The sequence below is a fragment of the Cyanobium sp. Alchichica 3B3-8F6 genome (assembly GCF_024346435.1).
In the GTDB taxonomy this organism is placed as follows: domain Bacteria; phylum Cyanobacteriota; class Cyanobacteriia; order PCC-6307; family Cyanobiaceae; genus Cyanobium_A.
Map to the genome: position 1 here is coordinate 273,663 of NZ_JAGQCZ010000001.1, position 40,549 is coordinate 314,211.

General features: G+C 67.2%; 42 protein-coding genes. 22 read left to right on the forward strand and 20 right to left on the reverse strand.

Annotated features, from left to right (window positions below; all coding sequences use genetic code 11):
- Positions 1-133 precede the first annotated feature (133 nt).
- Complete coding sequence (locus KBY65_RS01540) at positions 134-334, reverse strand: hypothetical protein (protein WP_094559376.1); 201 nt, start codon at positions 332-334, stop codon at positions 134-136.
- 255 nt (positions 335-589) lie between these two features.
- Here KBY65_RS01540 and KBY65_RS01545 point away from each other — a divergent pair, with 255 nt between their 5' ends.
- The 3 genes from KBY65_RS01545 (at position 590) to KBY65_RS01555 (ending at position 3,853) form a co-directional block, all read left to right on the forward strand.
- Entirely contained in the window at positions 590-967 is a 378-nt protein-coding gene (locus tag KBY65_RS01545; RefSeq protein WP_255000288.1) for an RNA recognition motif domain-containing protein, read from the forward strand.
- Between the two features lie 131 nt (positions 968-1,098).
- The gene (locus KBY65_RS01550; protein ID WP_255000290.1) at positions 1,099-2,901 is read left to right on the forward strand and encodes an ABC transporter ATP-binding protein; all 1,803 of its coding nucleotides are present in this window, start codon (positions 1,099-1,101) and stop codon (positions 2,899-2,901) included.
- A gap of 28 nt (positions 2,902-2,929) precedes the next feature.
- A complete protein-coding gene (locus KBY65_RS01555) occupies positions 2,930-3,853 on the forward strand; it encodes an LCP family protein (RefSeq protein WP_255000292.1) in 924 nt (307 codons plus the stop codon).
- Here the strand turns inward: KBY65_RS01555 and KBY65_RS01560 are convergent.
- Positions 3,811-4,317, reverse strand: coding sequence for an MgtC/SapB family protein (locus KBY65_RS01560; protein WP_255000294.1), 507 nt, complete (start codon positions 4,315-4,317; stop codon positions 3,811-3,813). The genes KBY65_RS01555 and KBY65_RS01560 overlap by 43 nt on opposite strands.
- Before the next feature lie 77 nt (positions 4,318-4,394).
- Here KBY65_RS01560 and KBY65_RS01565 point away from each other — a divergent pair, with 77 nt between their 5' ends.
- From KBY65_RS01565 to KBY65_RS01595, 7 genes are read left to right on the forward strand one after another with little or no spacing between them, the layout of a single operon-like run.
- A complete protein-coding gene (locus tag KBY65_RS01565) occupies positions 4,395-5,351 on the forward strand; it encodes an FUSC family protein (protein ID WP_198953828.1) in 957 nt (318 codons plus the stop codon).
- Complete coding sequence (locus KBY65_RS01570; protein ID WP_254986982.1) at positions 5,348-6,403, forward strand: FUSC family protein; 1,056 nt, start codon at positions 5,348-5,350, stop codon at positions 6,401-6,403. Before KBY65_RS01565 ends, KBY65_RS01570 begins: the two co-directional genes overlap by 4 nt.
- A 43-nt stretch (positions 6,404-6,446) precedes the next feature.
- Positions 6,447-7,319 (forward strand): hypothetical protein, encoded by an 873-nt coding sequence (locus tag KBY65_RS01575; RefSeq protein ID WP_255000295.1) that lies wholly within the window; start codon positions 6,447-6,449, stop codon positions 7,317-7,319.
- 17 nt (positions 7,320-7,336) lie between these two features.
- Entirely contained in the window at positions 7,337-9,103 is a 1,767-nt protein-coding gene (locus KBY65_RS01580; RefSeq protein WP_094559384.1) for a TolC family protein, read from the forward strand.
- Between the two features lie 14 nt (positions 9,104-9,117).
- Positions 9,118-9,321, forward strand: a complete 204-nt coding sequence (locus KBY65_RS01585) for a hypothetical protein (RefSeq protein WP_094559385.1) — start codon at positions 9,118-9,120, stop codon at positions 9,319-9,321.
- 23 nt (positions 9,322-9,344) lie between these two features.
- Positions 9,345-10,172, forward strand: coding sequence for a hypothetical protein (locus KBY65_RS01590; RefSeq protein WP_255000296.1), 828 nt, complete (start codon positions 9,345-9,347; stop codon positions 10,170-10,172).
- Complete coding sequence (locus tag KBY65_RS01595) at positions 10,169-11,239, forward strand: FUSC family protein (RefSeq protein ID WP_158217022.1); 1,071 nt, start codon at positions 10,169-10,171, stop codon at positions 11,237-11,239. Before KBY65_RS01590 ends, KBY65_RS01595 begins: the two co-directional genes overlap by 4 nt.
- A gap of 9 nt (positions 11,240-11,248) precedes the next feature.
- On the opposite strand, the gene KBY65_RS01600 is transcribed toward KBY65_RS01595, so the two are convergent.
- The 4 genes from KBY65_RS01600 to psbP are packed head-to-tail and all read right to left on the reverse strand — an operon-like array spanning position 11,249 to position 14,502.
- Entirely contained in the window at positions 11,249-11,455 is a 207-nt protein-coding gene (locus KBY65_RS01600) for a hypothetical protein (RefSeq protein WP_094559388.1), read from the reverse strand.
- A complete protein-coding gene (locus KBY65_RS01605) occupies positions 11,452-12,792 on the reverse strand; it encodes an NHLP bacteriocin system secretion protein (RefSeq protein WP_255000297.1) in 1,341 nt (446 codons plus the stop codon). The genes KBY65_RS01600 and KBY65_RS01605 overlap by 4 nt, the downstream gene beginning before the upstream one ends.
- A gap of 19 nt (positions 12,793-12,811) precedes the next feature.
- Entirely contained in the window at positions 12,812-13,936 is a 1,125-nt protein-coding gene (locus KBY65_RS01610) for an FAD-dependent oxidoreductase (protein WP_143592832.1), read from the reverse strand.
- A complete protein-coding gene (gene psbP, locus KBY65_RS01615; protein WP_094559391.1) occupies positions 13,933-14,502 on the reverse strand; it encodes a photosystem II reaction center PsbP in 570 nt (189 codons plus the stop codon). The genes KBY65_RS01610 and psbP overlap by 4 nt, the downstream gene beginning before the upstream one ends.
- A gap of 70 nt (positions 14,503-14,572) precedes the next feature.
- Here psbP and KBY65_RS01620 point away from each other — a divergent pair, with 70 nt between their 5' ends.
- The 3 genes from KBY65_RS01620 to lipA all read left to right on the forward strand — a co-directional run bounded on the left by KBY65_RS01620 (position 14,573) and on the right by lipA (position 16,841).
- A complete protein-coding gene (locus KBY65_RS01620; protein ID WP_255000299.1) occupies positions 14,573-15,295 on the forward strand; it encodes a pentapeptide repeat-containing protein in 723 nt (240 codons plus the stop codon).
- A 71-nt stretch (positions 15,296-15,366) separates the two neighbouring features.
- Positions 15,367-15,936, forward strand: a complete 570-nt coding sequence (gene recR / locus KBY65_RS01625) for a recombination mediator RecR (protein WP_254987189.1) — start codon at positions 15,367-15,369, stop codon at positions 15,934-15,936.
- Between the two features lie 5 nt (positions 15,937-15,941).
- Positions 15,942-16,841 (forward strand): lipoyl synthase, encoded by a 900-nt coding sequence (lipA, locus tag KBY65_RS01630; protein WP_094559393.1) that lies wholly within the window; start codon positions 15,942-15,944, stop codon positions 16,839-16,841.
- A 182-nt stretch (positions 16,842-17,023) separates the two neighbouring features.
- On the opposite strand, the gene KBY65_RS01635 is transcribed toward lipA, so the two are convergent.
- A complete protein-coding gene (locus KBY65_RS01635) occupies positions 17,024-17,689 on the reverse strand; it encodes a MarC family protein (RefSeq protein ID WP_255000300.1) in 666 nt (221 codons plus the stop codon).
- A gap of 674 nt (positions 17,690-18,363) precedes the next feature.
- Between KBY65_RS01635 and KBY65_RS01640 the strand changes: the two genes are divergently transcribed.
- Positions 18,364-19,404, forward strand: a complete 1,041-nt coding sequence (locus tag KBY65_RS01640) for a carbohydrate porin (protein WP_255000301.1) — start codon at positions 18,364-18,366, stop codon at positions 19,402-19,404.
- A gap of 1 nt (position 19,405) precedes the next feature.
- Here the strand turns inward: KBY65_RS01640 and KBY65_RS01645 are convergent, their stop codons facing one another.
- The 8 genes from KBY65_RS01645 to lysA form a co-directional block, all read right to left on the reverse strand.
- Positions 19,406-20,179, reverse strand: coding sequence for a J domain-containing protein (locus KBY65_RS01645; RefSeq protein WP_143592833.1), 774 nt, complete (start codon positions 20,177-20,179; stop codon positions 19,406-19,408).
- Complete coding sequence (locus KBY65_RS01650) at positions 20,169-20,714, reverse strand: hypothetical protein (protein ID WP_094559397.1); 546 nt, start codon at positions 20,712-20,714, stop codon at positions 20,169-20,171. The genes KBY65_RS01645 and KBY65_RS01650 overlap by 11 nt, the downstream gene beginning before the upstream one ends.
- Positions 20,711-21,739, reverse strand: a complete 1,029-nt coding sequence (locus tag KBY65_RS01655; protein ID WP_255000323.1) for a DUF952 domain-containing protein — start codon at positions 21,737-21,739, stop codon at positions 20,711-20,713. The genes KBY65_RS01650 and KBY65_RS01655 overlap by 4 nt, the downstream gene beginning before the upstream one ends.
- Positions 21,732-22,697 carry a rhodanese-related sulfurtransferase gene (locus tag KBY65_RS01660; protein ID WP_255000303.1) on the reverse strand — a complete coding sequence of 322 codons (966 nt, stop codon included), beginning with the start codon at positions 22,695-22,697 and terminating at the stop codon, positions 21,732-21,734. Before KBY65_RS01660 ends, KBY65_RS01655 begins: the two co-directional genes overlap by 8 nt.
- Positions 22,694-23,578, reverse strand: coding sequence for a biotin synthase BioB (gene bioB / locus KBY65_RS01665; protein ID WP_409996608.1), 885 nt, complete (start codon positions 23,576-23,578; stop codon positions 22,694-22,696). Before bioB ends, KBY65_RS01660 begins: the two co-directional genes overlap by 4 nt.
- 120 nt (positions 23,579-23,698) lie before the next feature.
- Positions 23,699-24,475: an isoprenyl transferase gene (locus KBY65_RS01670; RefSeq protein WP_255000305.1), complete on the reverse strand. Its 777-nt coding sequence runs from the start codon at positions 24,473-24,475 to the stop codon at positions 23,699-23,701.
- A complete protein-coding gene (cdaA, locus tag KBY65_RS01675) occupies positions 24,472-25,302 on the reverse strand; it encodes a diadenylate cyclase CdaA (RefSeq protein WP_198953818.1) in 831 nt (276 codons plus the stop codon). Before cdaA ends, KBY65_RS01670 begins: the two co-directional genes overlap by 4 nt.
- Positions 25,303-25,322: 20 nt before the next feature.
- On the reverse strand, positions 25,323-26,711 hold the full coding sequence (gene lysA, locus KBY65_RS01680) for a diaminopimelate decarboxylase (RefSeq protein ID WP_094559402.1): 1,389 nt from the start codon (positions 26,709-26,711) through the stop codon (positions 25,323-25,325).
- A gap of 30 nt (positions 26,712-26,741) precedes the next feature.
- Between lysA and rimI the strand changes: the two genes are divergently transcribed.
- The 5 genes from rimI (at position 26,742) to KBY65_RS01705 (ending at position 32,659) form a co-directional block, all read left to right on the forward strand.
- Entirely contained in the window at positions 26,742-27,233 is a 492-nt protein-coding gene (gene rimI, locus KBY65_RS01685; protein ID WP_255000306.1) for a ribosomal protein S18-alanine N-acetyltransferase, read from the forward strand.
- A gap of 164 nt (positions 27,234-27,397) precedes the next feature.
- A complete protein-coding gene (locus KBY65_RS01690; protein WP_094559404.1) occupies positions 27,398-29,956 on the forward strand; it encodes an ATP-dependent Clp protease ATP-binding subunit in 2,559 nt (852 codons plus the stop codon).
- 62 nt (positions 29,957-30,018) lie between these two features.
- On the forward strand, positions 30,019-31,125 hold the full coding sequence (locus KBY65_RS01695; protein ID WP_255000307.1) for an iron-containing alcohol dehydrogenase family protein: 1,107 nt from the start codon (positions 30,019-30,021) through the stop codon (positions 31,123-31,125).
- A 26-nt stretch (positions 31,126-31,151) separates the two neighbouring features.
- A complete protein-coding gene (locus KBY65_RS01700) occupies positions 31,152-32,024 on the forward strand; it encodes an alpha/beta fold hydrolase (protein ID WP_255000324.1) in 873 nt (290 codons plus the stop codon).
- Complete coding sequence (locus KBY65_RS01705; RefSeq protein WP_255000308.1) at positions 32,021-32,659, forward strand: DUF2993 domain-containing protein; 639 nt, start codon at positions 32,021-32,023, stop codon at positions 32,657-32,659. The genes KBY65_RS01700 and KBY65_RS01705 overlap by 4 nt, the downstream gene beginning before the upstream one ends.
- 23 nt (positions 32,660-32,682) lie before the next feature.
- Here the strand turns inward: KBY65_RS01705 and KBY65_RS01710 are convergent, their stop codons facing one another.
- The 3 genes from KBY65_RS01710 to KBY65_RS01720 are packed head-to-tail and all read right to left on the reverse strand — an operon-like array spanning position 32,683 to position 35,588.
- The gene (locus KBY65_RS01710; RefSeq protein WP_094559406.1) at positions 32,683-33,549 is read right to left on the reverse strand and encodes a phosphatidate cytidylyltransferase; all 867 of its coding nucleotides are present in this window, start codon (positions 33,547-33,549) and stop codon (positions 32,683-32,685) included.
- Positions 33,550-33,559: 10 nt separating this feature from the next.
- On the reverse strand, positions 33,560-34,216 hold the full coding sequence (gene cbiT, locus KBY65_RS01715) for a precorrin-6Y C5,15-methyltransferase subunit CbiT (protein ID WP_233128434.1): 657 nt from the start codon (positions 34,214-34,216) through the stop codon (positions 33,560-33,562).
- A complete protein-coding gene (locus KBY65_RS01720) occupies positions 34,206-35,588 on the reverse strand; it encodes an aminotransferase class I/II-fold pyridoxal phosphate-dependent enzyme (protein ID WP_094559408.1) in 1,383 nt (460 codons plus the stop codon). The genes cbiT and KBY65_RS01720 overlap by 11 nt, the downstream gene beginning before the upstream one ends.
- Here KBY65_RS01720 and KBY65_RS01725 point away from each other — a divergent pair.
- Positions 35,587-37,308 (forward strand): ABC1 kinase family protein, encoded by a 1,722-nt coding sequence (locus tag KBY65_RS01725; protein WP_409996603.1) that lies wholly within the window; start codon positions 35,587-35,589, stop codon positions 37,306-37,308. The genes KBY65_RS01720 and KBY65_RS01725 overlap by 2 nt on opposite strands.
- Here the strand turns inward: KBY65_RS01725 and KBY65_RS01730 are convergent.
- Positions 37,305-38,546, reverse strand: coding sequence for a hypothetical protein (locus KBY65_RS01730; protein WP_255000310.1), 1,242 nt, complete (start codon positions 38,544-38,546; stop codon positions 37,305-37,307). The genes KBY65_RS01725 and KBY65_RS01730 overlap by 4 nt on opposite strands.
- Between KBY65_RS01730 and KBY65_RS01735 the strand changes: the two genes are divergently transcribed.
- Positions 38,545-39,714: an ABC transporter substrate-binding protein gene (locus KBY65_RS01735; RefSeq protein WP_254986962.1), complete on the forward strand. Its 1,170-nt coding sequence runs from the start codon at positions 38,545-38,547 to the stop codon at positions 39,712-39,714. The two genes, KBY65_RS01730 and KBY65_RS01735, sit on opposite strands and share 2 nt — an antisense overlap.
- 68 nt (positions 39,715-39,782) lie before the next feature.
- Positions 39,783-40,253, forward strand: coding sequence for a hypothetical protein (locus KBY65_RS01740; RefSeq protein WP_254987187.1), 471 nt, complete (start codon positions 39,783-39,785; stop codon positions 40,251-40,253).
- Positions 40,254-40,265: 12 nt separating this feature from the next.
- Here the strand turns inward: KBY65_RS01740 and KBY65_RS01745 are convergent.
- On the reverse strand, positions 40,266-40,549 hold a 284-nt coding region (locus tag KBY65_RS01745), incomplete at its 5' end, for a sigma factor-like helix-turn-helix DNA-binding protein (protein ID WP_315860014.1).

The following is a 40,549-nucleotide window of genomic DNA, read 5'->3' on the forward strand; positions in this document are numbered from 1 at the left end:
CCTATCAAGCTGATCTGCAAAAGCAGGGCAAAAATGTCTCGCTGGCGCAGCTGGATCGCACCTGTGGTTGCGTTGGGGAGCGAGTCGCCCAAGGCAGCGACGTGGAGGATGCCCACGTGGTGTGTGGGCGCCCTCAGGCGCAGAGACTGGTCACGTCTCCCACACTCACACTGGTTAACCCAGGCACCGAGAGCCTTTCGACAGCGGCGATCAGCGAGACCTGAACGTCCAAGCTTTCGCTGGTCACCAGGGTCTGCAGCAGGTCGAAACGATCCTGGGGAGCCAGCTCTCCATCCTCGCGCCAGGCGAGGCTCCAAGGGACAGGGGCCGTCATCACGGGGTCGCAGTTGATCAGGATTTGCTGACAATGGAACGTTACTGGGGATCGCCCAGGGAACTCCAGAGTCTCTTCAGAAGGGCTTCACGGTTCTCCATGATTCCCGCTCTCACGCCGTGGTCAGGCCCAACAAACCGGTAGGCTTGAGGGTGATTCCAAGGCGTTCAGGCTCCCATCGGCGCGCTCAGTTCCCACTGGCATTCCCGAGGAAGCGCAGCACCAACCGAATCAGTTCCAGGATTTGCTCCATTAATGACCATTTACGTTGGCAACCTCTCGTTCCAAGCTGAACGCGAGGACCTGCTTGATCTCTTCGGCCAATACGGAGAGGTGCGCCAGTGCAGCCTGCCCCTTGACCGGGAAACCGGTCGCAAGCGCGGCTTCGCCTTTGTCGAACTGGCTGACGATGCAGCTGAACAGAAAGCCATCGACGACCTCCAGGACGTCGAATGGATGGGCCGCATGATTCGCGTCAACAAAGCCACCCCCCGTGAAGGCGGCGGCGGTGGTGGTGGTGGCGGCCGCGGCGGCTACGGCGGCGGCGGCGGCGGCGGTGGAAACCGTGGCGGCGGCGGAGGCTATGGCGGTGGTGGTGGCGGCGGCTACGGCGGCGGCGGCAACCGCTGGTAAGTCATCCGACCAGCCCTGACCCTGGACCCCTGGCCGTGGATCACCCCACGGCCAGTGGTTTTTTGCTGGCCGAGATCGCACGGATCAGCATCGGGGGGCAACATCGTCACCAAGTTGTTCCCCAGCCGGCCATGTCGCCCCAGACCGCCACCAGCCCCACCACCCTGCAGCGGCTGTTGCGCACCCTCCGGCCGCACCGACGCCGGGTGTGGCTAGCCACCAGCTGCTCGGTGCTCAACAAACTCTTCGACCTGGCCCCACCGGTGCTGATCGGCTTGGCGGTGGATGTGGTGGTGCAGCAGGACACCTCCTGGCTGGCGGCCCTGGGCGTCACCTCCGTGCCAGGCCAGCTGGGTGTGCTGGCGGGGCTTTCGTTTGTGATCTGGAGCGCCGAATCCCTGTTCGAATACCTCTACGCCCTGCTCTGGCGCAACCTGGCCCAAACGGTGCAGCACGAGCTGCGGCTTGAGGCCTACGCCCATCTGCAGCAGCTGGAGATGGGCTTCTTTGAAGCCAGCAGCAGCGGCAGGCTGCTCACGATCCTCAACGACGACATCAACCAGCTGGAGCGCTTTCTCGACCACGGCGCCAACGAGATCCTGCAGCTGCTCACCACGGTGCTGGCGGTGGGCGCCGCGATGCTGTGGCTCTCGCCACTGGTGGCGGGGGTGTCGTTCCTGCCGATTCCCGTCATCCTCTGGGGGTCGCTGCGCTTCCAAAAGCGGCTGGCCCCCCGTTACGCCGAGGTGCGCGAGCGGGCGGGGGATCTGGCCAGTCGCCTGGCCAACAACCTCGGCGGCATGCTCACGATCAAGAGCTACACGGCGGAGACCTGGGAAACCGCACGGCTCAGCGAGCAGAGCCAGGCTTACCGCAGCAGCAATGCCCGGGCCATCCGGCTCTCGGCAGCCTTCATTCCCCTGATTCGCTTCGCGATCCTGTTCGCCTTCCTGGCGATCCTGGTGATCGGCGGCTTGCAGGCCTGGCGCGGTGCCATCGCGGTGGGCACCTACAGCTTCCTGGTGTTCATCACCCAGCGGCTGCTGTGGCCCCTCACCACCCTGGGCCGCACCCTCGACGACTACCAGCGGGCCATGGCCTCCACCAACCGGGTGCTCAACCTGCTCGACACCCCGATCGCCATCGCCAGCGGCCAACAGAGACTGCCTTTGGGCCAGGTGAAGGGAGAGCTCCGCTTTGAGGGCGTCAGTTTTGGCTACGCCGGTCGCGAGCCTCTGCTGCGCCACTTCAACCTGACGATCCCCGCCGGCAGCACCCTCGGCATCGTGGGTGCCACGGGCTCAGGCAAGAGCACCCTGGTGAAACTGCTGCTGCGGCTCTACGCCATCCAGGAGGGCCGCATCCTGCTCGATGGCATTCCCCTCCACAGCCTGCAGCTCGACGACCTGCGCCGCGCCATCGGCCTGGTGAGCCAGGAGGTGTTTTTGTTTCACGGCACCGTGGCCGAAAACATCGGCTACGGCAGCTTCGAGGCACCCCGGGCCGCGATCGAACGGGCTGCCCAATTGGCAGAGGCGTCGAGTTTCATCGAGGCCCTACCCCAGGGTTACGACACGGTGGTGGGCGAGCGGGGCCAACGGCTCAGCGGCGGCCAGCGCCAGCGCATCGCCCTGGCCCGCGCCATCCTCAAAAACCCTCCGGTGCTGATCCTCGATGAAGCCACGGCGGCGGTCGACAACGACACCGAAGCCGCCATCCAGCGCTCCCTCGATCTGATCACCGCCGAGCGCACCACCCTGGTGATCGCCCACCGGCTCTCCACCGTGCGCCACGCCGATCGGATCGTGGTGCTGGAGCAGGGCCAGATCGTGGAAAGCGGCCGCCACGACCAGCTGATCGCTGCCGATGGGGCCTATGCCAACCTCTGGCGGGTGCAGGCCGGTCTGCGCAGCGGCGAACCCCTGCGACTCTGAGCCCTGATCGTGCAATAGGTTTTGGGGGATGAGAACCCCTCAGGCCAAAGGCCCCCGCAAGCGCAGCCGACGCGGCTCCGTGCTGGTGGCGATCTGCGTGGGCTTGGGCGGGGGACTGCTGCTGGCGGGGCCGCTCTGGGAGCTGCTCAGCGAGAACGGCGCGGCCACCAACAACGCCATCACCAATCCCTTTGCCGCCTGGAGTGGCATCACCAACCTGGACATCCTGCTGCTCGGCACCGATGTGGGCGGTGGCAACACCGATGTGATCGCCAGCCTGCGGGTGGATGGCGGCATCACACGAATCACCCAGGTGCCCCGCGACACCTACATCGAAGCTGAGGGCTACGGCCCCCACAAAATCAATGCCCTCTACAGCCTGGGGGGCACCGACCTCGTGAAACGGGAACTGGCCCGCAAGCTGGGCCGGCCGATCACCCACCACGTGGTGGTGAACCTGGCGGCGATCCGGCGCATGGCCGATGCCCTGGGCGGCATCGAGGTGGATGTGCCCAAACGGATGGCCTACACCGACCACAGCCAGGGGCTCACCATCGATCTGCAACCGGGCCTGCAGACCCTCAAGGGCCGCGACCTGGAGGGATTCCTGCGCTTCCGCCACGATGCAATGGGCGACATCGGCCGCCTGGAGCGCCAGCAGCTGGCCCTGCAGGCCCTGTTCCGCAAGCTCACCCGGCCTGAGCATCTGGTGCGACTACCGGTGCTGCTGGCAGCAGCCGGCAAGGACCTCAAAACCGATCTGGGCCCCATGGAACTGGGCGGGCTGATCACCGCCATGGGCACGACCCAGCTTGAGACCAAGCGGCTGGGCGGTCGGCCCTTCTACCGCAACAACATCAGCTACTGGGAGGCCGACTGGCCCCAGCCTGTATTGGACAGCTCGGCCGGCTATGGCTCCGGGGACGACGGCCGCTTCCGCTTCCTCTTCTGATCCGCCGCCGGATCAACGGCGGGCGTTGGCCCGCCGTTGCTGCGCTGGGACAGGGTGATCAAGGCCAGCGCCAAAGCCACACCCGCCAGCAAGGGGGTGGAGGCGGCCACGGTCACCCCGAGGGCAGCCGTAAACCAGATCGAAGCGGCACTTGTGAGTCCGTGCACCTCGGGCCGGCCTTTCTTCAGGCCACCAGGAGGCACCAGGATCTCTCCGGCGCCGAGGAAGCCCACGCCCGTGGCCACCCCCTGAATCACCCGGCTGCGGGACTCGGGATCGGGACCGGCCGCCAGCACCATCAGACAAGCACTCAGCCCCACCAACACATGCACCCGCAGGCGGTTGGGGTGGGTGGTGGTGCCGTGGTGGGCGCGGTTGATGCCCACCGCCAAACCGCACAGCACCGCCAGACCCAGGCGCAGCAGGATCTGCAAGTCGGGGGTGAGCGCCGGCAGCCAGCTCATGGCCGCCCCCTCACAACAGCCAAGCGCAGCATGGCTGTTCCCCATAAGCTCCTGGCAACTAAGCGTTGCCGCGGCCCGTGCAGAACCTGCTGCTGCGCAACAGCCTCAAGTTGTTCGTGGCCGTGTTCATCACCGCGGCAATCGCTTCCTGGACCGAGCGCATCCAGTTTCTCTGGTATCCGCTGATGGCAGTGGTGATCGTTGTGGATGACAACGATGATCACACCGTTCAGGCTGCCACAAGCCGCATCCTTGGCACGGTGATCGGGGGCCTGATCACCTTCCTGGTGCACACGATGCTGAGCGGCTGGATCGGCGTGCTGGTGTCGTTGCTGGTGATGATCCCAGTGCTGCAACGGCTGGGCTGGCAAAGCGCCCTGGGCACCGCCGGGCTCACCGCCGTGATGTTTCTGATGATTCCCAGCCACGCCTCTCTCAATTGGGATTACGTGTTCAACCGCGGCCTCGACACCGTGGTGGGCTGCGTGGTGGCCATCGTGGTGGGGCTGCTGTTCTGGCCGCAGAACAGCAGCAGTGAACTCACAGCTGCCGATCGCCTCCTACGCCGGTTGCTGCAGGCCCAACTGCAGGCCTACAGCGACTGGCTGGGCCAGCGTCGCAGTCGCCCTGAGCCGCTCGATCCGGCACCGCTCACCAACGCCCTGCAGCGCATGGAGCAGCTGGTGGCCCAGGAGCGCAGCGGCCCCCGCCATCAGGCCCTTAAACGCAGCGGCTGGGAGCAACGGCTGCGGCTCTGGCAGCTGGCCCACTTTCACTGGATTGCCTGGGAGCGGCTGCTGGCCGGGCTGCCGGAGCAGCAGAGCCTGAAGGCCGATCCGCTGAGGCATGCCGTCGGGGACCTGCAGCGTCAGCTCAGCGAAGAGCCCACACCAACACCGCCGCGGCAACCCCAGCGCTGGCAGCAGCTGGCCCAGCAGCTTCAACTGCCGCTGCTGCCGCTGCTGGCCCTGGCGGAGGAAGGGCGTCCGCTGCATGCCTGCCTGGGCGGGCTGAACCGGATGGCCCCGCCGTGAGCAACCGCAACGCCCTGCGCACCGCCTTCACCGCCGGGCTCGGCAACGCCTTCGCCAGCCTGTCGGGGTTGGCCGACAGCCAGTACGTGGCCCTGTCGGTGTTGGCGGTATCCAGCGGCACCTACGGCGGCGCACTTTCCCTGGGGAGGCAGAGGCTGCTGGGCACCGTGCTCGGCTCGGTGCTGCTGCTGATCGGCTACGAGGGGTTGCGCCTCCTGCCGATGCCGTTGGGGATCGCCATCACCCTCGGCGCCCTGCGCCTGCTGGGCGGCCTGCTGAAACTGCAGGTGGGCTACAAGGTGGGCGGAATGATCATCGTGATGGGCTGGCTCGTGCACGAGGGCGGCCTGGCCAGCTGGATCCCGATCCGCTTCCTCTGGACCTGCTTCGGGGTGCTGATCACCCTGCTGGGCTTACGGCTGTTCTGGCCTGCCCGCGGACTCGACAGCAACCTGACCCAGGTCGCCGATCTGCTCGTCCAGCTGCAGAGCTGCTTCCGCGACCTGGCGGCGCGGGTTGATCCCGCCATGACGGGCCAGGTGGCCAATCCGGTGGGGATCGGCCGCTACCGGGCCCTGCGCAACCAGCTCGTTGCCATCCGGCGGCAACGGCCAGCACTGCTGCAGGAGCTGGGTTCGCTGCCGGAGCGCCATCCAGCCACACTGCTGATGGCCAACTTCGAGGCCACCAGCTCCCGCCTGATCACCCTGGTGGGGGGCCTGGTGCGCGAGCCCCCCACCCTCCAGGATCCCCAGCTGGTGGTGCAGCTGCATCGGGCCGAAGCGGAGTTGCTGCAAGCCATGGCTGGCCATCTGGGCCAGTGGGAACAGCAGATTCGTGGTCGCCGGGGGCTGCCCAAACCACCCGAAACCGAACTTCAGCTGCCGCGCAGCTGGCACGAGCTGGGCCAGGAGCTCAACAACCCCACCGCCAACTCAGCTTCCCTGGAAAGGCTGGAGCGGATCGCCAGCCGGCTGATGCTCTGCAGCCAGGCCGAGCAGGCCATCCGCTCGGCCGAAGCAAACTGGGTGGCAATTCTGGCCCGGGCCTGAATCACGCCAATCACCGCATCACGCAGATGACCGCATCACGCCAATGACGATGTCCATTGTGAGCAGCCTGCTGCAACAGCGGCATGCCCTCTACCGCGGCCTTCTGGCGGTGGAGGTGGTGGCCCTGGTGGGACTGCGCGGCCTCCAGCAGGCATCACGGCTGGTGAGCGTGATGCACCTGGTAATCTCCGCTGTGGCCGTGCTGATGGACTCTCCGCTGCTTCGCCAGAACCGCCTGGATCCCTCAGCCGTGCAGGCGATGCCCAGCGCCCTCGGACAGCGGGTGCAGCGGGTGCTGCTGGGCCGGCAGCACCAGATGATCTTCTGGATCGTGGCCCTGGCCGTGGAACTGCTATGGCAGGCCGCCCTGATGCTCAACCCCAGCTTGGCCGTGCGCCTGAGCGTGCTCCATCTGGTGGTGTGGCTGGGGCTGATGCTGGTGCTGCTGTGGAGCCTGGTGAATGCCCTGGCCGAAGAACCGGTGTTCAACGGCGACCTGCTGATGGGGGCCGCAGCCGGGTATCTGCTGGTGGGCTTCACCGGCGGCATCGTGCTCAATTCGCTGCTGGTGCTCGACCCGGCGGCCTTCAACCTGCCGCCCCATGGCCACACCCTGCCCGATGGCATCGCCCATGCACCCACCATGCTGGGCGCCGCCTTCGCCAGTCTCACCACCGTCGGCAGCCCGGTGCTGAAAAGCGGCAGCCTCACCAGCCTCACCGCCAGCGTGGGGATCACGATCGTGGGCCAGCTCTATGTGGCCATCCTGATTGCCGGGGTGCTGGGAAAACCAAGGGTGCTGGGCAATCAGGAGGTGGTGGTCACGCCGAGTCAACCCGCTGCCGCCCCGGAAGCTGAACACCCCCGGGGCCAAAAAGCTGCTGCGCGAATCAAACTGCGTCTACCCAGGCGCTGATCCGCATCACCGTGGCAATGCGCAACCGCGCCCTAGCCCTGTTGTGGCTGGGGCTGATCCCGGCCCAGCTGGCCCCGGCCGCGCTAGCCCAGAACACAGAGCTGCTGGAGCGCAGCTGGCAGCGGCTGGATGCGGAGCTGCGGGCGCTCGATCGGCTGCTCCCCAGCGAGCCCGAGCCTCCGGTGGGCGACGTGCTCAGCACACCGGAGCTGCCCGCCAATCTGATCCGGGCCAACCAACCCGCCAGCGGTCCGATCCAACCCGCCGACGCCGTGGCCGGTCCGCCCCTGGATCTGCCCACCCCCCAGCAGCTTCAGGCCGGCGGCGTCGCCAGCCTCAGCCTGGAGCAGGCCCTGGCCATCGCCTTTGCCAACAGCGCCACCCTGCAAGCCCAGCGCGAGCAGGTGGCCGCCGCCCTGGCCAGCCTCCAGGCCGCCATGGGCAGCTACTGGCCCACCATCAGCGCCTTTGCCAACGGCGGCTACGAGGGCAGCCGCAGCACCACCACTTCCAACAAGCCGAACGACAACCTGGGCTTTGGCCCGCTGTTTGACCCTGCGGGGCTACTCGACTCCGCCGGACAACCCACCGCCGGCCCCTTCTATGTGCCCAACGGCGGATCCGCGGCGGACACCTCCGGGGAATGGGGCGTTGAGGCGGGCCTGCAGCTCAACTACGCCCTGCTCGACTTCGCCCGCACGCCCACGGTGAAAGCGGCCCGCGCCAGCCTGGAGCAGCAGCGCAACACCTATGCCAACCAACTGCGCTCCCTGCAGCTGCAGGTGAGTGAGGCCTACTACCAGCTCCAGCAGGACGAGCAGCTGGTGCGCGTCTACGACGCCAACCTGCGCAACGACCTGGTGATCCTGCAGGACACACTCGACCTCAAGCAGGCTGGCCTGGTGCCCAGGCTCGATGTGCTGCGGCGCCGGGCCATTCAGGCAGCCGACGAAGAATCACTGATCCAGGCCCTAGCCGACCGGGCAGTGGCTCGCCGGCAGCTGGCGGTGCTGCTCAACCTGCCCGCCAGCGTGACCCCCAGCCCCAGCGACCCGATCGTGGTGCAGCCCCGCTGGCCCCTCGATCTGGATGCCAGCCTGCTGGCGGCCTACCGGGGCAATCCCGAACTGGAAGCAATCCTGGCCACCCGCACGGCCCTGGCCCAGCAGAGCCAGGCCACTGCGGCAGGTCTGCTGCCGAAACTCTCCCTGTTTGCCAGCGGCGGTGGCAGCAGCTCCCAAACCAGCCTGACCAACTTCGAGATTGGCGGAGGGGGCTGCTGCGGCGCCACCGACCTGCCCCTGAGCACCACCAACGGCTGGGACTGGTCTGCAGGACTCACCCTCACCTGGCTGCTGTTTGATGCCGGCACCACCGCAGGGCAGGCCCGGGCCCTGGCCAAGCGGGAGGCGGCCACGGCCCAGCAGTACGCCGCCACGCGCAACGACATCCGCCTGCGGATCGAGCAGGCCTTCTTCAACCACGAGGCCAGCCTCGCCAAGCTCAGCTCGGCCCGCCGCGGGGTGGCCGCAGCCCTGGAGGCCTTCCGTGATGTGCGGCTGCGCTATCTCACCGGCCTCGACAGCGAGCTCAATGTCTCCAACACCCAGGACCGTCTGATCAACTCCCTGGTGCAGCGGCTCAACGCCACGGTGGCCGTCAACATCACCTACGCCAAGTTGTTGAAGGAGCTGCTGCCGATGCCCCGGGATCCCAACGCGCCGATCCAGCCCCAATTGCAACTCACCCAGCTGCAGCTCAGCAGCGCCACGGGTCAACCCTGAGCCGGCACACCACCATGGCCTTCGCCCTGCCTGTGCTGAGCCCCCTTTGGCGCAACAGCCTGCGGATCTGGCTGGCCACCACCCTCTCGATCGGGATTCTGCTCTGGTCGGGGCGTGAACAGGCGCTGGGGGTGGCGCTGGTGATGGCGGTGCTATTCGTGAATAAAACGACTTCACCCCCGCCCGCAGCATCGGCCAGCTGCTGGCCGGGGCCCTGATCGGCATCCTCACCGCCACCGTGTTGCACGAGCTCTCCACCAACTGGGTGGTGCTCGGGATCGCCCTGCTACTCACCGGTGTGCTGATACGCATCCTCGGACTGCTCAAGGGCCTGGGCACGGGCTACCTGGGCTGTTGGGCCCTTGATCTGATGCACCGGGGCAACCAGGTGAACTGGGGGGTGATCTTCGATCTGGCCTTTGCGGCGGTGGTGGGGATCCTGATGGCCCAGATGGCCACCTGGGCCCTCTGGCCACGCCGGCCCCTGCAGCGACTGCCTGCCCTGGAAGCCCGGATCGCCAGCCAGCTTGAGACCCAGATCCGGGCCCTGCAGCAGTGGTTGGGCAGCGGCGGCACGCCGCCAGCGGTCCTGCGCTCGCAGGATCTGCTGCCGAGCATCCAGCAGCTGCAACAGCTGCGCGACCAAGATCAGGGCGTCGCCATGCCCGCCCACACCAAACGGCTGCTCTCCCGCTGGGCCCAGGCCGGCAGCCTCTGGCGGCAAGTGTTGCGCCAGTGGTTGCTGCTGGAGCCGCTGCTGCGCCAGCTGGCCACCCCCCTGCTAGACGACGCCCCCCAGCCCCTGCTCCACAGCACGCTCACCGATCTCGCCGAGCGTCTGCAGGTGCAGCCCAGCCTGGCTGCGGATCTGAGCAACGCGGAGCCCAACAACGTTGAGCCAAGCAACGCGGGCACAGCTCAGCTCTGGCTGGAGCAAGCCGGCAGCCTGGGCGCCCCCCAGCCCCTGCTGCTGGCCATCGGCCAGCAATGTCAGGAGCTGCACCAGCTTCTCCGCAGCCGGGCCCTACTCAACGCCGCACTGGCGCGGCTCACGGCGTTGCAGCGATGAACAGCGCTGCCCTGCGGGACACCCTGCGCCTCGCCGCCACCGTGACCGTGGTGAATGGCTTCACCAGCCTCACGGGCCTTCCCTTCGGGTTTTATGCCTCCCTGGCGGTGGTAAGCGTGACCGTGGGCACCTACGGCAACACCCTTGAACTGGGCCGGCAACGGCTGATCGGTACCGCCGTTGGCGCCATTGTGGCGTTCTTCGGCTACCGGGCCTGGGGCCACCTGCCGCTGATGGTGGCCCTGCCACTTGCCGTGCTGCTGGCCCGGCTGCTCGCCGGCTCCTTGCGGCTCACCGTGGGCTACGGGGTGTGTTGCTTCGTGGTGGTGATGGGCTGGCTCACCCATGAGCAGCAGCTCGACAGCTGGATTCCCATGCGCTTGGCCTGGACCGCCTTCGGCATCCTGATGGCCCTGCTCAGCCTGCGGCTGTTCTGGCCGTCCCAGGCCCGGCTCCAGCAGAACGAGGGCCTGCTGCAGCTGCTGGTGGATCTGGGGCACACCCTGCTCCAGGTGGTGCAGCACGCGCCTGAAGACCTCCAGCCCCAGACGCAACGCCGCCGGGATCTGGGGCAACAGATCCGCAGCCTGCGCAGCACCCTGCAGGGCCTGCGTGACCAACGCCAGGGCGCCCTGCTGGAACTGGGCAGCCTGGCGAGCAAGCATCCGCTGGCACAGCTGTGGGTGCTGTTCGACCAGGCCTGTGAAGCCCTGATTCTCGATCTCGATGAGCTGCGGCGCCTGCCCCATCCCGAGTGGCAGAGTTGGGGGCTTCAGGCCGACTACGACGCCGGCGAGGCCTTTGTTCAGGCGGTGAGCCAGCGGCTGCTCGGCTGGCAACAGCAGCTGGGCAGTTCCTCCCGGCTGCAGCCACCGCCGAGCCAACCCCAGCCGACGCTGCCCCTAGAGGCCCTGCAGTCGCCCGAATCCCGAGCCGCCTACCAGCAGCTCAGCCCCAAGCAACTCCAATGGGTGGCCGCGCAATGGATGGTGCTCAACCGCATGGACCACACCATCGCGAGCACCGAGCGCCAATGGCGCGCCGTCTTGAGTTCAACAGCCCTGTGAGCTGAGGGATCAGGCGTTGGGGCGCGACGACCACCAGCGCTCGACGCGATAGAGCAGCACCACCACCAGCACCACCAGCCAGAACCACAGCTCCGGCGGGTTGGCGTTGAACAGGATCAGCAGCAACACCACCTCGCTGACCAGCCAGGGGAACTCTTGGCGCAGCAGGGGGTTGCGGATCTGGAAACGGGGCTTGGCGTCCACGGGGCGGGTCACGACACAGTGTTGGGCTGGCGCAGGGAGGGCAGGTTCCAGCGCAGATCGATCCAAGGGGTGCGGAAGCCGCCGGTGAGGGAGCGCAGGCCCGGAATCACATAACTGATCGGCGAGCGCCACTCCACGTAGGCATGGGTCGACACCGTGAGGCCATCGCGGATCGGGAACACGCCGCTGCCCCCCGAGAGGGTCCAGCGGTAGCCATCCACGCTGGAGGGATCCCGCTCCAGCTCGATTTCACTGCGCATCACCGGACCGTTCTTGGTCAGCGCCTGGGCCAGCTGCGCGTTGCCGGTGGTGGTGGAGATGTCGGCTTCGGTGGCGGGCAGGGTGAGCACCTGCGTCACCTTGCCGACGATGCCGCCGAAACGGCCGCGCTGGTTCCACTGCGGCACCACCTCCACGGGCAGCCCAAGGGGCAGGCGGCGGGCATCAGCGGGTGCGAAGTAGGACACCACCCGCAGCGGGCGGTCTTTAGCGCTGGGTTGCTCAGGCCGGCCGATCGTGCCCAGCCGCTGGCCGGTGCCCACGGTCTGGCCGGCGATCACCTGCAGATCCAACACCGTGCCGTCCCGATCGGCATGCACCTTGCCGTCGTAGCCGATCTTGGCTTCGGTCACCTGGATCTGACGCTTGAGATCGTCGATCTGGTAGCGGCGTTGCAGGGCCTGGGTTTCGATGGTGAGCTTCACCTGCTGGTAGTTGGTCACCACGTTCTTCTCGTTGATCTTCACGTCATCGAGATTCACGCTGGTGCTGGTGAGCCCCTGCTCCGCCGACACCACCTCAGAAGACAGCGGCGCCACCACCTCGCGCTGGGCCAGGAAGTCGAGATTGCGCAGTTTGCTGGCGTACGTGGACTGCAGTTCGCCGTAGCGACGGCGATCGTCGGAATACTTGGCCAGGGACGTGTCCAGGGCCCGCTTCTCGGTCAGCAGCCGCAGGGCATCCCGCTCATCGAGCATGGCGTTGTGCCGCTGCAGTTGGCGCAGGTTGCCGCGCTGCTGGTCGAGCTGGCGCTCCAGCACGGGCAGATAGAGCTGCATCAGCACCTGGCCGCGCGCCACCGACTCACCCTCCTTGACGAACACCTCCCTCACCTGGCCGCCAGCACGGGCGTTGAGGATGCCGGCGTTGTTGGGGTAAATCATCACGCCCATGCCTTCCACCTCTGTGGGCACGGGCCAGACCAGGGCCCACAGCACCAGCACACCGCCCACCCCCGCCAGGCTCACGCCCACCTGGTTGTGATCGCTCAGCCCCTGCCAGCGCGTCTGCATCTGCTGCCATTGCCGGCGTGGCCACGGCTGGGCAGGGGCGGGGGTGGCCTGGGTCATGGAGCCCAGCTTGCAGGATTCAGCGACACCTGTCAGCCCCCACATGATCGGGCCGCCCCAGGCCCAGTTGGAGCAGGCGCCGCGTCGCCGCTTCCGCCTGTGCTCCGCCCGACACCAGGGCCTGGGCCAGCAGTGGCGCCAACACCGGCACCTGGCTGAACCCCGCACTGAAGCCAGTGAACATCCACAAGCCAGGCGCCTCCGCCAGCGGACCCACCAGGGGCACCCCCTCGCTGCAGAAGGCCACGGCCGCCTGGTGCAGCTGGCCCGGCAGCACCGCGAGGGGCGCCCCCCAGGACTGGCCCGCCAGCCCTTGGCGCAATTGCTGCTCCACCTCCGCAGACGGCGGCGGTACTCCCAATTCCAGGCCCGGCCGCACCAGGGTGTGCTGGCCCACCAGGGCCCCTGCACCCCAGGGCATCAGGCCGCCATCCACCAGCCACTCCGGCTCGCTCAGGCTGGCGGCGCGGCGCTCGAGGGCGGCCCGCCCAAAGCTCACCGGCAGCCAGGCGGCGGCTTGGCCCAGGAGCGCCGGGTAGGACGGCAGCTCCAGCACCCCGGCCCAGCTGCTGCGCAGCCGCGAAGGCAGGCCCGGCCAGAGCTGGCGGCAGTGGGCACCAGCCGCCAACACCAGCTTCGGGGTCTGCAGGCTGGTGCCATCGCTGAGGTGCAGCGCCCAGCCAGCGGTTGGTTGGGGATCCAGGCGCTCCACACGGGCCGCTTGGCACGTCACACCCGCCGCGGCCAGCACCAGCGGCAGGCGCGCGACCAACACCGCGGAATCCACCTGGGCAAACGGCAGCGGCCACCAGGCACTCAGCGCCCCCAACCCGGCGACCCCGCCGTGCAGCCGCAAGCGGCAGGGCCGCCAGCCCAACGCACCATGGCGCCGCTGCAGCCGGCGCCAGCGCCGGGATGCTCCCGCCGCCAAGCGCGCCAGGGGTGTGGGGGCCAGGGGCCAGCCGGGCAGGGCGCCATAGCTGATCGCCGACGCTGAGCGCAGGCCAGCTTGAGCTGAGGTTGGAGAGGTGGCATCGACCACGGTCACCGATGCCCCGAGCTCCCGCAAGTCCAGGGCCAGCAGGCCACCAGCCACCCCACCGCCAACGATCACCACATCGGCGGCGAGGGGAGCGGCCGTCACACCAACAGAGTGAACGAGGTGACCACCTGGTGGAACATGTCCTTCACCTTGGCCCAGCGGATCTCATTGGTGCTGGCAGCGAAGGTGTAGAGGCGGCCGCGGTCGAGCACCACGGTGGCCAGCTCGTGGCGGTCGCGGTCGTCGAGGTGCACCGCGTATTCCAGGTCGTAGAAGGTGCGAGGTCCCTCCTGACGCTCCGACGCTTCCACCAGCTCAGCGGCCCGGCCGCTGCCCTCGGGAGCAATCACCGTGCGGCGCAACTGCTCGCCCACAGCCACGGCGCTGCCCAGCTTCTCCAGATCATTGGTGGGATTGACCTCTGAGATGACCAGGCTGAGGGTTTCATCGCTGTTGATCAGGTCGTGAAACACAACCTGGGGGCCGCCACTCACCTGCACCCGGGTCCAGCCGGTGGGATAGAGAAAGGCGTAGCGGCCATCGGGGCTCTGGAAGCTGTTGAGCCCAGCTGCAGCGGCGCTGCAGGACACCAGCACCCCCGCCAACAGCACAGCAATGAAGCGCGGCAAAAGGTTGCGGAGAACGGCCAGATTGCGGGAAACAGCCATGGCTCAGGGCACGATGCGTGGCGCCATTCTGCTGGGCCATCAGCATGGGCCCGATCCACCCATCGCAGTGATGCCCCGCCAGCAACGTTCGGCCCGTCGGCCACAGCCCGATGGCCCACGGCCACAAAACTGGGCCCAACGGCAGCAACGGCGTCACGACTCGCGTTTGTTCCGGCTGCTCGACGGCTCCTTTGCCTTTCGCCTCGCGCTGTCGGCCGGCAGTGCCCTGGCCCTGCTGCTGGTGGTGAACAGCTACGCCACCTGCCGCAACCAAAACTGGAGCCAGGGCTGCCTGTTTCGAGATGCCGAGGCCCTGATCAGCGTCGGCAATGTGGAGTCGCTCAGCATCGTGACCGCAGCCTTTCTCTATCTGCTGGAAGGCCACAAGCGACGCCAGCGCGAAAACATGGAGGCCTATGACCTGTTGCAAACCTGCAACGCCTCCGGGGCACGCTGGTTGATGGGTCGCATCCACGCCCTCGAGAGCCTCAACAGTGCAGGCCTCTCACTCGCCGGCCAGCAGCTCGCCGGCTTCGATCTGCACAACCTGCAGGCCCCCCACGGCGACTGGCAGGAGGTGAATCTGGAAAACAGCGTGCTGCGCCAGGCCAACCTGGCCGGCAGCGATCTGCGCGGTGCCAACCTGCGCGGCTGCGATCTGCAGGACGCCAATCTGCGTGGGGCGAATCTGCGCGACGCCAACTTGGACGGGGCGGACCTGACAGGAGCCCAACTGGAGGGTGCTGAACTCAGCGGCACCCACCTGGAGGCCGCCAGCACCCATCCCGCCTGACGGGCAGGCCTGCCACAATTCAAACCACTTGGAGCGGAACGCTGAGCGGCTTCACGCGCCCGTTGGCCCGGCTGATCGACCAATTCGAGCGGCTGCCCGGCATCGGTCCCCGCACAGCCCAGCGACTGGCCCTGCACCTGCTGCGCCAGCCCGAAGAACAGATCCGCAGCTTCGCCGACGCCCTGCTGGACGCCCGCAGCCAGGTGGGCCAGTGTCAGCGCTGCTTCCATCTATCAGCGGAGCCCGTCTGCGAGATCTGCCGCAACAGCGAGCGCGGCAACGGCCAGCTGTGCGTGGTGGCCGATTCCCGCGACCTGCTCGCCATGGAGCGCACCCGGGAGTTCAAAGGGCACTACCACGTGCTTGGCGGCCTGATCTCGCCGATGGATGGCATCGGGCCGGAGCTGCTCCAGATCCAACCGCTGGTGCACCGCGTGGATGCGGAGGGCATCAGCGAAGTGATCCTTGCCCTCACCCCGAGCGTCGAGGGCGACACCACCAGCCTCTACCTGGCCCGCCTGCTCAAGCCCTTCACTGCAGTGAGCCGGATCGCCTACGGCCTGCCCGTGGGCAGCGAGCTCGAATACGCCGACGAAGTCACCCTGGCCCGGGCCTTCGAGGGACGGCGCCGGGTCGAGTAGCTCCCATGTCGCGCTACAGCGCCATCCCCCCTGCTGAACGGCTACCTGAGTGGCTGCAGCGTCCCGTTGGCAACGCCTCCGCGTTGGAGACGGTGCAGGGGTTGGTGAAGCAGCAGCGGCTGCACACCATCTGCGAGGAGGGCCGCTGCCCCAACCGGGCCGAGTGCTACGCCGCCGGCACCGCCACCTTCCTGCTGGGCGGCCCGATCTGCACCCGCAGCTGTGCCTTCTGCCAGGTGGAGAAGGGTCAGGCTCCCCACCCCGTGGACGCCGGTGAAGCGGAACGGGTGGCCGAAGCGGTGGCCACCCTGGGGCTCTCCTATGTGGTGCTGACGGCCGTCGCCCGCGATGACCGGGCCGACCACGGCACTAGCCTGTTCACCACCACCATGGCCGCCATCCGGCGCCGCACGCCCGGAATTGGCATCGAAGTGCTCACCCCCGACTTCTGGGGCGGCCATCGCAACGAACAGGAGGGGTTGGCCGCCCAACGCCAACGGCTCGCCGCAGTGCTCGCCGCCGAACCGGCCTGCTTCAACCACAACCTGGAAACCGTGGAGCGCCTCCAGGGCGAGGTGCGCCGTGGCGCCACCTACACGCGCTCCCTGGGGCTACTGGCGGCCGCCCGCGAGCTGGCCCCCCAGACCCCCACCAAGAGCGGCCTGATGCTGGGGCTGGGTGAAACCCACGCGGAGGTGGTGCAAACGCTGCGCGACCTCCGCAGCGTTGATTGCCAGCGGCTCACCCTGGGGCAATACTTGCGCCCATCGCTCGCGCACATCCCGGTTGCCCGCTACTGGAGTCCGGCGGAATTCGAGCAGCTGGGGGCTATCGCTCGTGAACTGGGATTCAGCCGGGTGCGCAGCGGGCCGCTGGTGCGCAGCAGCTATCACGCCGCCTCTTAGATCTTTTCAGCCCCACTGCATGCGCCGTGATCAGTTCCAAACCTTGGCCGTGATGACGAACCAAGGGTTTCGCTTGGTTCGTCACATTGTTATTGCAATGCAATAAAAGAGCGCTCAGCACAATGTAAGAACTGCAAGGTATGAAGACCCGAGGGGAATCCATTACCACAAGGAAACAGGGCTCACCGAATCGCTGGCGCAAGTTGGGTGATGAAGATCTGGCTCACGCCGGTGACCATGAACTGAACTCCCATCGCGGCCACCATCAAACCCATCACCCGCATCAAGATGTTGAGCCCGATCGGACCCACAACGGCCTTCAGCCAACGGCCAGCAAGAAAAATTGCCAACACAACAACAGAGAGCAGGAGCGTACCCAGCACCAGCGCAGCACCATCTTGATCAGCACGATCTTTAGCGGCATACAAGATCACGTTGGCGATCACACCAGGGCCCACCAGCAAGGGCATCGCCAAGGGAATCACAATCTTCTGAAACACCGTTTCCGCCTCTTTCAGCTCGCCCACTTCAGCGCCAGCCCCTGACGCCTGAATATCCGAATCGCCTCCATCCCCGGACACAATTTTCAATCCCATCAGCAACAGGAGAATTCCCCCAGCGATGCGAAAGGCATCCATCGAGACGCCGAGGAACTGGAGGATGCTCTCGCCAACAAACAGAAAGACTAGCAGCAGGGCCAGCACCGTGAGAGAGACAAACAGAGCCACGAGGCGCTGAACCCCCCGGTTCTCCCGTGCTGTGAGGCCAATGAAAATCGGCAGCACACCGAGCGGGTTAAGCAACGCAAAGGTGGTGACCATGAAATTGATCAATTCTGATCCGTTCATTGAGGCTCAGGCAATTGGCGCAAATTAAGACAACCCTGCGTCAACCGCAAGGCCTAGCAAGATTAAGTGATAAAATGAGCACCAACACGCGCAACCATATGCTTATCGCGTGTCTCGACACCAAGCGATTTCTATCTCGCCATGGCGTACGGGTGATCTTCAATTAACATGGTGCACGCGAAGCGTTGGCCTGCCTTGATGGCCTGCCTTCCGATAGCGGAATCAGCGAAACCGCCAAAGCGCTAGAGACACAAAATACTATCAACTGATTGATTGTTTTTAATCACAAACAATTCAACTGGACTGAAGGCAACCGATCATGCCAAACCCTGATTGCCAAAACCTCAATATTCAGCAATAATCGGGACCCTTGGTCGTCCTATGCCAGCTGGTCAATGGCACACGGCAAGAATGTCCAATGGCCTCATTGGAATCTGAGGAAGCAGTTCGCTGTTTGTTTTTTCGTTTTATGCCAACTGCCAGGGTTTTGTCAGTCCAGTGATGAGACCACGGCGCCCAAGCCTCAGCCAGAGGAGCCAGCACAACGCATTCAAACCAATGGTTCTTCCCTAAACGGATGGATCAAGCCACCTGAATGGCTTGATCTGCAACTGCAACTGCAAGCCCAGCCCCTGGGCAACCCCAGCGGCGGCACCCAGCAGAGCGCCAGCTGGATGCAGCAGTTGACTCTGGATGTTGTGGTGGGCTCAGGCCACACCAAACCAGTGAAGCTGCGGCAAGAAGCGGATCACTGGCGTGGCCACGTGCAGCTGATGCTGTTCAGCGGCGATCCCAACTACAGCCAGAGCATCGGCGCCGCCTTCCCTCTCCAGAACAGCAGCGACCCCACAGGGCTGTGGCTCACGGAAGCAAGTGTGGAGCGGCAGATGGGTAGCGGCCCTCTGGCCTTCAAGGCCGGAGTGTTGTCGATCGATCCGGGGTTTGTGAGTGCACCGGTGCTGGATGCCTATGTGCACTCCGCACTCAACAACACCCTCAACCTGTATGTGAGCGGTCTGCCGATCAACCCCTACATCGCACCGGGATTGAAGCTGCGTTGGCGACCAGAGTCCTCGGGCCGCTGGGGGGAATGGCACTACGGCGCCTTCTGGCTGGATCCGGAATTCAATTTGGCGAGTCTGTTTGGTGTGAAGCCCAACCAGCCAGCGCTGAACGGCCATAGCCAGTTGCTGCAGTGGAGCTACGACGCGCTGCCAGGCGCCCAAGCCTTGCGGCGGCCGATTGCCCATGGTCAGGAGCTGATCCAGCGGCAGCTGCCGCCGCCCCTGCTCCAAATCGGAGGGGGCTATGTGGACAACCGCAGCAACGACACGCTCAACAGCTTCATCACCGCCACCCTCACCCTGGTATCTCCTCTGTCAGTTGGTCTCGACACCCGCCTCTGGCTCGGGGCGAATGCCGGCTTTGAGTGGGACACCAATCCCGTACCCCTGTTTCTGAGTGGCGGCTGGCTGACGCAGGGGGTGGTACCAGGCCGCCCACTGGATGTGCTGGCCCTCGGCGTTGGCAGCAGCCGCTTCAGCCCCACCCTCTCGCCCGGCCAGGGCAGCGAAACCGTGCTGGAGCTCAACTACAGCTGGCTGGTGAACAGCAACCTCAGCCTCCAGCCGGTGCTGCAGCTGATCCTCAATCCCAGCGGCAGCATCGCCGAGCCGATCCTGGCCGCCGGCCTGCAACTGCAGCTGCAGTTCTGACTCAGCCCATCAGCAGCCGGTAGGCCGCCTCCAGCTGGTGAAACGCCTTGGCGTCACCGCCCAGATCGGGGTGGTGGGCCTTGGCCAGGCGGCGATAGGCGCGCTTGATCATCAGCTGACTGGCACCGGGGTCCAATCCCAGCAGCCGCAGGGAGTCAGCGCGGGGATCCGCAGACGCCGCCTCGCGTTTGGCGTGGGATTGATGGTTGGTGTGGGAGTGGTTCTCGGTGCGGGTGCCACGGCTGCGCTGGCCGAGGCGCTCCTCGCGGCGCAGGAGCTCCTCCACCACCTGCAAGGGCGCCTCGCTCAACCACTCCGGCGCCCGTTGGCCATAGAGGGCAAAGGCCGCCCGCACAGCCCAACGGGCCCGACTGTGGGGCCCCCGAAGCGCCTCAGCCAGCTCAGTGCCCAGGCCGGGGGAGCGGCGATCGAGCTCCTGCTCCAGGCTGAGCTCCGGATTCCACCAGCGACAGCGCAGCTCCTCGATCACGCCGCGCAAGCCGGCCGGTGGTCCGATCCGCAGAGCCTGCCAGCGGGGATGGCGGGCCATGGCCTGGCTCCAGCGCTCCACCAGATCGGGACTCAGGCCGAAGGCAACCCGCGTGTCCTCCTCCTTGGGGTGTTGCCGTTGCTCCAGCTGCAGTTGCTCCAGTCGGCGCCTCAGCGCCCGTACCTCCCGACGCAGGGCATCGTTCTCAGCCAGGAGGGCGTCCACGTTGCTGGTGACGGCAGGGCTGCCGGGAGCTGGACGCCAGCGACGGGGATCAAAGCCCATCCAGCCCCCCGAGGCCCAACCGCCGCGCACTGCGCCTCAGAACTTCGCTGGCATCGGCCCGCATCAGCAGGCCGGCGCCGCCCCAGAGCAGCCGCGGGGCCAGATCGGCCGGGCCGGCACCGAGCTCGCGCAGGGGCGTGAAGCCCAGCTGGCGGAAGTAGCGCACCAAGCGGCGATGTTGCTTCTCACTGTCTCGGATCGCCAGGATCGTGGCGCGGCGGCAGGGGGTGGCCTCCAAGGCCCAGGCGAAGGTGGCAGCGCAGATCAACGGAGCCACCGCAGCGGTCTGCTCACCCTGCACCCGCATGGTGTCGAGCCGCAGGCCATCGGCCGTGGCCAAGGCCCAGCCCTTGAGCTCGCCGAGCAACAGCAGCCCGCCGCAAACCTCCTCCGGCTGCGGGCGTCGCGCCACCCCCACCCGCAGGGTCCAGGCCACCCCAGCCGGCCGGCGCACCTGCAGGCGCAGCAGCAGGCCCTGACGGCTGGCCTCGGCCTCCAGATCGGCGAGGGTCGGCACTGGCGCTGCGTTGGTCATGGCCGCCAAGGCTCCGCCAGGCGCACCGCCTCCAGGGGCAGGGGGCCATACAGGTGCGGGAACAACTCCGCGCCAGGGGTGCCGCCAGGGGAACCATCAGGAGGCGCCGCCGGTTCGTGGTGCACGGCCAGGCCTGCGGACGCCAGGTGCTGGGGATCGATGCTGAGCAGCAGCACCTCACCGGCAGGCAAATCGCCATAGAAATGGGCGGCGGTGGCTGGCACCTGATCGGCAGCGCTGAGGTGAATGAAACCCACCTCCTCGAGCGCCAGGCCGCGGCTGGAACGGCGGTAGATCCCCTCGGCCCGAGCCGCCTGCCACTCCTGCCGCAAGGCCAGGTGATACAGCCAGTGCGGAGACCGCCACGGCATCCGCGCCGCCCAGGGGGGTGCGAGCGCTGCCGCCAGCTCCGGGCCGCCGAGACATCGGCCCAGCCAGGTCTGCAGGGCCACCAGCTGCGGCGCCGCATCGAAGCCCGCCGGATCAGCCAGGCGGAACTGGCGCACGAAGGGCAGTAGAGCCCAGTCGGCCAGGGATGGCCGCTCGCCCAGCAGCCAGCCCCCCGCCTCCAGGCGGTCGTTCCAGCGGCGCAGAATCGCGAGCCCGGCGAGACGATGCACCTCCCACGGCTCGCTCAGATAGCGATCGGGATATTTGAAGCGGTCGAGGTGGTGCTTGAAGGGGCCGTCATTTTCGGTGATCAGACCCTCCATCTCCGCCACCTGCGCCCCACTCCAACCCGCCAGCCAGCCGTGGGGATCGCAGCGCGCCAGGGCCCAGCCCATGATCGCCAGGCTTTCCTCCAGCACCGGCTCCTCCTCGGGCCCAGCAGCCGCCCCCACCAGCACCGGCACCGTGCCCTTGGCCGAGGCCGCCAACAGCTCAGGCGGCTTGGCCTTGAGGCTCACCTCCCGCAGCTCCAACGTCTCCCCCGGCCGAAACCCCGCCGCCACCAGGGCAAGCCGCGCCCGGATGGCATAGGGGCAGCGGCGGAAGCTGTAGAGAACCGGCCGCGCGTCAGCCACCGCTGCGCTCACCGAGTTGGCCTTCACGGAGTTGGCGTTCACCGAGATGGCGCTCACCCCGTCCTCGGGCCCGCTCCATCTGGCGTTGGCGCTCCGCGAAGCGCGCCCGATCGGCATCGCTGAAGCGATCGCGGCAGTGGCGACAGCTCACGCCTGCCACGTAGCTGGGGAGCTGGCGGTCGGCCGGTGAAAGCGGCAGACCGCAGGCGTGGCAGAGGCTGTGCTCGCCGGGCTCGAGCTGGTGGTTCACCGCCACCCGCTGGTCAAACACGAAACACTCACCGCGCCAGCTGCTGCCCTGCTCGGGGATCTCCTCGAGGTAGCGCAGGATGCCGCCCTGCAGATGATGCACCCCGGCAAAACCCTGCTGCTGCAGGTAGGCCGTGGCCTTCTCGCAGCGGATGCCGCCGGTGCAGAACATCGCGATCGCCTTGGGCTGGCGCTCCGCCACCAACGGCCTGAGCTCGCGCTCCACCCACTGGGGAAACTCGCGAAAGCTCTCGGTGCCCGGATCGATCGCCCCAGCAAAGGTGCCGATCGCCACCTCGTAGGCGTTGCGGGTGTCGATCACCAGGGTGTCGGGGTCGGCGATCAGGGAATCCCACTGCTCGGGTGGCACGTGGGTGCCCACCGCCGAGGCCAGATAGGGCTGCACCTCGGGCTGGCCAAGGGAAACGATCTCGCGTTTGAGCCGCACCTTGAGGCGGTGAAACGCCTGCTCCCCGGCCCGGCTGAACTTGGCCTGCAGCTGCTCCAGCCCCGCCACCTGCCGCAGCCGCTGCAGCACCGCCTGCACGCCGGCATCGGGGCCCGAGATGGTGCCGTTCACCCCCTCGCCAGCCAGCAGGATCGTGCCGCGCACGCCAGCGGCGTCGCCCAGCTGCAGCAGCTCGCGGCGCAGGGCCGGCAACGCCTCCAGGGCAGCAAAGCGGTAAGACGCCGCCACCAGCACGCTCATCTCACCTGCACACCCGCAGCTGCCAGCAGCTCCCGGTCGGCCTCGACCGCCGGATTGCCCGTGGTGAGCAAGGTGTCGCCATAAAAGATCGAATCGGCCCCGGCCAGCAGGCACAGGATCTGGGCCTCCCGGTTGAGCTGCTCGCGGCCAGCGCTGAGCCGCACCCGCGCGATGGGCATCAGGATGCGGGCGACAGCCACCATCCGCACCAGCTCCAGCGGGTCCACCGGAGGCAGCGCTTCCAAGGGCGTGCCCTCCACCGCCACCAGGGCATTGATCGGGACGCTTTCAGGATGGGGATCGAGGTTGGCCAGCACCTCCAGCAGTCCGGCGCGATCGCTGGGGCTTTCGCCCATGCCGATGATGCCGCCGCAGCACATCGAAATCCCGGCGCTGCGCACCCGCTGCAGGGTTTCGAGCCGCTCCTGGTAGGTGCGGGTGGTGATGATCCGGTCGTAGTGCTCCGGGCTGGTGTCGAGGTTGTGGTTGTAGGCGGTGAGCCCCGCCTCGGCCAGGCGCTCGGCCTGGGCATCGCTGAGCATCCCCGCGGTCACGCAGGCCTCCAGCCCCAGCTCCCGCACACCCCGCACCATCACCAGCATCGCCTCAAACGGCGCCCCGTCGCGGATCTCGCGCCAGGCCCAGCCCATGCAGAAGCGATGGGCCCCGGCCTGCTTGGCCGCCCGCGCCCGCGCCAGCACAGGTTCCACCTCGAGCTCCGGCCGGCCCGTCACGTCGCTGCTGTTGTGCAGCGACTGGGGGCAGTAGGCGCAGTCTTCTTCGCAGCCGCCGGTCTTGACGCTGAGCAGGGAGGCCAGTTGCACGTGGTAGCCGGGGTTGGCGGCACGGTGCACCTGCTGGGCCTGCCAGAGCAACTCCATCAGGGGCAGCTCCAGCAGCGCCTGGATTTCAGAACGGGACCAATCGTGACGCGTGATCACAGGCAGCAACGGAGACAGGGTGGCAGGGAAGCGTGGAGACAGACGTGGAGCCAGAACCGGTCAGGCCAGGGGCTCGACCCCGCCGAAACGGCGCTGGCGGCCCTGGTAGTCGAGCAGGGCACCTCTCAGCGCCGCCTCATCGAAATCGGGCCAGAGCACATCGGTGATGTGGATTTCGGCGTAGGCCAGCTGCCAGAGCAGGAAGTTGCTGATGCGGTGCTCACCGCTGGTGCGGATCAGCAGGTCGGGATCGGGCTCGCCGGCGGTGTGGAGCTCACTGGCAAAGCTTTGCTCATCAATGGCGCGGGGATCGAGCGCACCGGCCACGCAGCGCTCGGCCAGCCGCTGGGCAGCCCGCACCAACTCGGCCCGGCCGCCGTAGTTGGTGCACACGTTGAAGTGGATGCCGGTGTTGGCCGCGGTGCGTTCGGTGGCATCGGCAATCAGCCGTTTCAGGCCTTCGGGCAGCGGCTCGAGATCCCCCAGAAAACGGATCCGCACCTGCTCCTGCTCCAGGGCGTGCAGCTCGCGGGCCAGCACCCGCTCAAACAGGGTCATCAAGAAGCTGACCTCTTCGCCAGGACGGCTCCAGTTTTCGGTGGAGAAGGCGTAGGCGGTGAGGGCCCCGATGCCCCAGTCGCTGCACAGCCGCAGGGTGCGCTTGAGCGCCTCGACACCCTCGCGATGGCCCATCACCCGCGGCAGGTTGCGCTGCTTGGCCCAGCGGCCATTGCCGTCCATGATCACGGCCACATGGCCGGGCAGCCGCGCCGGATCGAGGCCAGGCGACAGGGCCTGGGGGGCAGTCGCAGTGGTGGTCGCCAGGGCGCGACTCATCCGCGGGAATCCGGCGTGTCCTTTGCCACGCTACGCCCTGTGGGCAAGGCCAGGGCCTGGCTGAGCAGATCGTGCAAGCGGCTGCTGGTGATCGGGCGCTCCAGCCGCCCCTGACTCGCCAGCGACAGGGTGCCGGTTTCCTCCGACACCACGATCGCCAGGCACTGGTCGAAGCGTTCGGTGAGGCCCAGGGCCGCCAGATGTCTGGTGCCGTAGCGGTTGATGCCCTGGCGCGAGAGGGGCAGGATCACACCGGCGGCGACAATCCGGTTGGCCTTCACCAGCACAGCCCCGTCGTGCAGGGGGGTGTCGGCCGCAAACAGGTTGAGCAGCAGGTCCACCGTGAGCTTGGCGTCGAGGCCGATGCCGGGATTGAGGAAGTCCTCGGGCCGCAGGTCGCTGCCCAGATCCACCACGATCAGCGCCCCGCGACGGGACTGGGAGAGGCGCCCGGCAGCCTCACTGAGCACGGCCACCGAGCCGGATCCCAGCTGGTCGCGGGTCCGGCTGCCGAACAACACGCCGAGGCGGCCGGTGCCGAGCAGCTCCATCAGCCGGCGCAGCTCCCCCTGCCACAGGATCGCCAGGGCCAGGCTGCAGGCCAGCACCAAGGCGTCCACCAGCTTGCTGGTGAGCGGCAGGTTGGCGTAGCGCTGCACCACCCAGGCCAGAGCCACCAGCAGCAGGTAGCCGCGCAGCAACCACAGGGTGCGCGCTTCGGTCACCCGGCCGAGCACCAACACGCCCAAGCCGGTGGCAAACAGCAAATCCAAGACCAGGCGCGGATCGATCAGCCGAAGCAACTCACCCAGTTGCGGCCCGGTCACAACCCACCCAATCGATCAACTCAGCCTACCGAGCGCAGGCGAGCCGGCAGCACGTCGTAGCGCAGTAAGTCCTCCGGCTGCTCCCGGCGCTGCACCAGGTCGGCCAACCCGTCGTGCACCAGCACCGCGGCGGGCCGTGGGATGCGGTTGTAGTTGGAGCTCATCGAGGCGTTGTAAGCACCGGTGGCAAACACCGCCAGCACGTCGCCGCTGGTGGCCGGCGGCAGAGCGACGTCCTTGAGCAGCACATCGCCGGATTCGCAGTGCTTGCCCGCCACGGTGACGGTTTCGCTGGCCTCGGCGGTGGGGCGATCGGCCAGCACCGCCGTGTACTGCGATTGATAGGTGATCGGCCGGGGGTTATCGCTCATGCCGCCGTCCACCGACAGGTAGGTGCGCAGGCCGGGGATGTCCTTGCGACTGCCGATCGCGTAGACGGTGACGCCGGCGGTGGCCACCAGGGAGCGGCCGGGCTCACACAGCAGCCGGGGCAACGCCAGCCCCCGCTCCTGGCAAGCCGCCACCACCGCACCGGCCACGGTGCTCACCCAACCATCAATGCTCGGCGGATCGTCGCTGGCGACATAGCGGATGCCCAGTCCGCCGCCCACATTGAGATCCACCACCGGGTGGCCCATCGAACGGGCCAGGGCCAGGGCATCAGCCATCACACCGGCCAGGTCGCGGTGGGGCTGCAGCTCGAAGATCTGGGAGCCAATGTGGGCATGCAGGCCCGTGAGGCGGGCCCAAGGGCAGCCCGTCAGGTGCTGCAACACCCCCTCCAGTTGGTCGGGATCGAAGCCAAACTTGCTGTCGAGGTGGCCGGTGCGGATGTACTCATGGGTGTGGCACTCGATGCCCGGCGTGAAGCGCAGCATCAGCCGCACGGGCTCCGCCAATCCAGGCGCCAGCTCCGCCAGCAACTCCAGATCGCGCCAGTTGTCGGCCACCACGGTGACGCCCCGCTCGGCCGCCAGGGCCAGCTCTTCGCGGCTTTTGTTGTTGCCGTGCAACACGATTCGCTGCGCGGGCATGCCGCCCTGGAGAGCCGTGAGCAGTTCACCGGCCGACACCGCATCCAGCCCCAGGCCCTCGGCAGCCACCAAGGCGGTTATCGCCAGGGAGCTGTTGGCCTTCGATGCATAGAGGGCCAGGGCTTCGCCGGGGTAGTGCTTGGCCAAGGCCTCGCGGTAGGCGCTGCAGGTGCCCCGCAGGGTGGCCTCATCCAGCACATAAAGCGGTGTGCCGTAGGTGCGGGCCAGATCGCTCAGGGCACACCCAGCCACCGTCAGCCGACCTTCGCTGTCGAGGGCTGTGGTGAGCGGCGTGAGGTTGCGGTTGGGACTCAGCGCATCCCGATCCGCTTCAAAGGGTTGGGCCAACGCGACGGGCTCACGGGAGATCACCATGGCTGGAGCCGCATTGGGGGAGAACAGAACATGAATGTACGGAACGCCCCCATGCCGCTGCGCCGCGGCACTCTCACCCCCTCACACCTGGAGCAGTGCCTCGCCCTCGACCAGGCCAGCCTGCAGGGCCTCTGGAGCCGCAGCCAATGGCAGAGCGAGCTGGCCGAGCCCAGGCGCCCCGGGGTGGGGCTGTGGCACGGGAACATCCTGGTGGCCATGGCCAGTGGCTGGCTGGTGGTGGATGAGCTGCACATCACCCTTGTGGCGGTGGCCCCCCAGCGGCGGCGCCAGGGGCTGGGCCGCCAGGTGCTGCAGGCCCTGCTGGACCATGCTCAGCAGCAGGGGGCCGCGCACGCCACATTGGAAGTAGCACCCGGCAACGCCGCCGCCGTCGCCCTCTACCGCGGCCTGGGCTTCCAGGATGCGGGCCTGCGTCGCGGTTACTACCGCAACGGAGACGACGCTCTGATCCAATGGCTGCGCTTAGTCCCGATCAATGATGCGCGGCCCGGGTGTGGATAACCGGCTTTTCTTATTGCTGAAAACCAGCAATTGCTTGGATTGAGATGTTGCCGAAAACTGGCCGAGCCCCTGCTGCTGCAGTAGATCTGCCTTTGATAGGGCGTAAACCACACCTCACCCTTCAACCCTGGTAGCTTGGTTTCACTTGCACAAGGCACCGCCCCATGTTCGAGCGGTTTACCGAGAAGGCCATCAAGGTGATCATGCTGGCCCAGGAAGAGGCTCGTCGCCTGGGTCACAATTTTGTGGGCACCGAACAGATCTTGCTGGGCTTGATCGGCGAGGGCACGGGCGTGGCCGCCAAGGTGCTCAAGTCGATGGGCGTCAACCTCAAGGATGCCCGCGTTGAGGTGGAGAAGATCATCGGCCGGGGCTCCGGTTTTGTGGCGGTGGAGATCCCCTTCACGCCCCGGGCCAAGCGCGTTTTGGAGCTGTCCCTGGAGGAAGCCCGCCAGCTCGGGCACAACTACATCGGCACGGAGCATCTGCTGCTCGGCTTGATCCGTGAAGGCGAGGGCGTGGCGGCCCGGGTGCTGGAAAACCTCGGCGTCGACCTGGCCAAGGTGCGCACCCAGGTGATTCGCATGCTGGGCGAGACCGCTGAGGTAGCCGCTGGCGGTGGCAGCGGTAAGGGTTCAACCAAAACCCCCACCCTGGATGAATTCGGCAGCAACCTCACCCAGCAAGCCGCCGACGGCAAGCTCGATCCGGTGGTCGGCCGACAAAACGAGATCGAGCGAGTGATTCAGATCCTGGGTCGCCGCACCAAAAACAACCCCGTACTGATCGGCGAACCTGGCGTCGGCAAGACGGCCATCGCCGAGGGCCTGGCCCAACGGATCAACTCCGGCGACATTCCGGACATCCTCGAGGAAAAGCGCGTTCTCACCCTCGACATCGGCTTGCTGGTGGCCGGTACGAAGTATCGGGGTGAATTTGAGGAGCGCCTCAAGAAAATCATGGAGGAGATCCGCAGCGCCGGAAACGTGATCCTCGTGATCGACGAGGTGCACACCTTGATTGGCGCCGGTGCCGCCGAAGGCGCCATTGACGCTGCCAACATCCTCAAACCGGCCCTGGCCCGCGGTGAGCTCCAGTGCATCGGCGCCACCACGCTGGACGAATACCGCAAGCACATTGAGCGGGATGCTGCCCTGGAGCGCCGTTTCCAACCGGTGATGGTGGGTGAACCCTCTGTCATCGACACAATCGAGATCCTGCGCGGCCTCAAGGAGCGCTATGAATCCCACCACCGCCTCAAGATTGCCGACGAGGCCCTGATCGCCGCCGCCACCCTGGGCGACCGCTACATCTCCGACCGCTTTTTGCCCGACAAGGCGATTGACCTGGTCGACGAAGCCGGCAGCCGGGTGAGGCTGATGAACTCCAAGCTGCCGCCGGCGGCCAAGGAAGTCGACAAGCAGCTGCGGGCCGTGCAAAAGGACAAGGAGGTGGCCGTGCGCGAGCAGGACTTCACCAAGGCCGGCGAACTGCGCGACAAGGAAGTGGAACTGCGCGAGCAGATCCGCTCGATCCTGCAATTCCGCAAGGACGAGGAGCCCGCGGCCGAGGCCAAGGCTGGCGACACCGAAGCCGGCGGGGCGGTCAGCGTTGCCATCGCCGATGCGCCTGCCGACGCCGAACGCACGCCGATGGTGACCGAAGAGGACATCGCCCACATCGTGGCCTCCTGGACCGGCGTGCCGGTTCAGAAGCTCACCGAAAGCGAGTCGGCCAAGCTGCTCAACATGGAGGAAACCCTCCACCAGCGCCTGATCGGTCAGGACGAAGCAGTGAAGGCCGTGTCCCGCGCCATCCGTCGCGCCCGCGTGGGCCTCAAGAACCCCAACCGGCCGATCGCCAGCTTCATCTTCTCCGGCCCCACCGGCGTGGGCAAAACCGAGCTCACCAAGTCGCTGGCGGCCTACTTCTTCGGCAGCGAAGAGGCCATGATCCGCCTCGACATGTCGGAGTTCATGGAGCGCCACACAGTCAGCAAGCTGATCGGTTCGCCTCCGGGCTACGTGGGCTTCAACGAGGGAGGCCAGCTCACCGAAGCGGTGCGGCGCCGTCCCTACACCGTGGTGCTGTTCGACGAAATCGAGAAAGCCCATCCCGACGTGTTCAACCTGCTGCTACAGCTGCTCGAAGACGGTCGCCTGACCGACTCCAAGGGCCGTACGGTCGACTTCAAAAACACCTTGATCATCATGACCTCGAACATCGGTTCGAAGGTGATCGAGAAAGGCGGCGGCGGCCTCGGCTTCGAGTTCGGCGGCGGCGATGCGGATGAAACCAATTACAACCGCATCCGCTCGTTGGTGAATGAGGAGTTGAAGCAGTACTTCCGCCCAGAATTCCTCAACCGTCTTGACGAAATCATTGTTTTCCGTCAGCTCACCCGCGACGAGGTCAAGGAGATCGCGGAGATCATGCTCAAGGAGGTGTTTGGCCGCATGCTCGACAAGGGCATTGCCCTGTCGGTCACCGAGGCCTTCAAGGAGCGACTGGTGGAAGAGGGCTACAACCCCTCCTACGGCGCTCGTCCACTGCGCCGTGCCGTGATGCGCCTGCTGGAAGACTCCCTAGCCGAGGAGTTCCTCAGCGGCCGGATCAGCGACGGAGATGCCGCGTTGGTTGATGTCAACGACGACAAACAGGTGGTAATCCGCAAGCAGGCCGCCCTGCCTGCTGAACCTGAGCTGGCCGCTGCCGGCGTCTGAAGCAAGGATCGGGGGCCGGACACCGGCCCCTACCATCGATTGGGGATGACAGCCACACCGGGATGAGTACCCCCCTGAGTCAACACGCGATCGCCCCAGCCGAGGTACTGCGGGGCCCGGGGGCCTGGGCCGAGGGGCTCGTGCGCATCCAAGGCCTCTGCCGCCGGCCCCTGGTGCTGGGTCGCAGTGCTGCCACCGCCACTTTGCGGCAGCAGCTCCTCACAGAGCTCTTGGAAACAGGGCTGGAACCCCAAAGCGCCGAGCTTCAGCACGACTGCTGCGAGGAGGACCTCAGCCGGATCGGCGCCGTTTGCCACGAACAGGGTTGTGATGCCGTGATCGCCATCGGCGGCGGCAAGGTGCTCGATGCCGGCAAGCTGTTGGCCCACCGGCACGCTCTGCCCTGCATCACGGTGCCCACCAGTGCTGCCACCTGCGCCGGCTGGACGGCCCTGGCCAACGTGTACACACCCCGAGGGGCCTTCCAGGGGGATGTGGCGCTTGCCCGTTGCCCCGACCTGCTGATCTTTGACCACACCCTGGTGCGCCAGGCCCCGGCCCGCACCCTGGCCAGCGGCATCGCCGACGCCATGGCCAAGTGGTACGAGGCCTCCGTGAGCAGTGGCGCCAGCGGCGATGGCCTGGTGCAGCAGGCCGTGCAGATGGCCCGGGTGCTGCGCGATCAGCTGCTGCTCGAAGCGGAGGAAGCCCTGCGGGATCCCCACAGTGCCGCCTGGGAACGGGTGGTGGAGGCCTGCGGCCTCAGCGCCGGGCTGATCGGCGGCATCGGCGGAGCCCGCTGCCGCACGGTGGCGGCCCATGCCGTGCACAACGGCCTCACCCAGCTGGAGGCCAGCCACGGCCACCTGCATGGCGAGAAGGTGGGCTTTGGCGTCCTGGTGCAGCTACGGCTCGAAGAGGTGCTCGGCGGCAGCCAGCTCGCCGGCCAGGCGCGCCGCCAGCTGTTGCCGCTGTTTCGCCAACTAGGTTTGCCGGTGACCCTCGAAGACCTGGGCCTGGGGCAGGCCGGCCTGCATGAGCTGCAGCGCGCCTGTGCCTTCGCCTGCCGCGACGGCTCCGACTTGCACCACCTGCCCTTCGCCGTGGGTCCCAACGATCTGCTGGCCGCCCTAGTGAGCACCTGCAGCAGCGAGCGCCAGCCCGCGTGAATTCCGTCCGTGAGTCTGGCCAAGACCTGGTGAGCGAGGCCGCCCGCAGCCTGCTGGATCCCCAGGGCCGGGAGTTGGCGGCCCTGGTGCAGTGGTGGCAGCTGCCCGATCTCGATGCCGGGGACGGCACAGAGCCCTGGCCCGTGGCGGTGCTGGGAGAAGGCCCACCGGTGCTGCTGCTGCACGGCTTCGACAGCTCCTTTCTCGAATTCCGGCGGCTCGCCCCGCTGCTGGCTGGCGGCGCCCAGCTGTTCATCCCGGACCTGTTCGGCTTCGGCTTCAGCCCCCGGCCCGCCGGCGGCGACTACAGCCCCAAAGGCGTGCTGCGCCACCTGGAGGCCCTGGTGCAGGCCATTGGCCAACGCAACCCGGCCCCCCTCGGATTGATCGGCGCCTCGATGGGGGGCTCGGTGGCGGTGGAGCTGGCCCGGCGCCTACCGGATCAGGTGGAGCGCCTGCTGCTGCTGGCGCCCGCCGGCCTCACCGGCCGACCGATGCCCCTGCCACCCCTGCTCGATGGGCTGGGGGTGCGATTCCTAGCCCTACCAGGCGTGCGCCGGGGCCTGTGTCGCACCGCCTTCGCCGATCCGGAAGCCTCCGTGGGCGCAGCAGAGCTGGAGATCGCCTCCCTGCATCTTCAAAGCCCCGGCTGGGCACCGGCCCTGCAGCGCTTTGCCCGCTCCGGTGGCTTTGCCGGCAGCGGCGCCCCGCTGCCCCACCAGCCCATCGCGGTGCTGTGGGGCGCCAACGACCGCATCCTGCGGGCGCCCCAGAAACGCGCCGCCCAGGCTCTGCTCGGGGAGCGGGTGCGCGAACTGGATGCCTGCGGCCACTTGCCGCACCTCGACCAACCCGCCACCGTGGCCGCCACCTGGCTGGCCAGCCCCCGCCACCCATGAGCAGCCCCGACGCCCGCGGCAACGGACCGGTGATGCAGCTGTTGGCCAGCGGCCTGCAGCTCTGGATCCGTCAGCAGTGCCAAGCGATTGGCAGCCTCGACATCCAGCTGCAGGGATCGGCCCTGCGGCTGCTGCGGGGCCGGCTGACGGGGGTGCAACTGCTGGCGCGCCGAGTCGTGTATCGCGACCTGCACCTGGAGCTGGTGGAGCTGCGCAGTGGTCCGATCCAGGTGCACATCGGCAACCTGCTCAAGGGCCAACCCCTGCAGCTGGAGCACGCCTTCCAGATCCAGGGGCAGGTGAGCTTCACCCCCGACGGCCTGACCCGCTCCCTCAGCGCTCCGATCTGGCGGAGCCTGGGGGACAACCTCAGCGAAGAGCTGCTCGGCATCGCGCCACTCGTGGAGCTGCGCATGCACCGCGACAGCCTGGTGTTCGCCGCCCGAGGCCTGGGAGCCCGCGACCTGGTTGAGCTGGAAACCAGCGTGGCTGCGGTGGAGGGCAGCGTGGAGATCCGCTCCCGGGCGGGCAACATCAGCAGCCGGCTACCCATGGATCCCGGCATCACCATCGAGGATGCCCGCCTGGAAGGGGGCATGCTGCAGCTGCTGGGCATCGCCCGGGTGAGCGTGTGAGCGCAGCTTGCTGAAGGGGCTCTTCAGCGCTGCAACAGCGGCAACACCAGGGTGACCAGCGAGTACACCACAGCCGGCACGAACAGGTAGCTGTCGATCCGATCGAGGATGCCGCCGTGGCCGGGGATCGCATCACCGGAATCCTTCACACCGGCATCGCGCTTCATCATCGACTCGGTGAGGTCACCCACCAAGGCGAACAGCGCCACCACCGCCCCCAGCACCGCACCAATTAACCAGCCCCAGCTCCAGCCGATCAAGGTGCCACCGAAAGCACCCACCGCCATCGCACAGGCCACCCCGCCCAGGGCCCCCTCCACCGTCTTGCCGGGGGAGATCGGCGACAACGGGTGGCGCCCGAGGCGGCGGCCGATCACATAGGAGCCGATGTCGGTGGCGACGATCAGGAAGCAGGCCAGCAGGGTGAGGGCGAGGCCAGGCCCCTCGAGCTCGCGCAGACGAATCCAGTAGCTGGGCAGAAAGCCGAGATAGAAGAGCCCAAAGATCGAGGCGGCAATGTCGGCGATCGTGCCGGTCACCGGCTGCAGCAGCAGCCAGCCGCAGATCACCGCCCCGGAGGCGGGCAGCACTGCAGCCGCCACGTCGCCGGCAAACCAGCCACCACCCATCCAGCCACTGCCACTGGCCAGTTGGGTGCTGACCAGCAGCAACTGCACCGCCACCAGGGTGGTTTTGGTGGCGGGCCGGATCCCTTTGAACTGGGCCATCCGGAAAAACTCCAGCAGGCCCAGGTGCACGATCACCCCCACGGCCGCCGTAAACCACCAGCCGCCCAGCATCACCACCACGAAGCCAAAGGCACCCGCCGCCCAGCCGCTGAGCAGCCGGGGCAGGGAGGTGGCGGTGCGGGTGCGGAACCGAGGGATCAAGACGCGGTGCTCAGGACGGCTCGACGTGGGCAGAGCGCTCGGCGGCAATCAGAAACAGGGGCTCCGCCGCCGCCAGCTTGGCCTGGCTGCCGCGCCGCTGCATCCGGTGCACGGTGGCCTGCACCACCTGCACATCCCGGGCCGCCAACTGGCCCAGGGTGTCGGTGGCATCCACCAGACCCTCCAGGCTGGCGGTGCTGATCACCAGTCGCCCCTGGGGCACCAAGGCCTCCCACACCGCCAGCAGCACATCCCCCAGGGGGCGCCCCACCTCCAGCAACACCCGGTCGGGGTGGGCAGGGAGTTGGGCCAGATCGGCCGGGGCGGCGCCGGCATGAATGTGCAGGTTGGTGATGCCGAACCGTCGGCGGTTCTGCTCCAGCAGCTCGATGGCGTCCGGATCCCGTTCGAGGGTGTGCACGGCGCCCTTGGGCATCAAGCGGGCGATTTCCAGGGCCAGGGCCCCGGTGCCTCCACCCACGTCCCACACCAGGGAATCGGGCCGGGGACGTAGATGGGCCAGCAGCATCACCCGCAGCTCCATCGGCGTTGGGCTGAAGCCCGGAGCCTCCTCAAAGGCGCTGTCCGGCAGCCCCGGGGTAACGAAATCCCACTGGTAGGGAGCCTGGTGGGATGAAGCCTGGTGGGAAGGCTGATCAGGAGCCACCGATGCGTGCGAATCCATCGGCCTCCGATCCGGCCACAACCCTCACGGTATCAGCGATCTGGCCGGGCCAAAGTCGGGCCTGCTGCTGCAGCCAGGCCGTCCGGGCCAGATCGATCCGCTCGCCCGGCACCAGCAGGGGAATGCCGGGGGGGTAGGGGCAGAGCGGTTCGGCGGCGATCCGCCCGGCGGCGGCCACCAGGGGCACAGCCTCGGCGGCAGAACGCCAGGCTGCTCCGATCGGGAGCTCCGGCTCCGCCACCAGGGGCAGCGGTGGCGGACTGAACGGCGGCAGGGGATCGCCCCCCAGGGCCCGCCGCAGCCGCTGCAGCTGACTGGGCAGCCGCCACACCACCCCCGCCGGCGGCCCCAGCCCCAGGCAGAAGGTGAGCGCCCCCGGCTCGGGCAACTCGGCGATCACCCCCCGCTCCAGCAACCAGGCATCGGCCTCGAGGCCGTTGATGCCCAGGGCGGCGGTGTGGAGCACCAGCCGCAGGGGGTCGTCGCTGGCGATCAGGGGCAGCCCCAGCGCCTGGCAACGGCGCTGCAGCCGCTTACCAACCCGCCTCGCCCACTGCCAGCGGCGCAGCCCGTCCGGGCTGGTGAGCTCGTTGAGGGCGGCTTCGGCGGAGGCCAGCAGCAGGGCGCTGGGGCTGGAGGTCTGCAGCCACAACAGGGCCCGGGCCACAGCACCCTGCCCAACCCGCTGGCCCTGGAGCAGCAGGGCCGCGCTCTGGGCCAGGCCGCCGCCAGCCTTTTGGGCGGAGAGCACCACCAGATCAGACCCAGCAGCCAACGCCTCGCCGCGGCCATGGGCCTGATCCACCAGCACCGGCAGGCCGCGCCGATGGGCCAGGGCCACCAGGGCCGGCAGATCAGCCCGCTGGCCCTGGTAGCTCGGCGACACCAACACCAGCGCGGCCACTGGATCTGCCGGCGCCGGCAGCCCCGCCCCGACCGCATCCAGCACCGCGTCCAGGTGGGCCGGGCTGGGGGGCAGCCACAGGCCCGTGGCCGGATCAAAGGGCAGGTCGTAGAGCAGGGGGCGCAGCTGGCCCAGCACGCAGCCGTGCAGCAGCGAGCGGTGCAGGTTGCGGGGCAGCAGCACCCGGCTGCCGGGCGGAGCCAGGGCCAGCAGGGCTGCCTGCAGCAGGCCGCTGGCGCCATTGACGCCAAACCACACCGCCTCGGCCCCCAGCTGGCGGGCGCAACGCCGCTGGGCCTCCGCCACAGCGCCGCTCTCGATCAGAGGGCCGCCAAGCTCCGGCAGTTCCGGCAGATCCCAGCTGCCAGGGCGCTGGCGCAGCAACCGTTGCAGGGCCGGCGACAACCCCCTCCCGCGGCCATGGGCCGGCAGATGCAGCGGCAGGCCCATGGGGGAGCGGATCGCGTTCTTAGAGTCTGACAATCAACTGGCTGCCCTGCCCGTGACCATCGCCGAAGCCGCCAGCGGGCCGCGCTACGAGCCGGGCCGGGATCTGCGCTGGCTGCTGCTGCGCCCCTGGGTGTTGGTGAGCCGGCTGACGGTGGTGCTCTGGCAACTGGGCAGCCTGGCTCTGGTGCTGGTGGTGCAGGGCAGCAGCAGCAACGCCCGGGTGCAGGAGCAGCTGGGCCGGCGCATCCTCACCACCCTCACCGAGCTCGGCCCCTGCTTCATCAAGGTGGGCCAGGCCCTCTCCACCCGCCCCGACCTGGTGCGGCGCGACTGGCTCGAGCAGCTCACCCAGCTGCAGGACAACCTGCCCGCCTTCCCCCACGCCATCGCCCTTGCAACGATCGAGCGGGAGCTGGGGGCACCGGCCGACGAACTGTTTGAGCAGTTCCCCGACTACCCGGTGGCCGCCGCCAGCCTTGGGCAGGTGTACAAGGCCCAGCTGGTCGATGGACACTGGGTGGCCGTCAAGGTGCAGCGCCCGAATCTGCCCACGATTCTGCGGCGCGATCTGGTGATCATCCGCTTGCTGGGGGTGCTGACAGCTCCCTTCCTGCCCCTCAACCTGGGCTTCGGACTGGGCGACATCATCGATGAATTCGGCGCCACCCTGTTTGAAGAGATCGATTACCGGCTCGAGGCCAACAACGCCGAGCGGTTTGCCGACCTGTTTGCTCGCCAACCCGAAGTGATGGTGCCGCGGGTGGAGCGGCTGCTCTCCAGCGAGCACGTGCTCACCACCCAGTGGATCAACGGCACCAAGCTGCAGGAGCGCCAGGCCCTTGAGGCCCGCAACCTCGATCCAGCCGCGCTGATTCGCACCGGCGTGATCGCAGGACTGCAACAACTTCTGGAGTTTGGCTATTTCCATGCCGATCCCCACCCCGGCAACCTGTTTGCCCTCTCCGGCAAAACCGGTGCCCTGGGCCATGTCGCCTACGTGGATTTCGGCATGATGGATTCGATCAGCGATAGCGATCGCCTCACCCTCACCGGCGCGGTGGTGCACCTGATCAACCGCGATTTCAGGGCCCTGGCCCAGGACTTCGTCACCCTCGGCTTCCTCAACCCCAAAGCCGACCTGGAGCCGATCATCCCGGCCTTGGAGGAAGTGCTGGGTGGCGCCCTGGGCGACAACGTCGGCTCCTTCAACTTCAAGGCGATCACCGACCGCTTCTCGGAGTTGATGTATGCCTATCCCTTCCGGGTGCCAGCCCGCTTTGCCCTGATCATCCGGGCCGTGGTCAGCCAGGAAGGCCTGGCCCTGCGCCTGGATCCAGGCTTCAAAATCATCAATGTGGCCTACCCCTACGTGGCCCGGCGCCTGCTGGCCGGCGATACCAGCGACATGCGCGAGAAGCTGCTGGAGGTGCTGTTCGACCGTGACGGCCGGCTCCGCCTCGAACGGCTCGAGAACCTGCTGGCGGTGGTGGAAAACGACACCAGCAACCCCAACCTGTTGCCGGTGGCCGGCGCCGGCATGAAGCTGCTGCTCGGCCCAGAAGGCGCCAGCCTGCGGCAACGCCTGCTGCTCACCCTGGTGCGCAACGACCGACTGCACACCGACGACCTACGCGCCCTGTTCAGCCTGATGCAGCGCACCTTCTCGCCCCAAAAACTGATGGGCGGCATGCTGGCCCGTCTAGCCCCCCAGGCGGCCTAAGGCTTACACCACCGAAGGAATGGTGATCCAGCAGATGGTGATTGCCGCACCCCCGACCAGCACCACAAGCAGGGCCAGACATCATCCAAGCGGTGCAGATGACGCAGCAGGGATGCTTTGTCGGCAGAATCCTCCATCGCTTCCATGGCGGCGTAACGACGCCCGATCCAAAGCACCAACACAAAGGCGGCCAGGGTCACCCCATAGGCCACCACATACACCTGGTCTAGAAAGGTGAGGAAGGGCAGCTCTGGCAATTCGGCGCGGTAGGTCTGCTGCAGGAACACCAGCGTCAACAACACCGTGACAGGAATGCTGGCCCGAGCATCCTGCTCATCGGGGCGCACCTTGAACACCAGCAACACCATCGCCATCAGCACAGCCAGAGGCAGCAGCAGGCGCCAGAACGATGCCCAGGAGGAGGTGCCGTAGGAGATCTCGAAGAGAATCTGACTGTAGTCATTCTCATCGCCGCCCAAGCCGAAATTCGTGGCGTAGTGGTGCCGGTACTCAGCAATCGACCAACCTACGTTTAACCAGCCAGTAATCCTGGAATAGAGCCCCATACCGCTATTTTGGATTTCCGGAATCAGCCGTAAATCGCCATAACCCAATTCGCCGTCCACATCGTTGGCCTCAATTGCCAACGGCAGGCTGATTGTCATAAAAGGATAGCGCCGAAAATTCGCGTGATCGACATAGTAGCGGCCCACGTAATTAAACAGCTGATAATAGCTGCCATCAGCCAGCCTTATAGGCACTTCGCCCACGGAATCAAGAGCTGAGTCCTTATCCGAAAGCAAGGTGTTTAACAGGATAAATAAGCGGGAGATATTGCCACCGTGGCTTTCCACATAGCGCTGCATGGGCTCCTCCCAGCGCAGCCACACGTAACCATTGCCGGAATAGCTCGGTACCCTCAGATCCAGCTCATAATTGCTGGTGGAGTACACCCCAACCTCCACCTTGAAGCGGGCCTGTTCCAGCTCGGAGCGATCCACCCGCGCCTCCCCATCGCTCAGCTGATCGCCCCGCAAGGAGCTCCAAAGCCCGAGCGTTTGTTTCTCACCCAGGGGCAGGGTGGTGAGGGCACGGGACGAGGACGACAGGCGCAGGGAGTCGCGGTTCTGAACCGGGCTGACATCGATCCGCCCAATCCCGAGAATGGCGAGGATGGCCGCTAGAACAATGGCAACGATCGCCAGAAGATTCCACCCGCGTTGCTTGCGCAGCACCATGCCCCTCAGCCGCTGTCTGCCGAAGCTAGGTCTGCTGGGGAGGATCGGTCTGAGCATCGTTCTGACCGCAGGCTTGCCAGTGCTGGCCACAGCGGGGATGCCGGCCCGGGCGGCCGTGGAGTTGCTGCTGGGCCAGTCGGCCGCCCTCAGCGGCCCTTCCGCCATGCTCGGGCGCGAATACCGCGATGGGGCCCTCGCTTACTTCACCGAAGTGAACCGACGGGGAGGCGTGCATGGCCGTCGCCTGCGGCTCATCAGCCTCGACGACCGCTACGAGCCTTCCCTCACCCTGGGCAACACCCGGCAGCTGATCGAGCGCGACAGGGTGTTTGCCCTGTTCGGCTACGTGGGGACCCCGACCGTCAAGGAGGTGCTACCCCTGGTGGAGAGCAACAAAATCCCGCTGATCGCCCCGCTCACCGGCGCCCAGCTGTTGCGCCAGCCCCACCGGCCGCTGGTGTTCAACCTGCGCACCAGCTACCAGGTGGAGATCGATCGCATGGTCAACTATCTGGTGCGCAGCGGCCGGCATCGGATCGCTGTGGTGGCCCAGAACGATGCCTTCGGCCAGGACGGCCAACGCGCCGCCCACCAGGCTCTCAGGCGCCATGGCCTCAAACCGGTGGCCACCGCCAGCGTGGAGCGCAACTCCAGCCAGGCCGTCGAAGCGGCCCGCGCCGTGCAGGCTGCTAATGCCAATGGGGTGCTGATCGTGGCCGCCTATCCCAGCTCGGCCGCCTTCACCCGCGAGCTGCGCCAGCACGGCAGCACGGCCCAGCTGATGAACGTGTCGTTTGTGGGCACCAGCGCCCTACAGGCCGCCCTGCCCAGCAACCAGGCCAGCGGCATCGGCATTGCCCAGGTGGTGCCCTTCCCCTGGAACGAGCGGGTGCCGGTGGTGAAGGAGTATCAGCAACTGATGCGCCGCCGGCAGGGCAACCCCCAGTTCGGCTTCACCAGCCTGGAGGGTTTTCTGGCCGCCAAAATGACGGTGGAGGGGCTGCGGCGATCTGGGCCGGCCCCCACCCGCCAGCGCTTCGTGACGGCCCTGGAGTCGATGCGGGACGTCGATCTCGGCGGCTACCGGGTGCAACTCGGACCCCAGGACCACAACGGCAGCACCTTTGTGGAGCTCACCTTCCTGGGCTCCCAGCGCTGGGAACCCTGAGGGCCTAGGGTCTCGGCCATCTTGCCGAGCTCCAGCCGATGGCCAGCCTGCCCGATCTGTCCCTGGCCATGGATGCCGCGGAGGCCGGGGATGCGACGGAAGCCGGCGCGCTGGCAGGGAGTTGGATGTTCGGTGACCTGGACGCCAGCGACATCCTGCTGGAGTACGCGCCGATCCTGCAGCCTCCCTACGTGGTGGCGGGGGTCGGCCTGGCGATCGGTGTGCTGTGTGGCCTCACCTTCGCCAAGCTGGTGCAGAACCGGCTCGAGGGTTGGAAACAGGATCGTCTGGCCCTGCTTCCCCTCGGCAACGTCGCCATCACGCTGCCCTACATCGGCGTGGTCATTGGCGTCACCCTGTTCATCGGCGGCAGCCTGCAGGTGTTTGGCTTCTCCTCAGGGGTAGCTCTGCTGGTGTCGTTCGTGCTGTCGGTCGGCACCGCCGGCGCCCTGTGGGTGCAGTTGGAGCGGCTGATGGGCCAGGTTCAGGACGGCACCTTCAGCGCTGTCGACTTCGACAACTTCGACCAGTTTTTCTAAGCTCCCAGGCTGTCAAGCAACCAGATAGCCCTCCAGCATCCGCGATTGGGCGCGCACGCCTTCGAGGGCCTTGCGCTCCAGATTGCGGGTTTTGTCGCGGCTCATGCCCAAGTGCTTGGCGATGGCACTGAGGCTCATCGGTTCGGATCGGCCCGGCACCTGATCGCAAGGGATGCCGTAGCGCATCTTCAGCACCCGACCCTGCAGCTCCGGCAGCTGCTCCAACAACGCCCGCAGGTCGCCCTTCAGGCACTCTCCATCCACCCGGTCCTCCGGCAGTTCCGCGTCACCCGCCA

Excerpts from the sequence above, each read along its gene's own strand:
- KBY65_RS01650 (WP_094559397.1), bottom strand. The coding sequence starts at position 20,714 with ATGACCAACGCAGCGCCAGTGCCGACCCTCGCCGATCTGGAGGCCGAG.
- KBY65_RS01695 (WP_255000307.1), top strand. The coding sequence starts at position 30,019 with ATGAGTACCCCCCTGAGTCAACACGCGATCGCCCCAGCCGAGGTACTG.
- KBY65_RS01545 (WP_255000288.1), top strand. The coding sequence starts at position 590 with ATGACCATTTACGTTGGCAACCTCTCGTTCCAAGCTGAACGCGAGGAC.
- KBY65_RS01735 (WP_254986962.1), top strand. The coding sequence starts at position 38,545 with ATGCCCCTCAGCCGCTGTCTGCCGAAGCTAGGTCTGCTGGGGAGGATC.
- KBY65_RS01575 (WP_255000295.1), top strand. The coding sequence starts at position 6,447 with ATGACGATGTCCATTGTGAGCAGCCTGCTGCAACAGCGGCATGCCCTC.
- KBY65_RS01605 (WP_255000297.1), bottom strand. The coding sequence starts at position 12,792 with ATGACCCAGGCCACCCCCGCCCCTGCCCAGCCGTGGCCACGCCGGCAA.
- KBY65_RS01725 (WP_409996603.1), top strand. The coding sequence starts at position 35,587 with ATGGGGGAGCGGATCGCGTTCTTAGAGTCTGACAATCAACTGGCTGCC.
- psbP (WP_094559391.1), bottom strand. The coding sequence starts at position 14,502 with ATGGCTGTTTCCCGCAATCTGGCCGTTCTCCGCAACCTTTTGCCGCGC.
- KBY65_RS01645 (WP_143592833.1), bottom strand. The coding sequence starts at position 20,179 with ATGGGCTTTGATCCCCGTCGCTGGCGTCCAGCTCCCGGCAGCCCTGCC.
- KBY65_RS01690 (WP_094559404.1), top strand. The coding sequence starts at position 27,398 with ATGTTCGAGCGGTTTACCGAGAAGGCCATCAAGGTGATCATGCTGGCC.
- KBY65_RS01555 (WP_255000292.1), top strand. The coding sequence starts at position 2,930 with ATGAGAACCCCTCAGGCCAAAGGCCCCCGCAAGCGCAGCCGACGCGGC.
- KBY65_RS01580 (WP_094559384.1), top strand. The coding sequence starts at position 7,337 with ATGCGCAACCGCGCCCTAGCCCTGTTGTGGCTGGGGCTGATCCCGGCC.
- KBY65_RS01730 (WP_255000310.1), bottom strand. The coding sequence starts at position 38,546 with ATGGTGCTGCGCAAGCAACGCGGGTGGAATCTTCTGGCGATCGTTGCC.
- KBY65_RS01720 (WP_094559408.1), bottom strand. The coding sequence starts at position 35,588 with ATGGGCCTGCCGCTGCATCTGCCGGCCCATGGCCGCGGGAGGGGGTTG.
- rimI (WP_255000306.1), top strand. The coding sequence starts at position 26,742 with ATGAATGTACGGAACGCCCCCATGCCGCTGCGCCGCGGCACTCTCACC.
- KBY65_RS01705 (WP_255000308.1), top strand. The coding sequence starts at position 32,021 with ATGAGCAGCCCCGACGCCCGCGGCAACGGACCGGTGATGCAGCTGTTG.
- KBY65_RS01635 (WP_255000300.1), bottom strand. The coding sequence starts at position 17,689 with ATGAACGGATCAGAATTGATCAATTTCATGGTCACCACCTTTGCGTTG.
- KBY65_RS01670 (WP_255000305.1), bottom strand. The coding sequence starts at position 24,475 with ATGAGTCGCGCCCTGGCGACCACCACTGCGACTGCCCCCCAGGCCCTG.
- KBY65_RS01560 (WP_255000294.1), bottom strand. The coding sequence starts at position 4,317 with ATGAGCTGGCTGCCGGCGCTCACCCCCGACTTGCAGATCCTGCTGCGC.
- bioB (WP_409996608.1), bottom strand. The coding sequence starts at position 23,578 with ATGGAGTTGCTCTGGCAGGCCCAGCAGGTGCACCGTGCCGCCAACCCC.
- KBY65_RS01585 (WP_094559385.1), top strand. The coding sequence starts at position 9,118 with ATGGCCTTCGCCCTGCCTGTGCTGAGCCCCCTTTGGCGCAACAGCCTG.
- KBY65_RS01595 (WP_158217022.1), top strand. The coding sequence starts at position 10,169 with ATGAACAGCGCTGCCCTGCGGGACACCCTGCGCCTCGCCGCCACCGTG.
- lipA (WP_094559393.1), top strand. The coding sequence starts at position 15,942 with ATGTCGCGCTACAGCGCCATCCCCCCTGCTGAACGGCTACCTGAGTGG.
- KBY65_RS01550 (WP_255000290.1), top strand. The coding sequence starts at position 1,099 with ATGTCGCCCCAGACCGCCACCAGCCCCACCACCCTGCAGCGGCTGTTG.
- KBY65_RS01740 (WP_254987187.1), top strand. The coding sequence starts at position 39,783 with ATGGATGCCGCGGAGGCCGGGGATGCGACGGAAGCCGGCGCGCTGGCA.
- KBY65_RS01640 (WP_255000301.1), top strand. The coding sequence starts at position 18,364 with ATGCAGCAGTTGACTCTGGATGTTGTGGTGGGCTCAGGCCACACCAAA.
- KBY65_RS01620 (WP_255000299.1), top strand. The coding sequence starts at position 14,573 with ATGCCCCGCCAGCAACGTTCGGCCCGTCGGCCACAGCCCGATGGCCCA.
- KBY65_RS01540 (WP_094559376.1), bottom strand. The coding sequence starts at position 334 with ATGACGGCCCCTGTCCCTTGGAGCCTCGCCTGGCGCGAGGATGGAGAG.
- KBY65_RS01660 (WP_255000303.1), bottom strand. The coding sequence starts at position 22,697 with ATGAGCGTGCTGGTGGCGGCGTCTTACCGCTTTGCTGCCCTGGAGGCG.
- lysA (WP_094559402.1), bottom strand. The coding sequence starts at position 26,711 with ATGGTGATCTCCCGTGAGCCCGTCGCGTTGGCCCAACCCTTTGAAGCG.